This is a genomic window from Streptomyces sp. NPDC005805, assembly GCF_040630445.1.
In the GTDB taxonomy this organism is placed as follows: domain Bacteria; phylum Actinomycetota; class Actinomycetes; order Streptomycetales; family Streptomycetaceae; genus Streptomyces.
In genome coordinates, this window is sequence record NZ_JBEXXN010000019.1 from 56,702 (window position 1) to 113,504 (window position 56,803).

51 protein-coding genes (2 of these 51 cut by a window edge) are annotated in these 56,803 nt (G+C 74.4%); 29 read left to right on the plus strand and 22 right to left on the minus strand.

Going from position 1 to position 56,803, the window contains the following annotated elements; genetic code table 11:
- The 6 genes from ABZ457_RS13485 to ABZ457_RS13510 form a co-directional block, all read left to right on the plus strand.
- Positions 1–1,426, plus strand: partial view of a phosphatidylglycerol lysyltransferase domain-containing protein gene (locus ABZ457_RS13485; RefSeq protein WP_359157268.1) — the 3' portion only. Its footprint begins 593 nt before the window's first position; the window shows 1,426 of its 2,019 coding nt (coding positions 594–2,019); its start codon lies off the left edge, out of view; it ends in the stop codon at positions 1,424–1,426.
- Between the two features lie 47 nt (positions 1,427–1,473).
- Complete coding sequence (gene folP, locus ABZ457_RS13490; RefSeq protein WP_359157271.1) at positions 1,474–2,331, plus strand: dihydropteroate synthase; 858 nt, start codon at positions 1,474–1,476, stop codon at positions 2,329–2,331.
- A complete protein-coding gene (locus tag ABZ457_RS13495; protein ID WP_359157273.1) occupies positions 2,328–2,780 on the plus strand; it encodes a nuclear transport factor 2 family protein in 453 nt (150 codons plus the stop codon). The genes folP and ABZ457_RS13495 overlap by 4 nt, the downstream gene beginning before the upstream one ends.
- Positions 2,781–3,027: 247 nt before the next feature.
- On the plus strand, positions 3,028–3,387 hold the full coding sequence (gene folB, locus ABZ457_RS13500; protein ID WP_018850464.1) for a dihydroneopterin aldolase: 360 nt from the start codon (positions 3,028–3,030) through the stop codon (positions 3,385–3,387).
- Complete coding sequence (gene folK / locus ABZ457_RS13505; RefSeq protein ID WP_359157276.1) at positions 3,384–3,983, plus strand: 2-amino-4-hydroxy-6-hydroxymethyldihydropteridine diphosphokinase; 600 nt, start codon at positions 3,384–3,386, stop codon at positions 3,981–3,983. Before folB ends, folK begins: the two co-directional genes overlap by 4 nt.
- A 77-nt stretch (positions 3,984–4,060) precedes the next feature.
- Positions 4,061–4,552: a DUF3180 domain-containing protein gene (locus tag ABZ457_RS13510; RefSeq protein WP_359157279.1), complete on the plus strand. Its 492-nt coding sequence runs from the start codon at positions 4,061–4,063 to the stop codon at positions 4,550–4,552.
- A 33-nt stretch (positions 4,553–4,585) separates the two neighbouring features.
- On the opposite strand, the gene folE is transcribed toward ABZ457_RS13510, so the two are convergent.
- From folE to dacB, 6 genes are all read right to left on the minus strand, one after another.
- Positions 4,586–5,191 (minus strand): GTP cyclohydrolase I FolE, encoded by a 606-nt coding sequence (gene folE / locus ABZ457_RS13515; protein WP_359157281.1) that lies wholly within the window; start codon positions 5,189–5,191, stop codon positions 4,586–4,588.
- A gap of 120 nt (positions 5,192–5,311) precedes the next feature.
- Positions 5,312–7,336, minus strand: coding sequence for an ATP-dependent zinc metalloprotease FtsH (ftsH, locus tag ABZ457_RS13520; protein ID WP_359157284.1), 2,025 nt, complete (start codon positions 7,334–7,336; stop codon positions 5,312–5,314).
- Positions 7,337–7,534: 198 nt separating this feature from the next.
- Positions 7,535–8,074, minus strand: coding sequence for a hypoxanthine phosphoribosyltransferase (gene hpt, locus ABZ457_RS13525; protein WP_037747325.1), 540 nt, complete (start codon positions 8,072–8,074; stop codon positions 7,535–7,537).
- 40 nt (positions 8,075–8,114) lie between these two features.
- Positions 8,115–9,188 carry a tRNA lysidine(34) synthetase TilS gene (gene tilS / locus ABZ457_RS13530; RefSeq protein ID WP_359157286.1) on the minus strand — a complete coding sequence of 358 codons (1,074 nt, stop codon included), beginning with the start codon at positions 9,186–9,188 and terminating at the stop codon, positions 8,115–8,117.
- Between the two features lie 302 nt (positions 9,189–9,490).
- A complete protein-coding gene (locus tag ABZ457_RS13535) occupies positions 9,491–10,627 on the minus strand; it encodes a zinc-dependent metalloprotease (protein ID WP_359157289.1) in 1,137 nt (378 codons plus the stop codon).
- A gap of 96 nt (positions 10,628–10,723) precedes the next feature.
- Entirely contained in the window at positions 10,724–12,127 is a 1,404-nt protein-coding gene (gene dacB, locus ABZ457_RS13540) for a D-alanyl-D-alanine carboxypeptidase/D-alanyl-D-alanine-endopeptidase (protein ID WP_359157291.1), read from the minus strand.
- Positions 12,128–12,223: 96 nt separating this feature from the next.
- Here dacB and ABZ457_RS13545 point away from each other — a divergent pair, with 96 nt between their 5' ends.
- Together ABZ457_RS13545 and ABZ457_RS13550 are read left to right on the plus strand one after the other, a co-directional pair.
- On the plus strand, positions 12,224–12,718 hold the full coding sequence (locus ABZ457_RS13545; protein ID WP_005314187.1) for an inorganic diphosphatase: 495 nt from the start codon (positions 12,224–12,226) through the stop codon (positions 12,716–12,718).
- Positions 12,719–12,853: 135 nt separating this feature from the next.
- Positions 12,854–14,521 carry a threonine/serine exporter family protein gene (locus tag ABZ457_RS13550; RefSeq protein WP_359157293.1) on the plus strand — a complete coding sequence of 556 codons (1,668 nt, stop codon included), beginning with the start codon at positions 12,854–12,856 and terminating at the stop codon, positions 14,519–14,521.
- Positions 14,522–15,079: 558 nt separating this feature from the next.
- Here the strand turns inward: ABZ457_RS13550 and ABZ457_RS13555 are convergent.
- Complete coding sequence (locus ABZ457_RS13555) at positions 15,080–15,787, minus strand: DedA family protein (protein ID WP_359157295.1); 708 nt, start codon at positions 15,785–15,787, stop codon at positions 15,080–15,082.
- Positions 15,788–15,919: 132 nt separating this feature from the next.
- Here ABZ457_RS13555 and ABZ457_RS13560 point away from each other — a divergent pair, with 132 nt between their 5' ends.
- Both ABZ457_RS13560 and ABZ457_RS13565 read left to right on the plus strand, forming a co-directional pair.
- Positions 15,920–16,285 (plus strand): YbjQ family protein, encoded by a 366-nt coding sequence (locus ABZ457_RS13560; protein WP_359157298.1) that lies wholly within the window; start codon positions 15,920–15,922, stop codon positions 16,283–16,285.
- A gap of 89 nt (positions 16,286–16,374) precedes the next feature.
- On the plus strand, positions 16,375–17,796 hold the full coding sequence (locus ABZ457_RS13565; RefSeq protein WP_359157301.1) for a glutamate decarboxylase: 1,422 nt from the start codon (positions 16,375–16,377) through the stop codon (positions 17,794–17,796).
- Between the two features lie 33 nt (positions 17,797–17,829).
- Here the strand turns inward: ABZ457_RS13565 and ABZ457_RS13570 are convergent, their stop codons facing one another.
- From ABZ457_RS13570 to ABZ457_RS13585, 4 genes are all read right to left on the minus strand, one after another.
- On the minus strand, positions 17,830–18,471 hold the full coding sequence (locus ABZ457_RS13570) for a PadR family transcriptional regulator (RefSeq protein ID WP_359157303.1): 642 nt from the start codon (positions 18,469–18,471) through the stop codon (positions 17,830–17,832).
- A gap of 113 nt (positions 18,472–18,584) precedes the next feature.
- Complete coding sequence (locus ABZ457_RS13575; RefSeq protein ID WP_359157305.1) at positions 18,585–19,166, minus strand: DinB family protein; 582 nt, start codon at positions 19,164–19,166, stop codon at positions 18,585–18,587.
- 193 nt (positions 19,167–19,359) lie between these two features.
- On the minus strand, positions 19,360–20,817 hold the full coding sequence (locus tag ABZ457_RS13580; RefSeq protein WP_359157307.1) for an aldehyde dehydrogenase family protein: 1,458 nt from the start codon (positions 20,815–20,817) through the stop codon (positions 19,360–19,362).
- An 80-nt stretch (positions 20,818–20,897) separates the two neighbouring features.
- Positions 20,898–21,839, minus strand: coding sequence for a helix-turn-helix transcriptional regulator (locus ABZ457_RS13585; RefSeq protein WP_359157309.1), 942 nt, complete (start codon positions 21,837–21,839; stop codon positions 20,898–20,900).
- Between the two features lie 305 nt (positions 21,840–22,144).
- On the opposite strand from ABZ457_RS13585, the gene ABZ457_RS13590 reads away from it, so the two are divergent.
- On the plus strand, positions 22,145–22,663 hold the full coding sequence (locus tag ABZ457_RS13590; protein WP_359157311.1) for an ATP-binding protein: 519 nt from the start codon (positions 22,145–22,147) through the stop codon (positions 22,661–22,663).
- 30 nt (positions 22,664–22,693) lie between these two features.
- Here ABZ457_RS13590 and ABZ457_RS13595 read toward each other — a convergent pair whose 3' ends face one another.
- The 5 genes from ABZ457_RS13595 to rpmG all read right to left on the minus strand — a co-directional run bounded on the left by ABZ457_RS13595 (position 22,694) and on the right by rpmG (position 24,920).
- A complete protein-coding gene (locus ABZ457_RS13595; protein ID WP_018850445.1) occupies positions 22,694–22,930 on the minus strand; it encodes a DUF397 domain-containing protein in 237 nt (78 codons plus the stop codon).
- A 157-nt stretch (positions 22,931–23,087) separates the two neighbouring features.
- The gene (gene rpsR / locus ABZ457_RS13600) at positions 23,088–23,333 is read right to left on the minus strand and encodes a 30S ribosomal protein S18 (RefSeq protein WP_359157314.1); all 246 of its coding nucleotides are present in this window, start codon (positions 23,331–23,333) and stop codon (positions 23,088–23,090) included.
- A 1-nt stretch (position 23,334) separates the two neighbouring features.
- Positions 23,335–24,501, minus strand: coding sequence for a GTP-binding protein (locus ABZ457_RS13605; RefSeq protein WP_359157316.1), 1,167 nt, complete (start codon positions 24,499–24,501; stop codon positions 23,335–23,337).
- Positions 24,498–24,752 (minus strand): type B 50S ribosomal protein L31, encoded by a 255-nt coding sequence (locus ABZ457_RS13610; RefSeq protein ID WP_359157318.1) that lies wholly within the window; start codon positions 24,750–24,752, stop codon positions 24,498–24,500. Before ABZ457_RS13610 ends, ABZ457_RS13605 begins: the two co-directional genes overlap by 4 nt.
- Before the next feature lie 3 nt (positions 24,753–24,755).
- Positions 24,756–24,920 carry a 50S ribosomal protein L33 gene (gene rpmG / locus ABZ457_RS13615; RefSeq protein WP_018850441.1) on the minus strand — a complete coding sequence of 55 codons (165 nt, stop codon included), beginning with the start codon at positions 24,918–24,920 and terminating at the stop codon, positions 24,756–24,758.
- Positions 24,921–24,983: 63 nt separating this feature from the next.
- Here rpmG and rpmB point away from each other — a divergent pair, with 63 nt between their 5' ends.
- From rpmB to ABZ457_RS13640, 5 genes are all read left to right on the plus strand, one after another.
- The gene (gene rpmB / locus ABZ457_RS13620; RefSeq protein WP_359157320.1) at positions 24,984–25,220 is read left to right on the plus strand and encodes a 50S ribosomal protein L28; all 237 of its coding nucleotides are present in this window, start codon (positions 24,984–24,986) and stop codon (positions 25,218–25,220) included.
- Positions 25,220–25,525, plus strand: a complete 306-nt coding sequence (gene rpsN, locus ABZ457_RS13625) for a 30S ribosomal protein S14 (RefSeq protein WP_359157322.1) — start codon at positions 25,220–25,222, stop codon at positions 25,523–25,525. Before rpmB ends, rpsN begins: the two co-directional genes overlap by 1 nt.
- Positions 25,526–25,563: 38 nt before the next feature.
- Positions 25,564–26,052, plus strand: coding sequence for a hypothetical protein (locus ABZ457_RS13630; RefSeq protein WP_359157324.1), 489 nt, complete (start codon positions 25,564–25,566; stop codon positions 26,050–26,052).
- Between the two features lie 175 nt (positions 26,053–26,227).
- Positions 26,228–26,665 (plus strand): VOC family protein, encoded by a 438-nt coding sequence (locus ABZ457_RS13635; protein WP_359157327.1) that lies wholly within the window; start codon positions 26,228–26,230, stop codon positions 26,663–26,665.
- A gap of 109 nt (positions 26,666–26,774) precedes the next feature.
- Positions 26,775–28,241, plus strand: coding sequence for a DUF4157 domain-containing protein (locus ABZ457_RS13640; protein WP_359157329.1), 1,467 nt, complete (start codon positions 26,775–26,777; stop codon positions 28,239–28,241).
- A 29-nt stretch (positions 28,242–28,270) separates the two neighbouring features.
- On the opposite strand, the gene ABZ457_RS13645 is transcribed toward ABZ457_RS13640, so the two are convergent.
- From ABZ457_RS13645 to ABZ457_RS13655, 3 genes are all read right to left on the minus strand, one after another.
- The gene (locus tag ABZ457_RS13645) at positions 28,271–29,416 is read right to left on the minus strand and encodes a DUF2786 domain-containing protein (RefSeq protein ID WP_359157331.1); all 1,146 of its coding nucleotides are present in this window, start codon (positions 29,414–29,416) and stop codon (positions 28,271–28,273) included.
- A gap of 53 nt (positions 29,417–29,469) precedes the next feature.
- Positions 29,470–31,263 (minus strand): SpoIIE family protein phosphatase, encoded by a 1,794-nt coding sequence (locus ABZ457_RS13650; RefSeq protein ID WP_359157333.1) that lies wholly within the window; start codon positions 31,261–31,263, stop codon positions 29,470–29,472.
- Positions 31,264–31,640: 377 nt separating this feature from the next.
- Positions 31,641–32,348 carry a lipoprotein gene (locus ABZ457_RS13655; protein ID WP_359157335.1) on the minus strand — a complete coding sequence of 236 codons (708 nt, stop codon included), beginning with the start codon at positions 32,346–32,348 and terminating at the stop codon, positions 31,641–31,643.
- A gap of 170 nt (positions 32,349–32,518) precedes the next feature.
- Here ABZ457_RS13655 and ABZ457_RS13660 point away from each other — a divergent pair, with 170 nt between their 5' ends.
- Positions 32,519–34,189, plus strand: coding sequence for a bifunctional 3'-5' exonuclease/DNA polymerase (locus ABZ457_RS13660; protein ID WP_359157337.1), 1,671 nt, complete (start codon positions 32,519–32,521; stop codon positions 34,187–34,189).
- Between the two features lie 110 nt (positions 34,190–34,299).
- Here ABZ457_RS13660 and ABZ457_RS13665 read toward each other — a convergent pair whose 3' ends face one another.
- Positions 34,300–35,190: an AfsR/SARP family transcriptional regulator gene (locus tag ABZ457_RS13665; protein ID WP_359157339.1), complete on the minus strand. Its 891-nt coding sequence runs from the start codon at positions 35,188–35,190 to the stop codon at positions 34,300–34,302.
- Between the two features lie 261 nt (positions 35,191–35,451).
- The gene (locus tag ABZ457_RS13670) at positions 35,452–37,713 is read right to left on the minus strand and encodes an excinuclease ABC subunit UvrA (RefSeq protein WP_359157341.1); all 2,262 of its coding nucleotides are present in this window, start codon (positions 37,711–37,713) and stop codon (positions 35,452–35,454) included.
- Between the two features lie 229 nt (positions 37,714–37,942).
- Between ABZ457_RS13670 and ABZ457_RS13675 the strand changes: the two genes are divergently transcribed.
- Positions 37,943–40,588, plus strand: coding sequence for a polysaccharide lyase family 8 super-sandwich domain-containing protein (locus ABZ457_RS13675; RefSeq protein WP_359157343.1), 2,646 nt, complete (start codon positions 37,943–37,945; stop codon positions 40,586–40,588).
- A gap of 263 nt (positions 40,589–40,851) precedes the next feature.
- Here ABZ457_RS13675 and ABZ457_RS13680 read toward each other — a convergent pair whose 3' ends face one another.
- Positions 40,852–42,210 (minus strand): hydrolytic protein, encoded by a 1,359-nt coding sequence (locus tag ABZ457_RS13680; RefSeq protein WP_359157345.1) that lies wholly within the window; start codon positions 42,208–42,210, stop codon positions 40,852–40,854.
- A gap of 261 nt (positions 42,211–42,471) precedes the next feature.
- Between ABZ457_RS13680 and ABZ457_RS13685 the strand changes: the two genes are divergently transcribed.
- The 11 genes from ABZ457_RS13685 to ABZ457_RS13735 form a co-directional block, all read left to right on the plus strand.
- On the plus strand, positions 42,472–43,194 hold the full coding sequence (locus tag ABZ457_RS13685; RefSeq protein WP_359157348.1) for a response regulator transcription factor: 723 nt from the start codon (positions 42,472–42,474) through the stop codon (positions 43,192–43,194).
- Positions 43,195–43,426: 232 nt separating this feature from the next.
- On the plus strand, positions 43,427–46,591 hold the full coding sequence (locus ABZ457_RS13690; RefSeq protein ID WP_359157350.1) for a hypothetical protein: 3,165 nt from the start codon (positions 43,427–43,429) through the stop codon (positions 46,589–46,591).
- Positions 46,588–47,295 (plus strand): DUF4255 domain-containing protein, encoded by a 708-nt coding sequence (locus tag ABZ457_RS13695; RefSeq protein ID WP_359157352.1) that lies wholly within the window; start codon positions 46,588–46,590, stop codon positions 47,293–47,295. Before ABZ457_RS13690 ends, ABZ457_RS13695 begins: the two co-directional genes overlap by 4 nt.
- Positions 47,292–49,889, plus strand: coding sequence for an AAA family ATPase (locus tag ABZ457_RS13700; RefSeq protein ID WP_359157354.1), 2,598 nt, complete (start codon positions 47,292–47,294; stop codon positions 49,887–49,889). Before ABZ457_RS13695 ends, ABZ457_RS13700 begins: the two co-directional genes overlap by 4 nt.
- A gap of 192 nt (positions 49,890–50,081) precedes the next feature.
- On the plus strand, positions 50,082–51,659 hold the full coding sequence (locus ABZ457_RS13705) for a phage tail sheath subtilisin-like domain-containing protein (protein WP_359157356.1): 1,578 nt from the start codon (positions 50,082–50,084) through the stop codon (positions 51,657–51,659).
- A 65-nt stretch (positions 51,660–51,724) separates the two neighbouring features.
- Positions 51,725–52,165, plus strand: a complete 441-nt coding sequence (locus ABZ457_RS13710; RefSeq protein WP_359157358.1) for a phage tail protein — start codon at positions 51,725–51,727, stop codon at positions 52,163–52,165.
- Positions 52,162–52,674 (plus strand): hypothetical protein, encoded by a 513-nt coding sequence (locus tag ABZ457_RS13715; protein ID WP_359157361.1) that lies wholly within the window; start codon positions 52,162–52,164, stop codon positions 52,672–52,674. The genes ABZ457_RS13710 and ABZ457_RS13715 overlap by 4 nt, the downstream gene beginning before the upstream one ends.
- Positions 52,671–52,829, plus strand: coding sequence for a DUF6760 family protein (locus ABZ457_RS13720; protein WP_164992666.1), 159 nt, complete (start codon positions 52,671–52,673; stop codon positions 52,827–52,829). The genes ABZ457_RS13715 and ABZ457_RS13720 overlap by 4 nt, the downstream gene beginning before the upstream one ends.
- 1,729 nt (positions 52,830–54,558) lie before the next feature.
- On the plus strand, positions 54,559–55,998 hold the full coding sequence (locus tag ABZ457_RS13725) for a hypothetical protein (protein ID WP_359157364.1): 1,440 nt from the start codon (positions 54,559–54,561) through the stop codon (positions 55,996–55,998).
- Between the two features lie 61 nt (positions 55,999–56,059).
- Complete coding sequence (locus tag ABZ457_RS13730) at positions 56,060–56,485, plus strand: phage tail protein (RefSeq protein ID WP_359157367.1); 426 nt, start codon at positions 56,060–56,062, stop codon at positions 56,483–56,485.
- A gap of 83 nt (positions 56,486–56,568) precedes the next feature.
- Positions 56,569–56,803: the beginning of a LysM peptidoglycan-binding domain-containing protein gene (locus ABZ457_RS13735; protein ID WP_359157369.1), read on the plus strand. The gene runs 488 nt beyond the window's last position; 235 of the gene's 723 nt are visible here — the first part of the coding sequence; it begins with the start codon at positions 56,569–56,571; the stop codon falls past the right edge of the window.

Below are 56,803 nucleotides of genomic sequence, written 5' to 3' on the forward strand. Positions count from 1 at the left end.
CGGTCTCGGCCTGCTGCTCGTCAGCACCCACCCCGGCCGGGTCGTGGGCAACCCCGGCCTCACCGACCGCCTGGAACACGTCCTGCTGGGCCTCTTCGGCTTCGAGGGGCCGCTGCGCTGGACCGGCAACGTCTCCTGGACCGTGGCCTACTCCCTCGGCGCCCTCGGCCTGCTGACCGCCGTCACCACCATCCACCTCGCCTTCCGCCCCGAACACCCCGCCGCCCGCCTCACCGGGGACGACGAGCGCCGGCTGCGGGAACTCCTCGCCGCGCACGGCGGCCGCGACTCCCTCGGCCACTTCGCCCTCCGCCGCGACAAGGCCGTCGTCTTCTCGCCCAGCGGCAAGGCCGCCGTCTGCTACCGCGTGGTGTCCGGGGTGATGCTCGCGAGCGGCGACCCCATCGGGGACGTCGAGGCCTGGCCCGGCGCGATCGAACGCTTCATGGACGAGGCCCGCGCCCACTCCTGGACCCCCGCGGTGATGGGCTGCTCCGAGACCGGCGGCGAGGTCTGGACCCGCGAGACCGGGCTCGACGCCCTGGAACTGGGCGACGAGGCGGTGGTGGACGTCGCGGATTTCTCCCTGTCCGGGCGCGCGATGCGCAACGTGCGGCAGATGGTCGGCCGCATCGAGCGCGGCGGGTACTCCACCCGCGTCCGCCGCGCCCGGGACGTGCCCGCTGACGAACTGGAGCGCATCCGCCGCGCCGCCGCCGACTGGCGGGGCACCGACACCGAACGCGGCTTCTCGATGGCCCTCGGCCGGATCGGCGACCCGGCCGACGGGGACGCGGTCATCGCCACCGCGCACCGCTCCGACGACGACGGACCGCACGGACCGCACCGCCCGCCCGGCCCCCGCGGTCACCACGGCCCGCAGGGCTCCCACAGCCCCCACGGCGACCTGAAGGCGGTCATCCACTTCGTCCCCTGGGGCCCCGACGGGATGTCCCTGGAGCTGATGCGCCGGGACCGCTCCGCCGACCCCGGTATGAACGAACTCCTGATCACCGCCGCCCTGAAGGCCGCCCCCGCCCTCGGCGTCACCCGTGTCTCGCTGAACTTCGCCATGTTCCGCTCCGCCCTCGCCCGCGGCGAACGGCTCGGCGCCGGACCGGTGCTGCGGCTCTGGCGGGGCCTGCTGGTCTTCCTCTCCCGCTGGTTCCAGATCGAGTCGCTCTACCGCTTCAACGCCAAGTTCCGGCCCCGCTGGGAGCCCCGCTTCGTCGTCTTCCGCAGCACCCGGGACCTGCCCCGCATCGGACTGGCCGCGATGCGCGCCGAGGGCTTCGTGAACGTCTCCTTCCCGAGGCCGTTCGCCCACCGCCGCCCGCCCCGGCCCGCCCGGCCCTGCGCCCACCTCACCCGCCTGGACGGCCCGGCAGGGTCCGGCCCCGGCTCCCGGCGCACCCGCGCGGCCTGAGACACCGCGCGCCTCCCGCGCGCCCCCGCACCACCTAGGCTGGAGACATGAAGACCTTGCGCGGACGGGGCACGGCCAGCGGCCTGCCGGAGTGGGACCGCTGTGCGGTCATGGGCGTGGTCAATGTGACGCCCGACTCCTTCTCCGACGGAGGCCGCTGGTTCGACACCGGCGCGGCGGTCAAGCGCGGGCTGGACCTGGTCGCCCAGGGCGCCGACCTCGTCGACGTCGGCGGCGAGTCCACCCGGCCCGGCGCCACCCGCGTCGACGAGGCCGAGGAGCTGCGCCGGGTCGTCCCCGTCGTACGCGGCCTCGCCGCCGAGGGGGTCGTCGTCTCGGTGGACACCATGCGCGCCTCCGTCGCCGAGCAGGCCGTCGCCGCCGGGGCCGTCCTCGTCAACGACGTCAGCGGGGGCCTCGCCGACCCCCGGATGGTGCCCGCGGTCGCCGGCTGCGGAGCCCCCTTCGTCGTCATGCACTGGCGCGGCTTCAGCGCCGACATGAACAGCCGCGCCGTGTACGGGGACGTCCTCGCCGAGGTCACCGCCGAACTGCGCGACCGGATCGACGCCGTCGTGGCCGGCGGCATCGCCCCCGAACGGCTCGTCGTCGACCCCGGGCTCGGCTTCGCCAAGAGCGCCGAGCACGACCTCGCCCTCCTCGCCGGCCTGGCCGAACTGCGCGCCCTGGGCCGCCCGCTGCTCGTCGCCGCCTCCCGGAAGCGCTTCCTCGGCCATGTCCTCGCCAAGGAGGGCGCCGCGCCCCCCGCCCGGGAGCGGGACGCCGCCACCGCCGCGGTCTCCGCCATCGCCGCCCACGAGGGCGCCTGGGCCGTCCGCGTCCACGAGGTCCGGGCCACCGCGGACGCGGTCCGCGTCGCCCGCGCCGTCGAGGGCGCCCGGTGAGCCCCGGCGCGAGCGACGCCGAGGAGGTCGAGAAAGCCAACACCGCCTTCTACGAGGCGATGGAACGCGGGGACTTCGACCGGCTCTCCGAGCTGTGGCTCGACGAGGGCATCTCCTGCGTCCACCCGGGCTGGCCCGTCCTCAGCGGCCGCGGCGAGGTGCTGCGCAGCTATGCGCTGATCATGGCCAACACCGAGTACATCCAGTTCTTCCTGACCGACGTCAAGGTGTCCGTCGCCGGTGACACCGCGCTCGTCACCTGCACCGAGAACATCCTCAGCGGCGGCCCCGCCGAGGAGGCGGGCGAACTGGGGCCCCTGGTGGGCCAGCTCGTGGTGGCCACCAATGTGTTCCGGCGCACACCCGACGGCTGGCGGGTCTGGTCCCACCACGGCTCCCCCGTCCTGGCGGAGACCGACTCCGACGAGGACGAGGACACCCCCGCGTAGCCCCCGCGCACAGGGCTCCGGCCGCCTCCCTGTGTCCTCGTAAGTCCCCCCGTAAGTGGGTATGGGCCCAGCGGGAGGTTCGCCCGGCCCTCCCCCCGGGTATGCGCGGATTCCACCGCACGGAGCCCCGCCGAGCACCCCGTGCGCAGGGGCCACCGGCACCCGCGGGTAGATTCGCCTGCGGGTCCGCGCCACCCGCACGTGGCGGGCGACCCGTCCGCCAGCAGAGAAAGCAGGAGTGATTCGCGTGGATCGTGTCGCGCTGCGCGGCCTCAAGGCCCGTGGACACCATGGCGTCTTCCCCCGGGAGCGGGAGGAGGGCCAGACGTTCATCGTCGACCTGGTGCTGGGGCTGGACACCCGCCCGGCGGCGGCCGACGACGACCTGGCGAAGACCGTGCACTACGGGGTGGTGGCGGAGGAGGTCGTCGCGGTCGTCGAGGGCGAACCGGTCGACCTGATCGAGACGCTGGCCGAGCGGATCGCCCGGCAGTGCCTCAAGCACGACGGCGTCGAGGAGGTCGAGGTGGTGGTGCACAAGCCGGACGCCCCGATCACGGTGCCCTTCGACGACGTGACCATCACGATCACCCGGAGCCGAGTATGAACCAGGCAGCCAGCGACCCGACCGTGCAGCCGGTGCCCACCTCCGTCGTGGCCCAGGTGGACGCCGCCGACAGCACGCTCTCCAACCCGAAGCAGGCCGTGATCTCCCTCGGGTCGAACCTCGGCAACCGCCTGGAGACCCTCCAGGGCGCCGTCGACCTCCTGGAGGACACCCCCGGCCTGCGGGTCAAGGCCGTCTCCCCCGTCTACGAGACCCGCCCCTGGGGCGTCGACCCGGACAGCCAGCCCTCGTACTTCAACGCGGTGGTCGTGATCCGGACGACGCTGCCGCCCTCCTCCCTGCTGGAGCGGGGACAGGCCATCGAGGAGGCGTTCGAGCGCGTCCGCGAGGAGCGCTGGGGACCGCGCACCATCGACGTGGACATCGTCTCCTACGCGGACGTGGTCTCCGACGACCCGGCCCTCACCCTGCCCCACCCGCGCGCCCACGAGCGGGCCTTCGTCCTCGCCCCCTGGCACGACGTGCAGCCGGAGGCCCAGCTCCCCGGCCGCGGCCCGGTGGCCGACCTGCTGGCCGGCGTCGGCGCCGAGGGCGTCGAGGCCCGCGGCGACCTGGAACTGCGACTGCCCGAGTAGTCGTTAGTCTCGTACGGAACGATCACCGGGGCGCCGAGCCCCGGTGCCATCCGATCGACGAAGGGCGGCTCGCCGCGGTGAAGCAACTACGGCTCGGGGTCCTGGCCGGTCTGTTCGCCGCGGCGGGCGTCCTGTCCTGGGGCGGCGCCCGCCTCTGGGACTCCTTCGGGACCCTGCCGAGCGTGCCGCTGGCCGCGCCCGTCGTCCTCGGCGTGATCGCCGCCGTCCTCGCGGCCACCGCCCTCTCCCTGCGCAACCGCCTCAAGGCCCAGCGCGAACGCCGCCCGGGCGCCAAGGGCGTCGAGCCCCTGATGGCCGCCCGCGCCGTGGTCTTCGGCCAGGCCAGCGCCCTGGTCGCCGCCCTGGTCAGCGGCATGTACGGCGGCACCGGCGTCTTCCTGCTCGGCTCCCTCGACATCCCGGCCCGCCGCGACCAGGCCATCTACGCCGGCTTCGCCGTCCTCGCCGGCATCGCGGTCGTCGCCGCCGCCCTCTACCTGGAGCGCGTCCTCAAACTCCCCGACGACAGCGACGACGACACCCCGGGCCCCACGGCCCCGACCACCTGACCCCGTCCACCTGCTCCGGCGCAGGCGCGCCGGTCAGCGCGCCATGATCAGGCTCATCGCCTCGTTGCGGGTCGCCACGTCACGAAGCTGACCGCGGACCGCCGAGGTGAGGGTCTTGGCGCCGGGCTTGCGGATGCCCCGCATCGACATGCACATGTGCTCGCACTCCACGACGACGATCACCCCGCGCGGCTCCAGGATCTCCATCAGCGAGTCGGCGATCTGCGTGGTGAGCCGCTCCTGGACCTGCGGGCGGCGGGCGTAGACGTCCACCAGCCGGGCCAGCTTCGACAGCCCGGTGATCTTGCCGGTGGTGGACGGGATGTACCCGACGTGCGCCACGCCCCGGAAGGGGACCAGATGATGCTCACACGTGCTGTAGACCTCGATGTCCTTCACGAGGACCATCTCGTCGTGTCCGAGGTCGAACGTGGTGGTCAGCACGTCCTCCGGCTGCTGCCACAGGCCCGCGAAGATCTCCCGGTACGCCCGCGCCACCCGCGCCGGGGTCTCGCGCAGCCCCTCGCGGTCGGGGTCCTCGCCGATGGCCAGGAGGAGTTCGCGTACCGCGTTCTCGGCCCGCTTCTCGTCGAACTCGGCGATCGAGCGCTCGCCGTCCAGCGTCACCGGGTCGGTCATCTGTGCCTCGTTCCTCTGTGCTCCGGCCGCGATCATATGAGGTCATATGAAATGCCGCGTCCCCCAGGCTAGAACCTGGGGGACGCGGCAGTCATTCCGGGGCGGCCTCGCGACCTGGGATCACGCCTCGGGGCGCTCCTCCGCGACGGGCTCGGCCGGGGTCTTGGTGATGTCGGTCACCGAGGGGGCGGAGCCGTTCGCCGCACCGTTCGTCAGGGCGAGCTCCTTGGGGGAGAGCACCGGCGGACGGGTGGAGGGGGTGCGCCGGGAGGAACCGGTCCACGCCGGGCGGGCCGGGCGCTTCACGATCGGGGCAAAGATCTCGGCGATCTCCTCCTTGCCCAGCGTCTCCTTCTCCAGGAGCTGGAGAACGAGGTTGTCGAGGACGTCGCGGTTCTCGACGAGGATCTCCCACGCCTCGTTGTGCGCGGCCTCGATGAGCTTCTTGACCTCGTCGTCGACCAGCGCGGCGACCTCTTCCGAGTAGTCGCGCTGGTGCGCCATCTCGCGGCCGAGGAAGGGCTCGCTGTTGTCGCCGCCGAACTTGATGGCGCCGAGCCGCTCGGTCATGCCGTACTGCGTGACCATAGCTCTGGCCGTGGCCGTCGCCTTCTCGATGTCGTTCGCCGCGCCGGTGGTCGGGTCGTGGAAGACGAGTTCCTCCGCGGCCCGGCCGCCCAGCATGTAGGCGAGCTGGTCGAGCATCTCGTTGCGCGTGGTCGAGTACTTGTCCTCGTCCGGGAGCACCATCGTGTAGCCGAGGGCCCGGCCGCGGGACAGGATCGTGATCTTGTGGACCGGGTCGGAGTTCGGTGAGGCCGCCGCGACCAGGGCGTGTCCGCCCTCGTGGTACGCGGTGATCTTCTTCTCCTTGTCGGACATGATCCGGGTCCGCTTCTGCGGGCCCGCCACGACGCGGTCGATCGCCTCGTCCAGCGAGTGGTTGTCGATCAGCTTCTTGTCGGTGCGCGCCGTGAGGAGCGCGGCCTCGTTGAGCACGTTCGACAGGTCGGCACCGGTGAAGCCGGGGGTCCGGCGGGCGACGGCGCCGAGGTCGACGTCCGGGGCGACCGGCTTGCCCTTCTGGTGGACCTTGAGGATCTCCAGCCGGCCCTGCATGTCGGGACGGTCGACGGCGATCTGCCGGTCGAAACGCCCCGGGCGCAGAAGCGCGGGGTCGAGGATGTCGGGGCGGTTGGTGGCGGCGATCAGGATGACGCCGCCCTTCACGTCGAACCCGTCCATCTCGACGAGGAGCTGGTTGAGGGTCTGCTCGCGCTCGTCGTGCCCGCCGCCGAGGCCCGCGCCGCGGTGCCGGCCGACGGCGTCGATCTCGTCGACGAAGACGATCGCCGGGGCGTTCGCCTTGGCCTGCTCGAAGAGGTCCCGGACCCGGGAGGCGCCGACGCCGACGAACATCTCGACGAAGTCGGAGCCGGAGATCGAGTAGAACGGCACGCCGGCCTCGCCCGCGACGGCGCGCGCGAGGAGGGTCTTGCCGGTGCCGGGCGGGCCGTAGAGCAGCACGCCCTTGGGGATCTTGGCGCCGACGGCCTGGAACTTCGCCGGCTCCTGGAGGAACTCCTTGATCTCGTGGAGCTCCTCGACCGCCTCGTCCGACCCGGCCACGTCGGCGAAGGTCGTCTTGGGGGTGTCCTTGGTGATGAGCTTGGCCTTGGACTTCCCGAAGTTCATGACCCGGGAGCCGCCGCCCTGCATCTGGTTCATCAGGAAGAGGAACACCACGACGATGAGGACGAAGGGCAGCAGGGAGAGGAGCACCGAGAGGAACGGACTCTGCCGCTCGGGCGAGACCGTGTAGCCCTTCTCGATCTCACCGGCCTCGAACTTCTCCTGCAGCTTGTCGGCCAGATCGACGCCCTGGGTGCCGATGTAGCTGGCCTGCACCTTGGTGCCGCCGTCTACCTTCTGGCCCTCCTTGAGCTCGATCTTGATGATCTGCTCGTCGCCAGTGGTCAGCTTTGCCTGCTTGACCTGGTTCCTGTCGATCGCCTGGACGACCTCGCCGGTGTCCACCGTCTTGTAGCCGCCGGACGAGCCGACGACCTGCATCAGCACGACCACGGCGAGGACGGCCAGCACGATCCACATGACCGGCCCACGGAAGTATCGCTTCACGTCCATCCATACGGAGCGAGAACGCCCCGTCCCTCCTGCCCGTAGGTTTGCCGCTGAGTGGGACTTCTTGTGTGACTGCTTATGTGACTGCTATGAGAAAAGACAACTGTTCCTCGGACGGTACCCCAGCATTGTCACAGGCGACCGCCTTCCCTTGCACCAACGGTGGAAAGGCGGGCTGGGTTCCCCAGCGTGCCTGTGGCCTCAGCCTCCGTAGACGTGCGGCGCGAGAGTGCCGACGAACGGGAGGTTGCGGTACTTCTCGGCGTAGTCGAGGCCGTAGCCGACGACGAACTCGTTCGGGATGTCGAAGCCGACCCACTTCACGTCGATCGCGACCTTGGCCGCGTCCGGCTTGCGCAGCAGGGTGCAGACCTCCAGGGACGCGGGTTCGCGCGATCCCAGGTTGGCCAGCAGCCACGACAGCGTCAGCCCGGAGTCGATGATGTCCTCGACGATCAGGACGTGCCGGCCCTTGATGTCGGTGTCGAGGTCCTTGAGGATCCGCACGACACCCGAGGACTGCGTGCCCGCTCCGTAGGAGGAGACGGCCATCCAGTCCATCGTGACGGGGGTGGCGAGCGCACGCGCCAGGTCCGCCATCACCATCACGGCGCCCTTGAGGACTCCGACGATGAGCAGGTCCTTGCCCGCGTACTCCGCGTCGATCTTCGCGGCCAGCTCTGCCAGCTTGGCGTCGATCTCTTCCTTGGTGATGAGCACCGACTGGAGGTCGTCGCCCATGTCCTTCTCGTTCACCCGCGTCGCTTTCTGTCTCGGCGGTTCACCCTTGCCGAATGACCAGTCTGCCACCCTGCCGGTGGACCTGGACCCGGCCGGGCAGATTGATGGCCCGCTGGCCGCGCCAGCCGGTGATCAGCCGGTCGACCTCCTCGACGTGGCGGGCGAAGAGGGAACCGGCCGGTGAGCCGGCGTCGATGACGGCCCGGCGCAGCACCCGGCGGCGGACGGCGGGCGGCAGCGCGAAGAGCTTGGCGCACTCCAGGCCGCCGTTCTCGTCGCGCACGGTGGCGGCGGCCTCGGCGGCCCAGCCGTCGAGGGCGTCGGCGTCGTCGCGGGAGAGCTGGGCGGTGCGGGCGAGGGCCTCGACGACCCCCTTGCCGAGCGCCTTCTCCAGGGCGGGCAGGCCCTCGTGGCGGAGCCGGGAGCGGGTGTAGGCGGGGTCGGAGTTGTGCGGGTCGTCCCAGACGGGGAGGGACTGGACCATGCACGCCTTGCGCGCGGTCTGGCGGTCGAGCTGGAGGAAGGGGCGGCGGTAGCGGCCGGCCGCCCCCGAGACGGCGGCCATCCCGGACAGGGAGCGGATGCCGGAGCCGCGGGCGAGGCCGAGGAGGACGGTCTCGGCCTGGTCGTCGCGGGTGTGGCCGAGGAGGACGGCGGCGGCGCCGAGGCGTTCGGCGGCCTCGTCGAGCGCGGCGTACCGGGCGTCGCGGGCGGCGGCCTCGGGGCCGCCCTCGCGGCCGACGCGCACGGCGGCGGACTCGACGGGGTCGAGGCCCATGGCGGTGAGGCGGGCGACGACCTCGGCGGCGCGCAGGTCGGAACCGTGCTGGAGGCCGTGGTCGACGGTGATGCCACCGGCGCGGACGGCGAGTTTGGGGGCCTCGAAGGCGAGGGCGGAGGCGAGGGCCATGGAGTCGGCGCCGCCGGAGCAGGCGACGAGGACGAGCGGGGTGCCGCCGCCGGGGGGTGCGGTGGCGGAGGCGGCCGGGGCGGCGGGGCGGGAGGCGCCGGCCGAGGCGCCCTGCACGGCCCGCCGGGCGTGCTGGGTGAGGACTTCGTGGAGTACGCGGCGGACCGCCAGGCGTATCGCCGCGACCGCAGGATGGGGACCCATGTCCGGTGCCCTTCGTGGAGTTCGGGAGGGGGTGTCTCGGCCGAGGCGGGAGGCGGCCGGCCGAGGGGCCGGCCGCTCGCATCGGTCACTCAGAGTGCGTCGATGGTGACAGAACCGAGCCAATACCCGAGCATTGCACGCCTATCCAACGCCCACGGTCCCTCGGACGGGTGATTGGAGGGGCGCTCCTGTGCCGCTCCTGTGCCGCTCCTGTGCCATCGGCGGACCGCCGTTTCCGGCACTGCTCCACGGTGCGCCCCCCGTGCCCCGCCGTGTGCGCCGCCCGCACCCGGGACGTCCTCCTAACCCGTGCGGTGCACCCGCGCGACCCAGTCCGCCGGCGCCGCGATCTCCGCCTTGGTCGGCAGTGTGTTCGGGGACGTCCAGACCCGGTTGAAGCCGTCCATGCCCACCTCCTCCACCACGGCCCGGACGAAGCGCTCGCCGTCGCGGTACTGGCGCAGCTTGGCGTCCAGGCCGAGGAGCTTGCGCAGCGCCAGGTCCAGCCGGCTCGCGCCGCGGGCCCTGCGCTGCTGGAACTTCTCCCGGATCTCCGCCACCGAGGGGACGACGTCCGGGCCGACGCCGTCCATCACGAAGTCCGCGTGCCCCTCCAGCAGGGACATCACGGCGGTGAGCCGGCCGAGGATCTCGCGCTGGGCGGGGGTCTGGACGACCTCCACCAGGGAGCGGCCCTCCTCCTCCTCGCCCTCGGGTCGGGCCCCGGCGAGGGACTGGGCGGCCTCCCGCAGGCGTTCCAGGACGGTCATCGGGTCGACGTCGGTCTCCGCGAGGAAGGCCTGGATCTCGCTCTCCAGGTGGTCGCGCAGCCAGGGCACACCGGTGAACTGGGTGCGGTGGGTCTCCTCGTGGAGGCAGACCCAGAGCCGGAAGTCGTGCGGGTCGACCTCGAGTTCGCGTTCCACGTGCACGATGTTGGGGGCGACGAGCAGCAGCCGGCCGCCGCCCCTGCCGTCCGGGCCGGGGTCGCCGGCGGGCAGGTCGCGGGTGTCCGGGGCGAAGGTCTCGTACTGGCCGAGGACCCGGGAGGCGAGGAACGACAGCAGCATGCCGAGTTCGACGCCGGTGACCTTGCCGCCCACCGCGCCCAGCACCGCGCCGCCCGGGGTTCCCGAGCGGCGCTCCTGCATCTTGTCGAGCAGGGGGCGCAGCAGTTCGCGGAAGCCGGCGACGTTCGCCCTGACCCAGCCGGCGCGGTCGACGACGAGGACCGGGGTGTCCCGGGGCCGTACGTCGTCGGGGATCATCCGGGTGAAGGCGCGCACATGTTCCTCGGACGCCTTGGCGTGCCGGCGCAGCTCGGCGACGACGGCGCGCGCCTCGTCCCGGCTCACGTCGGGACCGGGCCGCACGAAGCGGGTCGCGGTCGCCACGGCGAGGTTCCAGTCGACCATCTCGGCACCACCGATGCTCGTCATGCGTCAACCGTACGTTCTCGACCGGCGACGCACAGCGGTGCGGGCGTACCCGGGTGCGGGCGGGGCCGGACCCGGGGCCGTTCCGGGAACGGGTGTTCAGCCGGCGAGGGCGGCGGCGAGGCGGTCGAGGGCGGGGCGGGCCTCGGCGGCCGACCCGGTGCCGTTGGCGAGGAAGGCGAAGCCGATCAGGCGGCCGTCGGGGGTGGCGACCGTGCCCGCGAGGGAGTCCACGCCGCTGAGGGTGCCGGTCTTGGCGCGGACGAGGCCGGAGCCGGGGGACGTCTCGTCGTAGCGGGTGCCGAGGGTGCCGGTGAAGCCGGCGACGGGCAGGCCGGTGAGGACCGGGCGGAGCTCGGGGCGGTCGGGGTCGGCCGCGCGGGCGAGGAGGGCGGTGAGCAGTCCGGCGGAGACGCGGTCGCGGCGGTCGAGTCCGCTGCCGTCCGCGAAGCGGGCGCCCTCCAGCGGGAGGCCGAGGCGGCGGAGCCGGTCGGTGACGGCCTTCCCGGCGCCCGCGAAGTCGGCCTCGCGTCCGGTGGCGACGGCGGTCTGGCGGGCGAGGGACTCGGCGATGTCGTTGTCGCTGCTGGTCAGCATGCGCTCGACGACGGCGGAGAGCGGGGCGGAGAGCACCTGGGCGAGGGGGACGGCGCCCTCGGGGGCGCGGCCGGGGGCGGGGGTGCCGGTGACCCGCAGACCGCGTTCGCTGAGCAGGTCGGCGAAGACCCGGGCGGTCTCGCCGGCGGGGTCCTTGGTGCGGGTGGCGTCGCCGGTGGTCCGGGGGTCGTTGCGGCCCTGGTCGACCATGAGGGCGCTGACGGGGGCGAGGTTGCCGTTGGGGCCGATGGGGTGGAGGAGGGGGCCCGCGTACAGAGAGGTGTCGTGGGTCAGGCGGACGGCCTCGGTGCCGCGCTCGCGCAGGGCGGCGGCGGTGCGGTCGGCGAGGGTGGCGAGGCGGGCCCGGTCCAGGGTGGCGTCCCCGCCGCCGACGAGGGTGACCCGGTCGCCCTCGGGGGGCGCCGCCACGGTGGTGGGGATGCGGTGGTCGGGCCCGAGGGCGGAAAGGGCGGCGACGGCCGTGGCGATCTTGATGGTGGACGCGGGCGTCATCGGGGTGGCCGGGCCCTTGGCCCAGAGGCGTTCGCCGGTGGCGAGGTCGATGACGCTGGCGGTCGGCGCGGGGCCGAGTGCGGAGTCGCCGAGGAGGGGGCCGAGGGTGGCGGCGAGGCCGGCCGGGGGCCGGGCGGGGGCGTCGGCGGTGCGGGGGCCGGTGGTGCCGAGGGCGGCCAGCACCGGGGGCGCGCTGGGGGCGGCGGGCGTGCGCTCGCGGGCGGGGGGCTCGTGATGTGCGCCACCCGTGGGGGCCTGGGCCGCCGCCCACTGGCGCTCGGCCTTACGCTGACCGGTGTCCCAGGGTCCCGCCGCGGCCACCGCCCCGGCGGAGACGACGAGGCCGAGCGCCGCGGCACCCGTCGCGAGCTGCCACGTCCTGACCTTCGGCACCCCGCACCAGCCCCTTTCGCGATCACACCTCTGCGTGAGGGACACTTAACCACCAGATTCGCGTCTTGCTATGTCTTGATCATGGAGGAGCCACCCGTGGAGTTCGACGTCACCATCGAGATCCCGAAGGGTTCGCGGAACAAGTACGAGGTGGACCACGAGACCGGTCGGATCCGCCTGGACCGTCGACTCTTCACCTCGACCAGCTACCCGGCGGACTACGGCTTCGTCGAGAACACCCTCGGCGAGGACGGCGACCCGCTGGACGCGCTGGTCATCCTCGACGAGCCGACCTTCCCGGGCTGCCTCATCAAGTGCCGTGCGATCGGCATGTTCCGGATGACCGACGAGGCCGGCGGCGACGACAAGCTGCTCTGCGTCCCCGCCTCGGACCCGCGCGTGGAGCACCTGCGCGACATCCACCACGTCTCCGAGTTCGACCGCCTGGAGATCCAGCACTTCTTCGAGGTCTACAAGGACCTGGAGCCCGGCAAGTCCGTCGAGGGCGCCGACTGGGTCGGCCGCGCCGAGGCCGAGGCCGAGATCGAGGCCAGCTTCAAGCGCCTGGAGGCGCAGGGCGGCGCGCACTGACGCCCCTGAGAAGGCCCTGACGCGGGCGGGACACCGGTGGTGTCCCGCCCGCGTCGCGTCTCCCCCCATGTCCGTGCCCATACTGGGCAGAAGCGCCGGGCAGAGGGCGGGCGCGACAGGGAGCGAGGACGGCGAGTGGTGGCGGAACCCGAGGGTCCGGAAGACCGGAAGCCTCAGTCCGACGAGGCGCACAGCGCGTTCGCCCCACCTCTGGGGATGGAGCAGCCGGAAGCCCCCGAAGAGGACCACCCGAGTTCGGAGTTCGCCGTTCCGCACGGGCTGGTGCCGGAGGCGCCGGCCGAGCCGGAGGGCTCCGCGTTCGCCCCGCCGTCCACGTACAGCGCCCGGAACTCGCCGCCCGCGTTCACCCCGGCGCACGGCATCCCGGTGGTGCGGCTGACCAAGGACGCGCCGTGGCAGGACCGGATGCGGGCGATGCTGCGGATGCCGGTGGGCGAGCGCCCGGTGCCGGAGACACCGCAGCGGCAGGACGACGCCGGGCCGGCCGTGCCGCGTGTGCTCGACCTGACACTGCGTATCGGGGAGCTGCTGCTCGCGGGCGGCGAGGGGGCCGAGGACGTCGAGGCGGCGATGTTCGCCATCTCGCGCTCGTACGGCCTGGACCGGTGTGAGCCGACGGTCACCTTCACGCTGCTGTCGATCACCTATCAGCCGTCCCTGGTGGACGACCCGGTGACGGCCAACCGCACGGTGCGGCGGCGCGGCACCGACTACAACCGGCTGGCGGCGGTCTACCGGCTGGTGCACGACATCAGCGCGGACGAGTCCGAGGTGACGCTGGAGGAGGCGTACCGGCGGCTCGCGGAGATCCGCCGGAACCGGCACCCGTACCCCGGCTGGGCGCTGACGGTGGCCGGCGGGCTGCTGGCGGGCTCGGCGTCCGTGCTGGTCGGCGGTGATGTGCTGGTGTTCATCGCGGCGGCGGTGAGCGCGATGCTCGGGGACCGGCTGGCGTGGCTGGCGGCGGGGCGCGGGCTGCCGGAGTTCTACCAGTTCGTGGCGGCGGCGATGCCCCCGGCCGCGGTCGGGGTGGCGCTGACGCTGTCGCCGCTGGAGGTCCGGGCCTCGGCGGTGATCACCGGTGGGCTGTTCGCGCTGATCCCGGGGCGGGCGCTGGTGGCGGGCGTCCAGGACGGTCTGACCGGCTTCTACATCACGGCGGCCGCGCGGCTGCTGGAGGTCGGCTATCTGGTCGTCGGCATCGTGGTGGGCGTGCTGAGCGTCCTCTATCTGGGCTTCGCCCTGGACGCGGGGCTCCAGCCGGAGACCGCCATCCACAGTGTGCAGCGGCCGGTGATCCAGACGCTGGCGGCGATGACGCTGTCGCTGTGCTTCGCGGTGATGCTCCAGCAGGAGCGGTCCACGGTGTGGCTGGTCACGCTGAACGGCGGGGTCGCGTGGGTGGTGTACGGGGCGCTGGCGGACACCGCGGGGGTGTCGCCGGTGGCGGCGACGGCGGCGGCGGCGGGGCTGGTGGGTCTGTTCGGGCAGACGCTGGCGCGGTACCGGTTCGCGTCCGCGCTGCCGTATGTCACGGCGGCGATCGGGCCGCTGCTGCCGGGCTCGGCGACGTACTTCGGGCTGCTGTCGATCGCCCGCGGCGACCTGAACCCGGGGCTGGCCTCGCTGAGCAAGGCGGCGGCGCTGGCGCTGGCGATCGCGATCGGGGTGAACCTGGGTGCGGAGATGACGCGGTTGTTCCTGCGGGTGCCGGGGGTGGCGGGGGGGCCGGGCGAGCCGCCGGGTGGCCGCCGCGCGGCGAAGCGCACGCGCGGCTTCTGACGGGCCGGCCCCTCGCCCCGGCCGCTGCTTCGGGCCTGGCCGGCCCTGGCCCGGGCCGCGTTTCGGTCCCGGCAAGCCGCCGGTGGTCGCGGCACGGCCTACGGCCGTGTCCTCAAACGCCGGACGGGCTGAAAAACCACGCACCCCCGACCACGCGAAGTTCGGGGCGGAGCCCCGACGGACCGGGCCCGGGATTCGGACCCGGCAGGCCGCCAGTGGTCACCGCACGGCCCACGGCCGTGTCCTCAAACGCCGGACGGGCTGAAAAGCCACGCGCCCCCCTCGGCCGACTCACCGGAGGGGCTGAAACGCGACCCGTCCGACCACCCAGCCCCGCCGGCGGTTGAGGCGCAGGGTTCGGGGCGGAGCCCCGATGGACCGGGCCCGGGATTCGGACCCGGCAGGCCGCCGGTGGTCGCCGCACGGCCCACGGCCGTGTCCTCAAACGCCGGACGGGCTGAAAAGCCACGCGCCCTCGGCCGGGCGCCCGGAGGGGCTGAAAGCAGCGCGCCCCCAGCCGGGCGGCCCGGGCGGGCTGAAGCGCGCGTACCCGCGCAGTCAGCGCTTCGCGTGGCGGCCGCGCGAAGAGGGCGGCGGGGTCTCGTCGCCGTCCCCGGCGACACCGCCCCCCGCCGCCGCGGACTTCTTGTTCTGGGAGCGCGCGCGCAGGACCTCGATCACGATCGGGAGGACCGAGAGCAGCACGATCAGGATCAGGATCTTCTCGATGTGCTCGTGCACGAAGTCGATCTTGCCCAGCGCCGCCCCCAGCAGCGTCACCCCCGCACCCCACAGCACACCGCCGAGGATGTTGAAGGTCACGAAGGAGCGGTAGTTCATCCGGCTGACGCCCGCGATGATCGGCGTGAACGTGCGCACGATCGGCACGAAGCGGGCCAGGACCAGGGACTTCGGGCCGTACTTCTCGAAGAAGACATGCGCCTTCTCCACGTTCTCCTGCTTGAAGAAGCGCGAGTCGGGGCGCTTGAAGAGGGCCGGCCCCACCTTGCGGCCGAAGAGGTAGCCGACCTGGTCGCCGACGACCGCCGCGATGACGATCAGCGTGCACACCAGCCACAGCGGCACGTCGATCTTGCCGGTGGTCACCAGCAGACCCGTGGTGAACAGCAGGGAGTCGCCCGGCAGGAAGAAGCCGATCAGCAGACCGGATTCCGCGAAGACGATGACCAGCACACCGATGAGCCCGAAGGTGGTGATCAGATAGTCCGGATCGAGCCAGCTCGGTCCGAGCGCAAGGGTGTTCACGGGGTCCGGACTCCTGTTGGTGTGGTCGATCGGGACGGTCGGCTGCCCAAAGCTATCAACGCACATTCCGGGGGCCCGGTTCCACCGTCCGCAGGGGATGCGTTCCGGGCGCTCCGCGAGCACGCTGTGACCATGGGTATCGAGGAGTACGGCGGCGGGCAGGGCCCGGAGACCGATGTGCTGGTCGTCACGACCAACGACATCCCGGGCCACCGCGTGGAACAGGTGATCGGCGAGGTCTTCGGCCTCACCGTGCGCTCCCGGCATCTGGGCAGCCAGATCGGCGCGGGACTGAAGTCGATGATCGGCGGCGAGCTGCGGGGGCTGACCAAGACCCTCGTCGAGACGCGGAACCAGGCCATGGAGCGCCTGGTGGAGCAGGCCCGCTCGCGCGGCGCCAACGCGGTGCTCGCCTTCCGCTTCGATGTGACGGAGGCGGCGGACGTGGGCACCGAGGTCTGCGCGTACGGGACGGCCGTGGTGGTCACCCGCGTCTGACGCCGGTCCGGTCCTCCCGTGCCCCGGGCGGGCGCGGGAGGGCCGCTTTCGCGTTGCGGCGGGTGGGGGCCGGGGCGAGCCTGAGTCCCATGGCACTTCACCAGGGCACGAACGGCGACGACGACAGCGCGGAGCGTTCCCGGCTCTCGCTCAACCCCTTCTACGGCGTCGCCGACCCGGTGGCCGGAATGGAGTCCGCGCCGCCGACCCACCGGCTTCCGGACGGCCCCACCCCGTCGATGACCGCCTACCAGCTGGTCCACGACGAGCTGATGCTCGACGGGAACTCGCGGCTCAACCTGGCGACCTTCGTCACCACCTGGATGGAACCGCAGGCGGGCGTCCTGATGGGCGAGTGCCGCGACAAGAACATGATCGACAAGGACGAGTACCCGCGCACGGCCGAGCTGGAGCGCCGGTGCGTGTCGATGCTCGCGGACCTCTGGCACGCCCCGGACCCGTCGGCGGCGGTCGGCTGCTCCACCACCGGGTCCAGTGAGGCGTGCATGCTCGCGGGCATGGCCCTCAAGCGGCGGTGGATGAAGCGCAATGCCGACCGCTATCCCGCGAGCGCCCGGCCCAATCTGGTGATGGGCGTGAACGTCCAGGTCTGCTGGGAGAAGTTCTGCAACTTCTGGGAGGTGGAGGCCCGCCTCGTGCCGATGGAGGGGAACCGCTTCCATCTGGACCCGAAGGCCGCCGTGGAGCTCTGCGACGAGAACACCATCGGCGTGGTCGGGGTGCTCGGCTCCACCTTCGACGGCTCCTACGAGCCGATCGCGGAGCTGTGCGCGGAGCTGGACGCCCTCCAGGAACGCACCGGCCTCGATGTGCCGGTGCATGTGGACGGGGCGTCCGGGGCGATGGTCGCGCCCTTCCTGGACGAGGACCTGGTCTGGGACTTCCGGCTGCCGCGGGTGTCCTCGATCAACACCTCGGGGCACAAGTACGGGCTGGTCTACCCCGGCGTCGGCTGGGCGCTGTGGCGCTCCCCCGAGTGCCTGCCGGAGGAGCTGGTCTTCCGGGTGAACTACCTGGGCGGCGACATGCCGACCTTCGCGCTGAACTTCTCCCGCCCGGGCGCGCAGGTGGTCGCGCAGTACTACACCTTCCTGCGGCTGGGCCGGGACGGCTACCGCGCGGTGCAGCAGACGGCCCGGGACGTGGCGACCGCGCTGGCCCGGCGGATCGGGGCGATGGACGAGTTCCGGCTGCTCACGCACGGCGACCAGCTGCCGGTGTTCGCGTTCACCACCGCCGACCACATCACCGCCTTCGACGTGTTCGACGTCTCGCGGCGGCTGCGGGAGCGGGGCTGGCTGGTGCCCGCGTACAGCTTCCCGGCGAACCGGCAGGACCTGTCGGTGCTGCGGGTGGTCTGCCGCAACGGCTTCTCCGCGGACCTTGCGGACCTGCTGCTGCGGGATCTGGAGCAGTTGCTGCCCGAGCTGCGGGAGCAGCCGGGCCCGCTGGGCAAGGACGAGGCCGCGGCGACGGCGTTCCACCACTGAGCCACCACCGGGCCCCCGCGGCCGGGGGACGCCTCAGCGGGTGTCGCCCTCGTGGGGGATGCCGGTGGCGTACGGGTTCTCCTCCCCCTCGGCGAGGACGCCGGTGAACGGCTCCCCCTCGCCCGCGAAGGTGTACGCGCCGGCCTCGATGCGGGCGATCAGACCGAGGGTCCACTCCGCGCCGAAGTCCGCGGAGGCGACCCAGAAGTTCATGATCTCGCCGATGTGGCCGATGGACTCGGGGCCCTCCTCGGGCGTGTAGTACTCGGTGACGGAGCGGCGCCACTCGCGTATGCCGCGCACCCGCTCCCGCAGCAGCTCCACGGCCTCGGCGCGCGGCAGGTCCACGATGAAGCCGATCGCGGCGGAGAGGACGTCGGTGCCCTCGTCGTAGGCGGTGAGGGCCTTGCGGAGCAGGGCGAGGTACTCCTCGGTGCCCTCGGGGGTCACCTCGTACTCGGTGCGCGGGGGGCCGCCGGCCGTGGAGGGGGCCGTCTCGTGGGCGCGCAGGAGTCCCTGCTTCGCCATCTGCTTGAGGGCGTGGTAGATCGAGCCGGGCTTGGCGTTCGACCACTCGTGCGCGCCCCAGTACTCCAGGTCGTTGCGGACCTGGTAGCCGTGGGCGCGGCCGTGCCGGCGGACGGCGCCGAGCACCAGCAGGCGGATCGCTGACATCGACCGGGGCTCCTTCCTATTCAAGTTTGACTAGGGTAGCGGGTGTGACCGCCGGCCGGCCGGCTGCCGTCCCGGGCCCGGATCGAGGCGCCGGGGCCCGGGACGGCCGGGCCTCACCAGCCGCCGCCCTCGCCGCTCTCCAGGGCGATCAGGTCGAAGGCGCCCTTGCCGTCGAGGGATTCGCGGATGATGTCCGCGTGGCCCGCGTGCCGGGCGATCTCCTCGATCAGGTGCAGCACCAGCCAGCGCACGGACACCCGCTCGCCGTCCGGGTACCAGGGGGCGTCGGGCAGCGGGAAGGTGTCGTCCAGGCTGGGCGTGGAGCGGACGAACTCCTCGGTCTCCTTGGCCACTTCGTCCCAGCGGGCCAGCATCCCGGCCGCGGTCTCCCCCGCGACCAGGCGGAAGTCGTCCTCCCCGTACTCCTCCTCCTGCCCGCCGGACTCCTCGGCGGAGCCCTGGCCGTAGGAGGCGCCCACCCCGCGCCTCGCCAGCACGAGCCAGCCGTGCTCGGTCTCGGTGACGTGCTTGAGCAGCCCGGAGAGGGAGAGTTCGCTGGCGCTGGGGCGGCTCGCCGCCTGCTCCTCGGTCAGGCCGAGGAGGGAGCGCCGGATTCCGCCGCGCTGGGCCTCCACGAAGGCCAGCAGCGCGCCGCGCTCGTCGCCGCGGGACTCGGGGGAAACGTGGGTGGGCATGGTGTCCGCCTTCCGTCCTGGAAGGGGTCGTTCTCCCTTCCGGCGCTGCTCACGCTACGACCCCTCGTGGACGGCTTCTGTCCGCGAGGGGTCGCGCGTAAGGGTGGCGAAAGCGCCGTTTCCCGGGGGGGAGATCGGGCCGACCACCGGGGAGGGCCGGTTCCCCGTGGGGCCGGGCCGGTTCCCGGTGGGGTCAGAACGGGAAGCGGGAGCGGCCGTGCTGGACCGAGATCCACTTCTGGGTGGTGAAGGCGTCGAGCATGGCGTCGCCGTTGAGCCGGCCGACACCGGAGTGCTTCTCGCCGCCGAAGGGGACGATCGGCTCGTCGTGCACGGTGCCGTCGTTGATGTGGATCATGCCCGTGTGCACCCGCCTGGCGAGCCGCACCCCGCGCTCCACGTCCGCCGTGTGCACCGCGCCGCTGAGGCCGTACGGGGTGTCGTTGGCGATCCGGACCGCCTCGTCCTCGCCGTCGAAGGGGATGATCAGGGCGACCGGGCCGAAGATCTCCTGGGTGAGGACGGGCGAGCCCTCGGGGAGGTCGGTGAGGACCGAGGGGGACACCAGGTTGCCGTCGGCCGCGCCCCGGATCAGGGCGGTGGCGCCGGCCTCCACCGTCCGCTCGACGACCGAGGTGACCGCCTCGGCCTGGGAGGAGTTGATCAGGGGGCCGATGTGGGTGGCCGGGTCGGCCGGGTCGCCCACCTTCAGGGTGGCGACCTTGGCGGTGAACTTCTCGGTGAACTCGGCGAGCAGGGAGCGGTCGACCAGGATGCGGTTGGCGGCCATGCAGACCTGGCCCTGGTGCACGAAGCGGCTGAAGACCGCCGCGTCGACCGCGTAGTCCACGTCCGCGTCGTCGAGGACGATCAGGGCGCTGTTGCCGCCGAGTTCGAGGATCGCGTGCTTGAAGTGCGCGGCGCAGACGGTGGCGACATGGCGGCCCACCGTGTCGGAGCCGGTGAAGGAGATCGCCTTGGGGACGGGGTGCTCCAAGAGGGCGTCACCGATCTCGGCGATGTCGGTGATCACGACGTTGAGCAGGCCGGCCGGCAGGCCCGCGTCCTCGAAGATCTTCGCGACCAGGGAACCGCCGCAGATCGGCGTGTTCTGGTGCGGCTTGAGGACGACGGCGTTGCCCAGGGCGAGGGCCGGGGCGACGGACTTCAGCGAGAGCAGGAAGGGGAAGTTGAACGGGCTGATCACCCCGACCACGCCGACCGGGACGCGGTAGACCCGGTTCTCCTTGCCGTCCACCGGGGAGGGGATGATCCGGCCCTCGGGGCGAAGCGCCAGGTGGACCGCCTCCCGGAGGAACTCCTTGGCGAGGTGCAGCTCGAACGCGGCCTTCAGCCGGGTACCGCCCAGTTCGGCGACGATCGCCTCGGCGATCTCCTCCTCGCGGTCCTCGACGATCCGCAGGGCCTTCTCGAACACGCCCCGGCGGGCATAGGGGTTGGTCTCCGCCCACGCCTGCTGCGCGCGCTCCGCCGCCCGGTACGCCTGGTCCACCTCGTCGGCGGTGGCCACGGCGATGGAGGCCAGCTTCTCTCCGTCGTACGGGTTGAAGTCGATGATGTCCCAGGAGCCGCTGCCGGGCTTCCACTCGCCGTCTATGTACTGAAGTGCCAGTTCGGTGAAGAAGGACATGTGATCACTGCTCCAGGGGCGGATGCGGCGGTGGCCGGCGCGAGCACAGACATCTGATGTTCCGTCATCGTACTGGTGTGTCAGATGAGTTGGAGGAGCCCTCGGAGCAGGTCGCGGGTGCTCGCCGGGTCCGGGCTGTCCTCGCTCAGGCGGGTCATCACCCGGTCGTACTGGGCGACCTCCTCGCGCTTGTCCAGGTAGAGCGCGCTGGTCAGCTGCTCCAGGTAGACCACGTCGGAGAGGTCGGACTCGGGGAAGCTCAGCATGGTGAACGCGCCGCTCTCCCCCGCGTGGCCGCCGAAGGAGAACGGCATGACCTGGAGGGTGATGTTCGGGTGCTCGGAGACCTCGATCAGATGGCTCAACTGGGCCCGCATCACGGCCCGGTCGCCGTACGGGCGGCGCAGTGCCGCCTCGTCGAGGATCACATGCAGCGAGGGCGCGTTCTCCGAGACCAGGGCCTTCTGGCGTTCCAGGCGCAGGGCGACCCGCTTGTCGATCTCGGCCGCCGGGGCGTCGGGCATACCGCGGGCGACCACGGCGTGCGCGTACGACTCGGTCTGGAGCAGCCCGTGCACGAACTGCACCTCGTAGATGCGGATGACGGAGGCGGCGCCCTCCAGACCGATGTACGTCTGGAACCAGCCGGGGAGCACATCGCCGAAGCTGTGCCACCAGCCGGCCACGTTCGCCTGCTTGACGAGGCCGAGGAGGGCGGACCGCTCGGTGTCGTCGGTGACCCCGTAGAGGGTGAGCAGGTCCTCCACGTCACGCGCTTTGAAGCTGACCCGGCCCAGTTCCATGCGGCTGATCTTCGACTCCGAGGCGCGGATCGAGTACCCGGCGGCCTCGCGGGTGATGCCGCGGGACTCCCGCAGCCGCCGCAGCTGCGAACCGAGCAGGATGCGCCGGACGACCGACCCTCCGCCCGGACCGTCGGAACGGGGGTATCCCCACGAGGACGCGGACGCCCCTGCCGATGCCGCCGACTCTCCTGCCGTCACGACCCGAACCCTCCCCATCGCCGCACCACTTGCCGGACTCCGATCCTCGCCGAGGGTCCCCCCGAACCCCAAGAGCCGGATTCTGCCACCAAAACACTTCAGGCCGTACTCATTCGATTACGGAAACGAGAAGACGGCGGGCGGGGGCCGCGACGGATCGGGGGAAGATATGAGCAAGAACCGTCACGGGGGCGGACAGGTCCGGCGCGTGCACGTGCATCTGCCCTTGCATCTGCGTGGCGCTTTGGGAACGATGGGCCCCGCGCACCTGCGTGCTCGTTCGTGTTGTAGCGTCACAGCCGCGATTCCCGGGAGTGCCTCGCATGGGGACCAATGGATCGACCATGCTCGCGCCGTTAAGGCAGGGCCTTCCGCCGATCGACCCCTCGGCCGTCTCCGGATCCGTCTCCTGCGCACTGCCCGCCCGCCATGAAGCGGTGCGCGGCGCGCGGCAGTTCACCCGGACCACGCTCGGCCAGTGGGACCTCGGTCACCGCTTCGACGATGTCGCCCTGGTCGTCTGCGAACTCGTGACGAACGCCCTGCGGCACGCCCTGGCGCCCGAGTCCCCGTCCCAGGCCGAGACCGCGGCCGACCCGTACGCGGGGGCTCCGGAGTGTCCGGTGCGACTGCATCTGATGCACTGGACGGGCCGGCTGGTCTGCGCGGTGCGCGATCCGAGCCGTGACGGCCCCACGGCACGGGAGTCCGAGGAGGACTACTCGGCCGAGTCCGGCCGGGGGCTGCTGCTCGTGGACTCCTTCAGCGACGGCTGGGGCTGGCATCCGCTGGCCGGGTCGCTGCGGGGGAAGGTCGTCTGGGCCCTCTTCCGGCTCGGCTGAGCCGGAAGCCCGGCCCCGGAAGGGCTCTGTTCAGGCCACCAGGTGGTCGAATTCGCCGTCCTTGACGCCGAGAAGCAACGCTTCTATCTCCGCCGGCGTATACACGAGTGCGGGCCCCTCGGGGTGCCGCGAATTGCGCATGGCCACATCGCCGCCGGGCAGTTTGGCGAATTCGACACAGGAACCCTGGGAGTTGCTGTGTCTGCTCTTCTGCCAGACGACCCCCTGAAGCTCCGTGGCCGTCATGCCGTTGTACACGTGGTGCACAGGTCGCTCCCGGGGTACAAGTTGCAGGTGTCAACCATCCCGGATCATAGCTGTGTTCATGTGCCGACGCATGAGCACATGCACCGGCGGATGCACGTGCACGCGCGGTGTTCTCCCGGTTACAGGACGGCTTGCGGGACGGCCCGGAGCCTCCCGTTCAGCGCCCCGGCGGGCCGTACGGCAACAGGGCCGTCTCGCGCGCGTTCTTGATCGCGCGGGCGAGCAGCCGCTGCTGCCGCGCGGTCACCCGGGTCACCCGGCGGCTGCGGATCTTGCCCCGGTCGGAGATGAACTTCCGCAGCAGATCGGTGTCCTTGTAGTCGATGTAGGTGATGCCGGCGCGGTCCAGGGGGTTGGGCTTGGGCGCGGCGGGCTTGCGGGCGGCGGTGCGTCGGGGGGACAACTCAGACCTCCAGAAGGGAGTCGAAGGCGGGCGGGAGCCGCTTCCAGCTTTCGCGGCCGGCGGCGTACTCGGCATCGGTCAGCAGGCAGGACGAGAGCAGGTGGGCCAGTCCGTCCCGGTCGAGGCCGGGTGAGGTGAAGACGAGGTGCTGGCAGCGGTCGCCGTGCTCCGGGTGCCAGTCCAGCGCGGCCGCGGCCCGGCGCACGGGCGGCACCAGCTCCCAGGCGGCGTCGGGGAGGGAGGCGAGCCAGGGGCCGGCGCTCTCCACGCACAGGGCTCCCCCGGCGGCGTCCCAGGCGAGCAGGGTGTCGGGGTGGTCGGCCAGCCAGAACCGGCCGCGGCTGCGAGCGGCGGCGCAGGTCAGGTCCTCCAAGGCCGCGTAGAGGCGGCCGGGGTGGAAGGGCCGGACGCTGTGCCAGACGAGGGTCGACACCCCGCAGGCGTCGGCCTCCTGCGGCAGCAGCGCACAGGCCGGGTGCTGGGCCGCGGCGGCGGCCTCCACGTCGAAGCCGGCCAGGGCGGCGGCGACCAGCTCGGCCGAGCCGACGGGGATCTGCCGGGCGGTCGGGTGCAGTTGGGCCAGCAGCGCCCGGTCGGTCTCGTCCGCCTCCTCGCTGTCCACGACGGCGAGGACGGGCGCGTACTCCAGCTGGCGCGCCCAGGTGTCGGCGACGGTGCGCTGGTCGGTCGCGGCGGCCGCGAGCCCGGCCTCGGCGAGGTCGTCGCCGTTGCCGAGGTACGGCAGCAGGAGGGCGGGGTCGACCGCGCACATCACCGAGGTGATCGCCAGGCGGCCGCCGCCGTGCGCGGCGACGACCTCCGCCATGGCCTTGGGCTCGACGGAGTCCCACAGCTCGACGACCGCGAGGCGGGTGGCGCCCTCCTCGGCGAGCCGCAGGAGTTCGGGCACCAGGTCCTCGCGCAGGGCGCAGCAGGCGCAGTCGTTGACGAGCGGGGTCTCCCCGGTGCCGCGCACCCCGCGGGCGTCGCGGACCGTGCGCAGGACGGTGCCACGCTCGGCGGCGGTGGACAGGTCGTGGTGGAGGGCGAGGCAGCCGGGCACCGCGGAGAGCAGGGCGTCGACGGCCGCGCGCCGGGCGTCGCTGTGCAGCCCGGCGACGATCACCACGGGGAGGGCGGGGCCGGCGGGGGGCGTGGCGGGCGTCATGTCCGGCCTCCCCGGCCGCCGTAGCGGCGCTCGAAGCGCTCGACCCGGCCGGCGGTGTCCAGGACACGCGTCTGGCCCGTGTAGAAGGGGTGGCTCGCCGAGGAGATCTCGACGTCGATCACCGGGTAGGTGTTGCCGTCCTCCCATTCGACGGTCCGGTCGCCGGTCGCCGTGGAGCGGGTGAGGAAGGCGAAGCCGCCGGCCTTGTCCCGGAAGACGACGGGCTCGTAGGGCGGGTGGATGGGCCGCATGGCTCAGCGCTCCTCTCGGAAGTCGACATGGCGCCCGACGACGGGGTCGTACTTGCGCAGGGTGAGGCGGTCGGGGTCGTTCCGCCGGTTCTTGCGGGTGACGTAGGTGTAGCCGGTGCCCGCCGTGGAGCGGAGTTTCACCACCGGGCGGAGTTCGTTGCGAGGCATGAGGGTAGAGTAGATGGAAATGATTTCCATTACCAAGCTAGCTCCACGAGAGGTGCATCACCCGTGTCCGCCCACTGCATGCTGACCGGCACGAAGCCCGGCTTCGGCAACCGGATCTCCCACTCCCACCGGCGCACCCCCCGCCGCTTCGACCCCAACATCCAGCGCAAGCGGTACTGGCTGCCCAGCGAGGGACGCCATGTCCGCCTCACCCTCAGCGCCCGCGCGGTGAAGACCGTCGACACCATCGGCATCGAGGCCGCCGTCCTCCGCATCCGCGCCCGGGGGGTGAAGGTCTGATGGCGAAGCGGAGCAAGATCGCGCGCAATGAGCACCGCAAGGCCGTGGTCGAGCGCTACGCGGAGCGCCGGGCGGAGTTGAAGGAGACCGTCCGCCGCCCGTCGAGCACGGACGCCGAACGGGCCGCCGCCCAGGCGGAACTGCGACGTCAGCCGCGGGACGCCAGCGCCACCCGGGTGCGCAACCGGGACGGTGTGGACGGCCGGCCCCGGGGCCATCTGCGGAAGTTCGGGCTGTCCCGGGTCCGGGTGCGCGAGCAGGCGCACGCCGGATTCCTGCCCGGGGTGCGCAAGTCCTCCTGGTAGCTTGGCGCGGTCGTGACACCGATCAGGGGGACAGCTCCATGCGCAAGCTCGTACGCACCTCGGCCGCGGCGGTGGGCATCGCCGCCGTACTCGCGCTGACCGGCTGCGGAAGCGGCGACGACAAGGGCGGCGACGCCACGCCCACCGCCTCGCCCACCGCCGGCGGCGGGGAGTCGGGCGCGGGCGGCGACGAGGCCGCGAAGCCGGCCGACGTCGAGGGCACCTGGGCCGGTATGACCGACGCCAAGCCGGTCGTGCTCTCGGTCACCCAGGGCAAGGCCGCCCTGCTCGCCGACGGACACGCCTGCACGGGCGAGGTCAAGGAGATGGGCGGCGAGCCGATGCTCGCGCTCACCTGCGCGGACGGGAACACCGACCGCACGATGGGCTCCTTCGCGTCCGGCGACGGCGGAAGCCTGGTCGTCTCCTGGGAGAGCGGCAAGAAGGACACCCTGAAGAAGAGCGAGGGCGGCAAGCTCCCGGAGGGCCTGCCGACCGGTCTGCCCACGGAGGTGCCGGCGCCCTGACGGCGCACGGTCTCCGCACCGCCGGGCCGCGTTCCCCTCGGGGGGTCGCGGCCCGGTGGCGTTCACGGGGCGGGTGCGCGGCCGGGGGCGCTGACGGTGGGCGCGCGCTGCCGGGGCCGTGTCGGTGGGCGCGGCCCGGCGGGCGTTGTCGGTGGGCGGCGGTAGCGTCCGGGGGATGAGCGTCCGATTCGATCTCACCCTGGACTGCGCCGACGCCCCGCGCCTGGCCGCCTTCTGGAAGACCGCGCTGGGTTATGTGGACGAGCCCCCGCCCCCGCCGTACGCCACCCGCGAGGAGTGGCTCGCCCAGTTCGACCTGTCCGAGGACGACGGCGGCGGGGAGTGGCTCTGCGACCCGGCCGGCGTCGGGCCCCGGCTGTCGATCCTGGAGGTGCCGGAGCCGAAGACGGCGAAGAACCGGCTGCACATCGACGTCCGGGTGCCCGGGCACGGCACCCCCGGGGAACGCTGGGCCCGGATCACGGCCGAGGCGGACCGGCTCGTGGGCGCGGGCGGGCGGGTGCTGGAGACCTTCGACGGCCACCATGTGGTGATGGCCGACCCGGAGGGCAACGAGTTCTGTGTGGCGGCCGGTCCGGCGGACCGGGCCTGAGCCGGGGGCAACGCGGAGGGACCCCGAACTGCCCCCGCGTACATGGCCGGAGGCCGGGCCGCCCGGTTACACCGGGAAGGCACGCACACCGGCGCCGGGAGGAACCGCCTTGTACGACCACGCCAACAGCCGGGCCGCGAAGGGGCGTCAGACCGCGGCGGCCCCGACGGCGGCCCGCGCGTCCGGGTCACGGGCGGGGGCGGCGCCGGCCGAGGCGCTGCTCGCACTCCAGCGCTCCGCCGGGAACGCGGCCGTGGCGCAGATGGTGCGCCGGGCCGGGGCGACGGCGGAGCGGGACGCGCACCGGCACGGCCCCGGCTGCGGCCATGCCGAGGACCAGCAGCCCGTGCAGCGCTCCACCGTGCACGCCGTCCTGCGCGGCGGCGGCCGGCCGCTGGACGAGCGCAGCCGCACCGACATGGAGGCGCGCTTCGGCGCCGACTTCTCCGACGTCCGGGTGCACACCGACGCCGCCGCGCGGGCCTCGGCGGCCCAGCTCGGTGCCGCGGCCTACACCTCCGGCAGCCATATCGTCGCCGGCCCCGCCGGTATCGACCGGCACACCCTCGCCCATGAGCTGACCCATGTCCTCCAGCAGCGCTCGGGTCCGGTGGCCGGCACCGACCGGGGCGACGGGCTGCGTGTCAGCGACCCCTCGGACCGCTTCGAGCGGGAGGCGGAGGCCACCGCCCGGCGGGTGCTGAGCGGGCCCGCGAAGGCCACTGCCCCGGAAGGGTCCGCCCCGGGCGGCGGAGGCCCCTCGGCGGGCACCGGGGAGGTGCAGCGGATGCACCACCCGGGCAAGATCAACGACGAGGTGGCGCGGCTGGTCGCCCAGGCGGAGCCCAGCATCGACACCTACATCGCCGACTACGCCCAGTGGCAGACGAACCGGAACGACTACATGTGGGTGATGAAGAACGCCGAACGCAACGACGCCTACGAGGTGATCGAGGGGCAGGTCGGCGACCCCGGGAACCGCGACAGGACGGCACTGCTGGCGGCGCTGGAGAGCACCATCCGCGCCGACCTGACCACCACCGCCTCGCAGACGGTGGCGAGCACCGAGACGGCGGCCGCCATCGCCAAGTACAAGCTGATCCTCGGCCGCACCACCGACACCGGCCTGTGGGCCGAGCACCAGAAGAACAAGGCGCAGGTGCCCGGTGAACTCTCCCTGGACGCCCGGATGGGCCGCCGGCTGAACACCACCAAGTGGTCCGTCCCCGTCAACTACGCCTTCATGGACGGCGGTATCGCGCAGCGCGCGGTCTTCAAGGTCGTCACCGCTCTGGGGCCGCAGATCGAGGGCATGCTCACCGGCGGGCAGCTCACCGCCGCCAACTTCTGGCCGCAGATCCAGCAGTTGGGGGACAGCGCCCTCTGGGACTCCACCAAGACGCCGGAGGACGGCGGGCCGCAGGCGATGCTGGGGCACGAGATCCTCCAGCTCATCGAGTCCGGCTACCACTTCTACGGCCGGGACAGCGCCTTCGCCCAGGGCAGCCGGCTGGTCGCCGTGCACCCGGACCGGCAGTCCGCCGACCCGAGCGACAAGCAGATCCCGCTCACCTGACCGCCCGGTGCCGCGGTCCGGGCCCGGTGTCAGCGGTCCCGGCCCTCCCCCGGGAGGGGCCGGCGGGGCGGGCGCGGGTGGGCCCGGTCCGCCGCCGAGGTGCCGTCCCGCCAGCCGGCCTCGTCCGTGGCCCCGCGCACCCGGGTGGTGGTCGTCTCGGGGAACATCCGCTCCGCCCGGTCGGCGACCGCGAGGTCCCGGCCGGCCAGCACGGGCAGCAGGTCCCGGGTGACCAACTCCTCGGCCACCGCGCTCAGATGCTCACCGAGGCGGGCCGCGTACGCCGTCCAGAAGGACTGCCGGAAGGTCTTGGTCCGCTTGCGTCCGCCGGCCCGCTGGGCGGACTCCGCGGCCGTCATCGCCGTGGTGCCCTGCACCAGCAGGGAGGTGTACAGCAGCTCGACCGCGTCGAGGTCGCTCTCGTACCCGACCACCGTGGAGAAGCCGAACGCGCCGTTCCACACCGCCCGGCAGCGGTTCGCCGAGGCGACGGCGTCCAGGAGGACCGCCTTCGCGGTCTCGTAGGGCGCGTCCACGCCGATACGGCAGGCGGACGGGGCGTCGGCGGCCGGGGCGCCGTGCGCGAGGACCGCCTCGTCGATGCGGTGGCGGGCCATCAGCTCCTGCGCCTTGGCCGTCAGCGCCTCCGCCTCCTCCGGAAAGCCCGTCGCCTCCGCCTTGGCGAGCAGGGCGCGGACCCGGCCCAGCGTCCGGGGCTCGTGCGGGGACGGGACGGCGGCGGCCAGGGGCGCGCCCGGCGGCGGGGCGACCGGTTCGATCCGCGGCAGCCGCACCAGCAGCCGGTACAGCTCCAGCACGGTGGTCGCGTGCGTGAACCGGTCCGCGCGCACCGGCTCGGCGCCTTCCAGGGCGGCGAGCTGCGCCCGCCAGCGCGGCGCGAGCCGGGCCCCGTAGTGCGCGGACTCCCCGGTGACCAGCGAGGCGAACAGCCGCTCGTGCGGTTCGGCCAGCTCGCGGCGGACCAGGCGGTGGACGTCGGCCGGCTGCCAGCCGCGCTCCCAGGCCCGGCGCAGCAGTTCCTCGCCCCGGCGGCGCAGTTCGGCGTCGGCGGCCCGGTCCGCGGCCAGCAGGGAGGCGGCCGTGTCGAGGGAGTCGTCGCCCTGTGCGTACAGCGCGGCCGCCAGTGCCGTCTCGACCGTGTTCCGGGTGCTCACACCCGCGATGGTGTCACGCGGCGGCGCGCCGTGTTCGGCAGGTGACCGGGCGGTCAGGGGGCGATGTTCTGCTCCGCCCACACCACCTTGCCGGTGACCGTGCGGCACGATCCCCAGCGCCGGCAGAGCATGTTGATCAGTTGGAGACCTCGGCCGCCCTCGTCGCTGACGTCCGCGTGCTGGATCTGCGGCAGGTCGGGTCCGGTGTCGGAGACCTCGATGGTGAGGCGTTCGCCGCGCAGCATGCGCAGCTCGCCCGGCCCGTTGCCGTAGCGCTGCGCGTTGCCGACCAGTTCGCTGACCACGAGTTCGCTGACGTCCACCAGGTCCGCGAGGCCCCACTCCGCGAGCTGCCCGCTGACCAGTCTGCGGGCGGCGGAGGCCACGTTGCCCTCCCGGGGGAGGCGCCACACCCGCAGGTCGTCCGCAGCCTCGGCGGTGCGCTCGGCGACGAGGAGGACGACCTCGTCGATCCGGGCCGCGTTCGGCGCCTCGGCCAGCAGACCGGCCGCGGCCTGCGCTCCCGGGCCGGCCGCCAGCGCCTTGGTCCGCAGCCGCGCCAGCTGCACATCGACGTCGTCGGTGCGGTTCTTCACCAGTCCGTCCGTGAAGAGGACCAGCCGGCTGCCCTCCGCCACGGACACCCGCAGCGGGTCGTACGGGATGACGCCCGCGCCCAGCGGCGCCCCCGTGGGCACGTCCAGGTACTCGGCGCCGCCGAGCCCGTCGAGCAGGAGGGGCGGCAGATGCCCGGCGCTGGCGAAGGTGACGCTCCCGTCGGCCGGGTCGTGGACCGCGCAGAGACAGGTGGCGACCTGCTCGTCCTCCAGGTCGCGGGTGGCGAGGTCGAGCCGGGCGAGGACGCGTTCGGGGGCCGTGTCCAGGGTCATCAGGGTGCGGCCCACCGCGCGCAGCCGCCCCATGGTGACGGCCGCCGGGAGCCCGTGGCCCATCACGTCGCCGACCATCAGCGCGGTCCGCCCGCCGGGCAGGGCCATCACGTCGTACCAGTCGCCGCCGACGCCCCGGGCCGCGGTGGCCGGCGCGTACTCGGTGTGCAGGGTCAGCCCCGGGGTGAGGGGGGTGACGCGGGGCAGCAGGCTGCGCTGGAGGGAGACCACGTGCTCGCGCTCGCGCCCGTACAGCCGCGCGTTGTCCATGAACACGGCGGCCCGGGAGGCGAGCTGCTCGGCGAGGGCGAGGTCGGTGGTGGAGAAGGGGCGGCTGCCGCCGGCCCGGACGAAGTCGGCGGTGCCGAGGAGCACCCCGCGGGCGATCAGCGGCACCGCGAGGTAGCTGTGCACCCCGGTGCGGCGCATCTTCTCGGCGGCGCTGGCGGTGGGGGCGACGCGCAGGAAGTCCTCCTCGCCCATGCGGCCGACCAGGACCGGCTTGCCCTGCCGCAGGCAGTAGCGGTGCAGCAGGGTCTCGTGGGAGCGCTCGGAGCGGAGGACGGTCACGCCGACCGGTGTCGGTTCCAGGGAGGCCAGCTCGTCGATGGCGCAGACCGCCATGGCCCGGCTCGCGGGGATGCCGTCCCCCGTCCAGCGGGCTCCCTCCTCGCCGCGCAGGACGCCCTCCAGGACGTCGACGGCCGCCGCGTCCGCGAACCGGGGGACGGTGAACTCGGCGAGTTCCTGGGCGGTCCGCTCCAGGTCGAGGGTGGTGCCGATGCGGGTGCTCGCGGAGTTCAGCCAGGCGAGCCGGGAGCGGGTGGTGGACTGGTCGGAGGGGAGCCGGCCCCGGCCGCGCCGGTAGCGCAGACCTCGGGCGCCGGGGGACTGTGCCGCCGCGCCGCCCGCCGACAGCCGACTCGTCAGGCGTCGTCTGCGACTGCCCCCGTTCACCGTACGGCCTCCCAGTCACCGCTCGCGCGTGCCTCGGTCCCCAAGTCTGCCCCCGCGGTGGCGGGCACGCCCGCCGGACGGTGTGTCCGCACCGGTCGGGACCGTCTGGATCAGAGCGTACGGCGCGGGGGCGCCGTGCGGCAGGCGTCTGCGCCGAGCAACCGCGATCACCTCCCGGCACGGGGGCGCCGGGAGGGCGCCGGGGCCGGGTCCGGCGCGACGGCAGGGCCCGTCGGGGCGGGAGGTGGCGCTGCGACGGGAGGTGTCGGTGCGTCAGCCGGTGCGGGGCCCGGTGCCCGGCCCGGCGCATCGCCTGGTACTCGGCCCGGCGGGTCGCCCGGTACTCGGCCGGCGGGTCGCCCGGCGGGTCGCGGGGCTCAGCCCGTGCGCAGGGTCTGCCGGGCCAACTCGTAGGCGGGGAGCATCGCTTCGTGCTCCTCGTCGTCCATGCCGCCGAGGTCGACGACCGCGACACCGCTCGGCACCGGCACGGCGAAGGCGCGCTGCTTCTTGGACTCCTCCAGCAGCTCGCTGTAGCCGGTGTACGCCACCTCGACCCCGGTGAGCGAGCCGGTCCTGAACGTGGACCACTTCTCGTCCTCGATCCCCTCACCGCCCGACTCCAGGAACGCCCTCAGCACGGCGCGGGGCTCCTCGCCGGCCTTGCCGCTCGCCCACACCCGCAGGAACCCGACATGACCCGCGGGCTTGGCGTCGATCTCGCAGAGGAGGGTGACCGGACCGCGCTGGTAGAGCTCGGCGAAGTCGCCGTTCGGATCGGACTCGGCCGTGTAGAGGGGCTTGGGCTGCCAGCCCTCGGCGGCGTCGAAGGTGACGGGCATCGGGCAGGCGGAGCCCTTGGGGCCGACGGGGTCGCCCTTCGCCGCGAGGGGCCGGCCGCCGGCCTCGGCGTCCTGGTTGTCCTTGCCGTTGTCCTTGCCTTCTTCGGTACCGGCGGCCTGCTCGGGGGCGGTCCCGGTCGGCTTGGCCGGTGAGGCGTCCGGGTTCGTGGCGCAGCCGCCCAGCGCCCCCAGCACCAGCACCGCCGCCACCGCTCGCGCACGCGCGCGCGTTCCTGCTCTCATCGAAGGATCCCCACCCTGTGCGAAACCGGTCGTGCCCCGCACGACCGCGTGGAAGGACCGATCCTACGGACGGCCGTGACGAGCGCGGACGCGGGTGGAAGGGGCTCGCGCCGGGCGCCGCTCCAGTGGTGTCCGAGGCCGTTGTCCGACCCCGGTGACAGACTCGGACCGTGGGTGAACGCTGGGCTCTGAGCGCGGCCGACGGGGACGGGGCGCGGCTCGTTCCCCTCGGTCCCGACCAGCTGCCCGCCGGGCCGGTGCGCACCGAGCCGGACCTCGTCGCGGCCGTGCGCTCCCGCCCCGAGGTGGACCGCTGGGTGTGGCGCTCGACCGCCGAGGTCTACCCCCGGCTGCTCGCCGCCGGGGTCCGCGTCGAGCGCTGCTACGACATCGAGGACGCCGAACTGCTCCTCCTCGGCCACGAGGGGCGGCTCGGCGAGCCCCGGTCGGCCGCCGCCGCGCACGCCCGGCTGCGGAACGCGCCGGTGCCGCCCGACCCGCCGGCCCGCGCCGCCGTCCCCGGGGCGCAGTCCTCCCTCTTCGAGCCCCAGCGGGCGGACGTCCCCCTGGAAGCGCTGCTGGAGGTCTACGCCGAGCAGCAGCGCCGGCACGGGGCGACGGCCCACCCCGGGCGGATGCGCCTGCTCACAGCGGCCGAGTCGGCGGGGACGCTGGTCGCCGCCGAGATGAACCGCTCCGGGATGCCCTGGCGGGCGGATGTGCACCGGGCCGTCCTGCACGAACTCCTCGGCGAGCGGTACGCGGGCGGGGGCGAGCCGCGCCGCCTCGCGGAGCTGGCCGAGCAGGTGTCGCGGGCGTTCGGCCACCGGGTCCGGCCCGATCTCCCGGCGGACGTGGTCCGGGCGTTCACCCGCGCCGGGATCTCGGTGCGCTCCACCCGCCGCTGGGAGCTGGAGGGCATCGACCACCCGGCGGTGGAGCCGCTGATCGCCTACAAGAAGCTGTACCGGATCTGGACGGCGCACGGCTGGGGCTGGCTCCAGGACTGGGTGCGCGACGGACGCTTCCGGCCGGAGTACGTCCCGGGCGGCACGGTCTCCGGCCGCTGGACGACGAACGGCGGCGGCGCGCTCCAGATCCCCAAGGTGATCCGGCGGGCGGTGGTCGCGGACGAGGGCTGGCGGCTGGTGGTCGCCGACGCGGACCAGATGGAGCCCCGGGTGCTGGCCGCGATCTCCCGCGACCCGGGCCTGATGGAGGTCGCCGGCCACGAGGGCGACCTCTACACGGCCCTCTCCGACCGGGCGTTCTCCGGCGACCGGGAGCACGCCAAGATCGCCCTGCTGGGCGCGGTCTACGGGCAGACCTCGGGCGACGGGCTGAAGAACCTGGCCGCGCTGCGCCGCCGTTTCCCGCTCGCCGTCGCGTATGTGGACGAGGCGGCGAAGGCGGGCGAGGAGGGGCGGCTGGTGCGCACCTGGCTCGGGCGGACCAGCCCGCGCGCGCCGGGCGCGGAGGAGTCCGGGGAGGCGGGCATCCCCCAGGACCTGGTGGACGACACCGGACCGGGCCGCTCCGGGGGCGCGGACGCGCGTGCCTGGGGGCGCTTCACCCGGAACTTCGTGGTGCAGGGCAGTGCGGCGGACTGGGCGCTGCTGATGCTGGCGGCCCTGCGGCGGGCGACCGCCTCGATGCGCGCCGAGCTGGTGTTCTTCCAGCACGACGAGGTGGTGGTGCACTGCCCGGCCGAGGAGGCGGAGGCGGTCGCGCACGCGATCCGGGAGGCGGGGGCGCTCGCGGGCCGCCTCACCTTCGGGGAGACCCCGGTCCGCTTTCCGTTCACCATCGCGGTGGTGGAGTGCTACGGGGACGCGAAGTAGGCGCGCGGGCGCGCCGGTTGCCGGGCGGGTCCGGAGCCGGGGTGCGGCGGGCCGGGGGACGCGGGGCGCGCCGGTTGCCGGGCGGGGGCGGCGGGCCGGTCCCGGCGGGGTCAGGCGCCGTCGGCGAAGCGGTGGTCGTCGGCGAAGCGGTGGTCGTCCGGCAGGGCGTACGCGTCGGCCTGCGGGGCACCGGCGTCCGAGGCGCGCAGGATCTCGTCGTGGACGCGGCGGACGGCCGGGCCCGGGTCGGCGCCGAGGTCGTCCGCGAGGGTGCGGCACAGGGAGCGGTAGGCGTCCAGGGCCTCCGCGTGGCGGCCCGCGCGGTGCAGGGCCAGCATCAGCTGCCGGTGGAACGCCTCATGGAGCGGGAACTCGGCCGCGAGCGCGACCAGTTCGGGCGCGCAGGCGTCGTGCGCGCCGAGTTCCAGGGCCGCGTCGTAGCGCCGTTCCAGCAGTTCGAGCCGGGCCTCGTGGAGCCGGCGGACCAGGGCGGGCGGGGACTCGTCCGGCCCGAAGACGCCGTCCAGGGGGCTGCCGCGCCAGAGCGCGAGGGCGTCCTCGGCGGCCCGGGCGACGGCGGCCCAGTCGCCACGAGCGCCGAAGTCGCCGCGTCCGGTGCCGCCGGCGTCCGGTCGGTCCGGCCCGGTGCCGCCGGCCGCCCGCGCGTGGGCGGCCCGGACAGCCGCGACGCGGTCCTGGAAGACGTCGGTGTCCAGCTCGCCGGGCTCCACCCGGAGCAGATAGCCGGGGGCCACCGCCCGCAGCCGCCCCTCCTCGGCGATCAGCCGCCGCAGCCGGGTCACATGGTTGTGCAGCGAGGCGTGGGCGGAGGCGGGCGGGTCGTCGCCCCAGAGCGCGGCCTTCAGCTCGTGGACGGGCACGACCCGGTTGGGGCGCAGCAGCAGGGTGACCAGCAGGAGGCGGAGCTTGGCGCTGCCGAGGTGGTGCGGCTGCCCGGCGGCGTCGCGGACGGTGGGTACACCGAGCAGGCCGAAGCGCATCCCGGTCCCCCTCTCCGTCGTCCCGCGTCCTCCTCCGCGTGAGCCCGCTCGCCCGCGTGAGCGTTGGCCACATGTTAGCGATCCGTTGGCGGGGGCTGTTTGGATGACGGGACGGATCCGGCGCGCTGGTGCTCGGCGTGGAACAGCCACACTCGGGGGAGTGTCGCCGCCGCGACCGGCTCCGTGCACGGAAGTGCCCCGGTCACCATGGGTGCCGGGGCCTTCGTGCGTCGCAGACGCGGGCGGTGTGCCCGGGCGCGGTCAGCCGCCGACGTACTCCCGCAGATGCCGGGCGGTGAGGGTGTCGCCGTGGGCGATCAGGTCGGCCGGGGTGCCCTCGAAGACGATCCGGCCGCCGTCGTGGCCGGCCCCGGGGCCGAGGTCGATCAGCCAGTCCGCGTGGGCCATCACCGCCTGGTGGTGCTCGATGACCACGACCGTGTTCCCCGCCTCGACCAGCCGGTCGAGCAGGCCGAGGAGCTGGTCCACGTCGGCCAGGTGCAGCCCGGTGGTGGGCTCGTCCAGGACGTAGGTCGCGGCCTTCTCCGCCATGTGGATCGCCAGCTTGATCCGCTGCCGCTCGCCGCCGGAGAGGGTGTTCAGCGGCTGGCCGAGCCGCAGATACCCCAGGCCCACGTCGTTCAGGCGGCCCAGGATCGTGCGGGCCTGGCCCGTGGTGAAGAACTCGTGCGCCTCGGCCACCGACATACCGAGGACCTCGCTGATGTTCCGGCCGCGCAGGGTGTAGGTGAGGACCTCGGGGGTGAAGCGGCGGCCCTCGCACTCCTCGCACACGGAGGAGACCCCGGCCATCATCCCGAGGTCCGTCCAGACCAGGCCCAGGCCGTTGCACTTGGGGCAGGCGCCCTCGGAGTTGGCGCTGAAGAGCGCCGGCTTTACCCCGTTCTCCTTGGCGAACGCCTTGCGGATCGGGTCGAGCAGACCGGTGTAGGTCGCGGGGTTGGAGCGCCGGGAGCCCCGGATCGGGGACTGGTCGGCGACCACCACGCCCTCCCGGCCGGGCAGGCTGCCGTGGATCAGGGAGCTCTTCCCGGAACCGGCGACCCCGGTGACCACGGTGAGCACGCCGAGCGGGATGTCCACGCTCACGTCCCGGAGGTTGTGCAACCCGGCGCCCTCGATGGCGATACGGCCGCGCGGGGTGCGGACTTCGTCCCGGACCTTCGCGCGGTGCCCGAGGTGGCGGCCGGTGAGGGTGTCCGAGTCCCGCAGCGCGGCCACATCGCCGCTGAAGCAGATCCGGCCGCCGCCGGTGCCCGCGCCGGGGCCGAGGTCCACCACATGGTCGGCGATCGCGATGACCTCGGGCTTGTGCTCGACCACGAGCACGGTGTTGCCCTTGTCGCGCAGCCGCAGCAGCAGGTCGTTCATCCGCCGGATGTCGTGCGGGTGCAGGCCGACCGTGGGCTCGTCGAAGACATAGGTCACGTCGGTGAGGCTGGAGCCGAGGTGCCGGACCATCTTCACGCGCTGGGCCTCACCGCCGGAGAGGGTGCCCGCGGAGCGGTCCAGGGAGAGGTAGCCGAGCCCGATCTCCACGAGGGAGTCCAGCACTCCGCGCAGATTGGCCAGCAGCGGGGCGACGCCCGGGTCCTCGACCCGGCGCACGAACTCGGCCAGGTCGCTGATCTGCATGGCGGAGCAGTCGGCGATGTTCACGCCCTCGATCCGGGAGGAGAGGGCGGCGGCGTTCAGACGGGTGCCCCCGCAGTCGGGGCAGTCGCGGAAGACCACGGCCCGGTCGACGAAGGCCCGGATGTGGGACTGCATCGCCTCCCGGTCCTTGTTGAGCATGGTCCGCTGGACCTTCACGTACAGGCCCTCGTAGGTGAGGTTGTTGCTGCCGACCTTCACCTTGACCGACGGCTTGTGCAGGAAGTCCGCCCACTCCTGCTCGGTGAAGTCGCGCAGCTTCTTGTCCGGGTCGAAGAAGCCCGAGGCGGCCATGATCTGCCAGAAGTAGCTGTCCACACCGAAGTTGGGGGCGGTGATCGCGCCCTCGTTGAAGGACTTGTCCCGGTCGACCAGCTGGTCGAGGTCGAACTCGGAGACCTGGCCCGCCCCTTCGCAGCGCGGGCACATGCCCTCGGGCAGGTTGAAGCTGAACGCCGCCGAGGTGCCGATGTGCGGGGTGCCGAGCCGGGAGAAGACGATCCGCAGCATGGTGTACGCGTCGGTCGCGGTGCCCACGGTGGAACGGGAGTTGGCGCCCATCCGCTCCTGGTCCACCACGATCGCGGCGCTGAGGTTGTGCAGCGCGTCCACGTCCGGGCGGCCGACGCTGGGCATGAAGCCCTGCACGAAGGCGCTGTAGGTCTCGTTGATCAGCCGCTGGGACTCGGCGGCGATCGTGCCGAACACCAGCGAGGACTTGCCGGAACCGGAGACACCGGTGAACACGGTGAGCCGGCGCTTGGGTATGTCGATCGAGACGTCCGCCAGGTTGTTCTCGCGGGCGCCGCGGACCTGGATGACGTGGTGGCTGTCGGCAGGGGTGGTCATGGGCCGACGGTAACGGACCCCCGGGGGCGCGAGGGGGCCTTCGGGGGCCGCCCCGAGCGGGCCTCCACCACAGCTCCACCGGGGCTCCGGACCGCGTCGGGCGACGGCTCCACCAGGGCGCCCGGCGGGGGTGGTTGACACCCTCCGGGCTCGTTGCTTCGCTGGCGGCACCAAGCGGTCACAAGCGCTTTCCCCCGGTTCAGACCCGACCCGACCCCTGGAGTGTCCGGTGAACCTCTCGCGCCGCGCAGTGCTGTACGGACTGGGTGCCGCCGTCCCCGCCGCGGCGCTGCCCGCCGGTCCGGCCCGGGCCGGGGGTATCCCGCACCCGGCCGAAGACGTCGCGCACCGGACCGGGGACGTCCCGCACCGGACCGTGGGCACGGACGCCGGGCCCGCCGACCGGGCCGCGCTGATCGCCAACGCCCTCGCCCTCTTCGCGGGCACCCCCGCGTCCAACGCCCGCCCGGAGACCGCCGCCCGGCTCGCCGCCGTCGAGGCCACCGCCCGCGCCCGGCTGGCCGCGCTGGACGGCGCCGGGCCGGGCGAGTTGTTCCGGGGCCTGCCGCTGGGGACCTCCGACACCAACCTCTCGCGCTCCTTCCAGTACCTGTACGAGATCGCCCTCGCCACCCGCACCCCGGGCCCTGCCCCCTCGGAGCTGCGCGGCTCCCGGCCCGTGCAGCGGCGGGTGGCGGACGGCCTCGCCCGGCTCCACGAGACCTGGTACGGCGACCAGTCGGCGGGCTACTACGGCAACTGGTTCACCTGGGAGATCGGCATCTCCTCCCACCTCAGCCGGACCCTGGTCCTGCTCCGCGAGGAACTCGCCGCCGACCGGCCCGGTCTCGCCGCCGCCTGCCTCGCCTCGATGGACGCGTATCTGCGCAACGGCAGGGACGGCGACGTCGACCTCGACTCCCGGTTCCACACCGGCGCCAACCTCGCCGACATCACCGCCAACCGGATCCTCCAGGGCGCGGCGGCCGATGACCACGCGCGGATCGCCAAGGCGGTCGCGGACCAGCTGACGGTGTACGCGACGATCGACCCGTACGCGCTGCGGCACGGGGTGACCGACGGCTTCTACGCGGACGGCTCCTTCGTGCAGCACGCCTCCGTCGCGTACACCGGCTCGTACGGGAAGAACCTGCTGACGCGCGCGGTGCAGGCGCTGCGGGTCCTCGACGGCACCGTGTACTCCCCCGGCCCGGACCCGGCGCGGTCGGTGCTGCGGTGGGTGCGGGAGGGCTTCGCGCCGGTGGTCTTCGAGGGCTGGATGCTGGAGACCGTGAAGGGGCGGGGGGTGTCCCGCACCACGAGCGGGTACGCCGACACGGCCGCCGTGGTGGAGGCAGTGACCGACCTCTCCGCCCTGGTGGCGCCCGAGGACGCGGCGGCCCTGACCGGCTGGGTCAAGCACGTCCGCGCCACCACGCACACGCCCCCGGACCCGGCCGCGTTCGTCTCCCCGGTGAGCATCGCACGGTACGCGGACCTGCTGGCCTCCCCCGTGCCCGCCGCGGACCTCCTCCCGGCCGCCCACCACGCCGCGTTCAACGCGATGGAGCGCACCGTCCACCGGCGGCCGGGCTGGGCCTTCGCGCTGGCCCGCAGCTCGGAGCGGATCAGCAAGTACGAGTACATGAACGGCGAGAACCTGATGCCCTGGTTCCAGGGCGACGGGGCGCACCAGCTGTATCTCGCGGGGCAGGACCAGTCGGCGGCCTTCGGCGCCGGCCACTGCGCCGTCGTGGAGCCGCACCGCCTGGCGGGCACGACCGCCCCGGCCGAGGTCCGCCGCACGGTCCCGGAGCTGTACGGCGGGCTCTGGTACGAGAACCCGGCGGCGGGCTTCACCGCCTCGTCCGAGGCGCAGAACGCGTACGTCTACTTCCCGCGCGGCACCACCGCGCACTCCGGTGGCGCCCGGCTCGGCGCGTACGGCGCGGCGGCCCTGGTGCTCAGCGACGACGCGGCCCGGGCGGCCGCCGACGCCGGGAAGCTGCCGGACGACTTCACCACCCACCGGGCCGCCCGGGGCACCACGTCGTGGTTCCTGCTCGACGAGGAGGTCGTGGTCCTCGCGGCGGGCGTCGGGGACCCGGCGGGCCGGGCGGTCACCACCACGCTGGACACCCGGGTCTCGGACCCGGCGGCGGAGGTGGCGGTCAGCGGCGGGCTGCGGGACGGGGGCCCCTGGCACTTCGGCGGCCCGCGTGGGGGCGGGGCACCCGCCTGGGTGCTCTGGTCGGATGTCACGGCGGGGGCGGCGGTCGGCTACGTCCTGCTGTCCGGGCCGCCGCCGGCGGTCTCGCTGGAGACGGTCACCCGTTCCCTGCGCCGGGTCCGGCTGTCCAACCCGGACACCCCCGTCACCCGGCGGGTGTTCACCCTCTCCCTCGACCGGCCGCCGGGCGCCCCGCCGCTGTCGACCGCGTACGCCCTGGTCCCGGGCGCCACACCCCGCCGGCTGCGCGCCTACGCCGAGGGACCGCTACGGGTCCTGGCCAACTCCACACGGACGCAGGCCCTCTGGCACGACCGGCTCGCCCTGCTGGGGGTCAACACCTTCACGGCGGGTCCGCACCGGGTCCGCGCCCCTGGCACGGCCGGGCCCGGTCTCACGGTCGACGGCCCGGCCTCGGTCCTGGTGCGGCGCACCCCGGACGGACGGCTCTCGCTCGCCGTCGCGGACCCGACGACCAAGCGCCGCACGGTCCGTCTGGTGCTGCACGGCCGGCCCCTGCGCGCGGTCTCGTCCGACGCGGGCCTGACCGTCCGCCGTATCCCGGGCGGCACCCTGGTCGAGGCGAGGACCCACCGCGTCTACGGCCGCAGCCTGACGGTGGTCCTGCGCCCGGACCGCTTCTGACGGGACGGGTCACTGCCGGACCGTTCCGTGCGCGAAGTGGTCCGACCCGTATACGACATCGACCACTTACCAGCCAAAGTTGTCACACGGGTAACTACCGCCCCACCCGTCCGAAGCCCTTGCCCTGGACGATGACACGAGAACAGAAGGCGCACCGCGCCACATTCCGCACCCCTCGGCGAGGGGTGCTTTCCGGCCGGAACAGAAGGCTGCCCTACCGGGCATGACCGCAGGTCACGGACGATGGAGGGGACGGCTGGGGGTCACCGGGCGCGGCTGAGCACACCGCTCACGTTGAGGACCTGGTGGCAGCCCCGCGCGCGTTGGCCGGTCGCAGGCGTGCCCGGCTTCGCACAGGTCACCTCGGCGGTCACGGTCTCGTTCTCGGCGATCCTGATGGGGGTCACCCAGTGATAGTCCTGGTTGCGGAAGGTCTCCAGCGCGATGGTGGTGATCTTCCGTTCGCCGAAGCTGATGGTGAGCACCCCCTCGTCGCCCTGGAAGTTGGCGAGGACGATGTCCGTGACACCGAAGACCATGCCCTCGGGGACCGTGTAGGTCCCGGACTTGGTCTCCCCGGCCGCGCTCTCGACGTCGATGGTCGCCGAGCTCTGCCCGCCGCCGGCGGCATCGCCCGGTCCGGTACCGGGACCCTGCCCCGGACCCGAACCCTCCCCCGTGCCGCCGCCCGGCTGCTGCCCGGACTCACCGCCGGTGCCCGGGCCCCCGGTCCCGCCGCCGTCGCCCGTACCGGGCGCCTCCGCCTCGCCGCCGGGCGTGGGCCTCGGCTGGACGACCTCCTGGGCCGCGTCCTTGGCGGTGCTGCGCACCGCCGGGCGCACCAGCATGAACCAGGCGAGCAGCAGCGCGAGCAGGGCCGCGAGCACGGCGAGCAGCCACTTGGGGAAGACCGGGATCTGGACGAACTCCGCGTCCAGCGGCGTCCGGACCTCGGTCCGCTCCGCCCGCTTCGGGTCCGCCTCCTCGCCGCCCTCGGCGGCGTCGGCGGCCTCCACCGTGAACGGGAAGACCACCGGGTCCCCGAACCACACCGGCTTCCCGGTGCGGACCCGCAGCCCGGCCTCGACCGACTCGCCGGGCGCCAGCTCCGACTCCTCCGGGGTGAACGCGAAGCCCAGCTCCTCGCCCGGCTGACCGGGGACGAGGCGCAGCCTGACGGGCGCGTTCCCCTCGTTGCGCAGGGCCACCCGGTAGCGGGCGCGCAGCCAGCCGCGCCGGCGGCGCGGCTCCAGCGCGGTCCGAAGCTCCCGGAACTCCTCGATGTGCACGGTCGTTTCGGGCACCCGCACGGCGTCGGGGTGCTCGGCCGGCAGCACCCGCACGGCGAGCGGCACCGCACCGGCCCTCACCTGCGGCGAACGCGGCGGGGCCAGGGTGACGGTCACCGTCTCGGAGGTGCCGGGGTAGAGGGAGACCCGCGCCGGCTCCACCGTGGCCCAGGCCGCGCAGTCGCCGACGACCTCCAGGGTGTACGCCTCGACGATGTCCCCGTCGTTGCGGACGGTGAGGCTGGTCGTGGCGGTACCGCCGGGCGCCACCGTCACCTCGGGGAGGTCGGGACTGGTCGCACCGGGGCCGGAGGAGGCTGCTGGAGACGTCACGCCGTCACGCTATGAGCGCCCCGCCGCGACGGGGAGGGTCGGGAGGGCAACGCCCGGGCAGCGGCCGTGCCCAGCGGGGACCGCCAACCCGCCCCGCCAGGAACGCTGTTGCCTTTGTCTCGCCCTCCCGGACCAACCGTACGGCCCCGCCCGCGTCTCTGTACCCGGGGCCGCGCACCGCCCCCGGGCACGGACCGGCCCACCCGGCCGTCCTGCCGCCACCCCCCACGCGACCGCACCACGGAACAGGTAGCCACGACCATGACCTACACCCAAGAGAGCAGCCCGGCTCCCGCCGCCGCGCCCCGGGTGCCCGCGCAGCACCCCGCCAGACCCTGGGCGGGCCGGAGCGACCGCCCCACGCGCGTCACCGTGGCCGTCTACGCCCCCGACCCGATCCTGCACGTCGGTGTCGTCCAGCAACTGCGCCACCGCCCCGAGGTCGACCTCCTCGCCGAGGCGGACGCGGACCGGGCGCAGGTCTCCCTCGTGGTGGTGGACGCGGTGGACGACGAGACGGAGGCCCTGCTCTACCGGCTGCGCCACAACTCCACCACCCGCACCGGCCTGGTGGTCGGCACCTTCGAGTCCGGGGACGCCCTCCAGCGGGCCATCGAGTGCGGGGTGGCCGCGGTGCTGCGCCGCTCCGAGGCGGACCAGGACCAGCTGCTGCACCTGGTCCTGGCGACCGCGAACGGCGAGGGCGTCCTCCCCGGCGACCTGCTCGCCAAGCTGCTCTCGCACGTCGGCAGCCTCCAGCGCTCCGCCCTCGACCCGCGCTCGCTCTCCCTGTCCACGCTGACCACACGGGAGGCGGACATGCTGCGGCTGGTCTCGGAGGGCCTGGACACGGCGGAGATCGCCCGCCGGACCGCGTACTCGGAACGGACCGTCAAGAACGTGCTGCACGAGGTCATCACCCGGCTGCAACTGCGCAACCGGGCGCACGCGGTGGCGTACGCGCTGCGCAACGGGCTGATCTGACAGACCTGTTGGGCGCGGTGCCGGGGCCGCGCCCGGCCCGCCCGTCCCCGGGCACTGCCCGAACGGCCACCGGCCGCTTCCCCCGGCACCGGCTCCGCCGCCCTGCCGGACCGGGAGCGCCGGGGAGCAGGGTGGCGGGGGCACATCCAGATGCTGCACCAGACTGTGAGGTGGACCGTTGATGGGCACCGGTGGCTCCGGCGGGCGGCAGCGCCGCCCGGGGAGACTCGGCATGTCGCTCCTGCTGCTGATCCCGCTGCTCGGGGTCACGGCGGCCGCCGGCCCGGACGAGGCCCGGCCGCGCGCCGAGGCCGCGGCCGACGCCGCCGACGCCCCGGGCACCCGGATCGCCTTCGCGGGCACCCGGCACCGCAGCCTCGGCCGGGTCGCCACCGACACCTCCAGCACCCCGCTGTTCGGCGCGGGCCCGGCGCACGCCGACGTCCACCCGTCCGCCCTCGGGGACCTGCTGGTCTTCGCGAGCCGGCGCGACGAGCCGGCCCCGCAGGTCTATCTGCGCTCCGCCGACGGCTCGGTGCTGCGCCTGACCAGCGGCCGGGACGCGGCCCACCCCCGGCTGACCCCGGACCGGCGGGCGGTCGTCTTCGACTCGGCCGAGCCCCGGCCGGGCGGCGGCACCCAGCGCGACCTGTGGCTGGTGCGCACCGACGGCACCGGACTGACCCGGCTGACCGACACCCCGGCGAACGAGGAGCACCCGACCCTCTCCCCGGACGGCCGGCGGATCGCCTTCTCCGGCGACGGCGACCCGGCCGCCGGATACCAGCTCTACGTCCGCGATCTGACGGGTGGTCCGGTCACCCGGCTCACCGACCCGAGCAACGGCCCGGCCACCGAGCCCGCCTGGAACCCGGTCGACGACGCCGAGAACCGGGAGTGGATCGCCTACACCGCCACCGGCGCGGACGGAGTGCGCCGGCTGCGGGTCACCAACGGCAGCTCCGACGAGCCGCTGCTCGCCGGGGCGCAGGCCAACTGGACCACCCACAAGGCGTCCTGGCTGCCGGACGGCGACCGGGTGCTGTTCCTCAGCCCGGACGTCACCTGCGACTGCGAGGGCGACTGGGACCATGTCTTCAAGGTCGCGGCGCACTCGGAGGCGACGCCCGAGGTGATCCTCAGCGAGGACCGGGAGGTCGGCTCCCCGACCTGGCTCGGCCCGCTCGACGGCGGCGGCGTCGTGGTCGACCGCACCAGCGCCGACGGCCCGCACACGGTCACCCTCCAGGACGTCCGCGCCGACGGGGCCGACCCGCGCGACCTGGGCCTGACGATCCTGAAGGAGGACCCGGCCGCCGACACCAACACGGACCCCGCGCAGGACCCGCTGTTCCGGCCCGCCGCCGGCTCCGACCCGTGGACCGAGCGGCAGACCTACACCCCGGACGGCCGCCGGATCGTGGTCACCCGCTTCGAGGGCACCACCGAGGACCGCGTCCAGCGCATCTGGATCGCGGACGCCGACGGCGCGAACGCGGCCCCGCTGCCGCTCGCCGGGCGCGGCCCCCGCGACTGGGACACCGACCCGACCTTCTCCCCCGACGGCACCCGGATCGCCTTCACCCGGACCTCCCCCGGCGGCACCGGCGACGCGGCCGGCCCCGGCCGCATCCTGATCGCCGACGCCGCCACCGGCGCGATCCGCGGTGAGATCACCCCGCCGCCGGGCCAGGGACAGGGCGGCGACGCCCAGCCCACCTGGTCCTCCGACGGCACCCTGCTGGCCTTCACCCGCAACCACGTCATCGGCGGGAACGGCGGCAACAAGCACATCTGGACCGTCCCCGTGGACGAGCTGGACCGGCAGCGCGACCTCAGCGCCACCCTCTGCCCCGGCGCCTGCGAGGTCATCGACGACAGCCCGGCCTTCTCCCCGGACGGCACCCGGATCGCCTTCAACCGCAAGAGCGGCGGCGGCCGGATCGACGAGCGCACCGGCATCCTGATCGCCGCCGCCACCGGCGACGACTGCCGGGTGCTGCTGCCCGACGCGGCCCGCGACCTGCCGGGCGCCTGCCGCCGGGAGCTGCCGGACACCACGGTCACCGGCCCGTTCCAGCCCCGGGACGCCGCCTGGACCGCCGACGGGCAGTCCCTGGTGCTCAGCTCCCGCGCCGCCCAGCCCGTCAACAGCCCCGAGAAACTGCACCTGGTGGACGTGGCGAGCGGCGCCCGCACCCCGCTGACCGCCGCCCTGCCCGGGCGTCAGAAGGAACCCGCCGTCCAGCAGTCCGTGGACCTCACCGTCACCGCGCCGGACACCGGCCCGGAGACCGTCGTCGGCCGCACCGGACGGGTCCGGGTGGACGTCCACAACCGCGGCCCCGCCGCCTCCCCCGGCACCCGGCTGACCGTCGCGCCGCCGCCCGGCGCCCGCGTCACCGGCATCACCCGGCCCGGCGGCAGCTGCGAGGCCGAGACCCTGACCTGCGACCTCGGCGTGGTGCCGCCCGGCGCCACGGTGCCCGTGACCGTCACCCTCACCGGGGTGACGCCCGGCGACCACCCGGTCGACTGGTCGGTCACCGGCAGCGTCCTGGACCCCCGGCCGGGCGACAACACCGACCGGACCACGATCCCGGTGCGCGAGGCCCCCGTCCCGCCGGAGCCCTCGCCGGACCCGCCCACCGACCCGCCCACGACCCCGCCGGCCCCGCCGGTCGATCCGCCGACCGTCCCGCCCACCACGCCACCGGCGCCCCCGGCCCCGCCGGAGCCGCCCGCCCCGGTGGCCGGTCCCGGGGTCACCGTGACCGCCGCGCCCGAGCCCGGGTACGTCGGCGGCCGGGTCGTGGTCACCTACACCGTCCGCAACGGCCGAAACGCGCTCGCCACCGGGCTGCGGCTGCGCATCGGCCTGCCCGCCGGCGTCCCCCACAACGGGCCGCCGCCCGGCTGCGACCGCGCCTTCCTCTGCGCGCTGCCGGACCTGGCGCCGGGCGGACGCGCCGTCGTCCAGGTCGTCCTCAGCCCGGACCGGGCCCTGACCTCCCGGGTCACCGGTGAACTCACCACCACCGGGACGGACGCCGACCGGAGCGACAACCGGGCCCAGCGGCGGCTGCGCGTCCTCCAGCCGCGGATCGTCGCGGTGCCCCCGATCGGCAAGCCGGGCTTCGTGACCTCCGTGCGCGGCAAGGACTTCCCGCCGGGTGTGCCGGTGCGGTTCCGCTGGAAGCCGGGCATCACCGCCGCCGCGGCCCCGACCGTCCCCGGCCCGGACGGCACCTTCATCGGCCAGCTGCTGATCCTGCCCAAGGACCAGACCGGGCCCCGGACCATCACCGCGCGCGGTCCCGGGTTCTCCCCCGTCGAGACCGACTTCCTGGTGGTCAGCGGCACGATCCAGCCGCCCGACGAGGTGGTCCGCCGGTGATCCACGAGGTCGACGAGGCGCTGCGCGGGCTGATCGGCGAAGCGGGTCTGGAGGCGTCCGGCGTCGAGGTGGTCTTCGACGCGCCCACCCGCGACTGGGCCGCCCGGCGCAGCGCCCCCACGGTGTGCGTCTTCCTGTACGACATCCGCGAGGACTCCACCCGGCGGGCCAGCGGCGCCGGGGAGGTGTACGACGCGGACGGGCACCTGGTGGCGCGGCGCGGCCCGGCCCGGTGGTTCGAGCTGACCTACCTGGTCACGGCCTGGGCGAGCCGCCCGCAGGACGAGCACCGGCTGCTCTCCCAGGTGCTGGGCACCCTGATCGCCGTGGACGCGCTGCCCGGCCGGCTGCTCACCGGCACCCTCGCCGAACTCGGCCTGACCGTGGGCCTGGACGCGGGCGGCACGGGTCTGGACGCGCCCGCCGCCTCCGACGTCTGGTCGGCGCTCGGCGGAGAGCTCAAGCCCTCCCTCGGGGTCCGGGTCCGGGCCCCGCTGGCGGGCATCACCGCCGCCGTCGCCCCGCCGGTCACCGACGGGCTGGTGGTGCGGTCCGCCGCCGCCCCGACCCGGCCGGAGGAGGCACCCGGGGGGCGCCGGCTGCGGTACGCGGCCGTGGCGGACCCGGGCCCGGAGGGCTTCTCCGGCGAACGCGAGCGACGGGCGGCGCCGGCGCGCCGCCGGCGGGGGGAGCGGCAGCCGTGACGCACACCGTGGAGACGGCGGAGGCGGCGGAGGCGGCGCGGCCCGCCGCCGGGGCCGCGGCGGCGGGCCGGGCCGCGCCCGCCGACAACGCGGACCGGGCGGGCCGCGCCCACGGCTCGGGTTCCCCCGACCGGGCCGGGGCGGGCGAGCCTGCGGCGACCGCCGAGCGGACCGGGCCGGGTGAGCCTGCCGACCGGACCGCAGCAGACGGCAGCGACGACCCCCACCCCGCCGAGCGGATGGTGCCGGGCGAGCCTGCGGCGACCGCCGAGCGGACCGGGCCGGGAGTGGCGGCGGGGTCGGCCGCCGACCAGGCCACGGCGGGTCACGCCGACAACTCCGGCCCGACCGGGCCGGGCGGCCGCGCCGCGGCGGGCGGCACCGACCGGACCGGGGCCCCGGAGCCGGGCGGCGGCCGGGCCGCAGCGGAGTGCGCCCACAGCACCGGCCCCGCCGGGCCCGGAGAGACGGCGGAGCCGTCCGCCGGGCCCGGAGAGGCGGTGGCGGACGGGGGTGCCGGACGCCCCGGCTCCGCCAGGGACTTGTGGCGGCGGCTGCTGCTCGTCGAGGAGCGGGTGCGTGCCGCCGTCGAGGCGCGGCGGGCCGGGGACCCCGACCCGGAGGACCCCTACCGGGGCCAGTACCTCACCCCCGAGGCCGTCGCCCGGATCCTGGACGAGCCGGGTGGGCTCGGCCTGCCCGGGGGCCCGTCTCCGGCCCCGCCGCCCGGTTCGGTCCTCGGCGGACTGGCCACCGGGTTCGGGCTCTCCGCGCTCGACCTCGATCTGCTGCTGGTCGCGCTCGCGCCGGACCTGGACCCGCGCTTCGAGCGGCTCTACGGCTACCTCAACGACGACCTGACCCGCCGCCGTCCCACGGTCGGGCTCGCCCTGGAACTGTGCGGGCTCGCCGGGGCGTCGGCCGCGCGGTTCCGGCTGGCCCCCGACGCGCCCCTGGTCGCCGGGGGTCTGCTGGAGGTCACCGAGCCCGAACGGCCCCCGCTCTCCCGGGTCCTGGCCGTCCCCGACCGTGTCACCGCGCACCTCCTCGGCCACCACGCGCCGGACCCGCTGCTCGCCCGGGTGCTGGCCGAGGCGTACGAGGACCCGGCCGCCGACCCGGCCGCGCTGGACCTCGCCGCCGCGGCGGCCGGGACCGGTACCGGTCATGTGCATCTGCGTTCCCGGGGCGGCGACGCGGCGGGCCTCGCCGTGGGCGCGCTGCGCGCCCGGGGTCTGCGTCCCCTCGTCCTGGACGCCCTCGCGCTCGCCCGGCACACCGCCGAACTGCCGTGCCTCGCACGGATGGTGGCCCGCGAGGCCCGTCTCACCGGCGCCGGGGTGGTCCTCGGACCGCTGGAGGCCCTGCCCGAGAAGCCGTCCGAACGGGACCAGGCGCTGCGCACCCTGTGCGCGGCCCTGCGCGGCGTCCCCCTCCTCACCCACGGCACGCACGGCTGGGAGCCCGCCTGGGCCGCCGACACCCCCGCGACCCTGACCGTGGCCGCGCCCACCCCCGCGCAGCAGGCCACCCGCTGGCGCCACGCCCTGGCCCGCGCGGCCGGGCAGACCGGCACCGACGCCGGCCCCGGCACCGCCCCGGACACCGACGCCCTGGTCCATGCCGTCGCCGCCCACCGCCTGGACTCCGCGCAGTTGCGCCGGGCCGCCGGTGCCGCCGTGCGCGGCGCGGCCCTGGACGGCCGCCCGGTCGGCCCGGACGACCTGCGGGCCGCCGTCCGCGCCCAGAACGGCGCCGGGCTCGCCCGCCTCGCCCGCCGCGTGGAGCCCACCGTCGGCTGGGACGACCTGGTCCTGCCGCCGCCCACCCGCCGCCGCCTGCGCGAACTCGCCCTGCGTGCCCGGCACCGCGAACAGGTCCTCGGCCAGTGGGGCATGCGGCCCGGCGGCGGGCGCGGACGCGGGGTCATCGCCCTGTTCGCGGGCGCCTCGGGCACCGGGAAGACCATGTCCGCCGAGGTGGTCGCCGCCGACCTGGGCATGGACCTGTACGTGGTGGACCTGTCCACCGTCGTCGACAAGTACATCGGCGAGACCGAGAAGAACCTGGAGCGGATCTTCACCGAGGCCTCGGCGGTCAACGCGGTCCTCCTCTTCGACGAGGCCGACGCGATCTTCGGCAAGCGCTCGGAGGTGAAGGACGCCCACGACCGGCACGCCAACATCGAGTCCGCGTACCTGCTCCAGCGGATGGAGTCCTTCGACGGCATCGCCGTCCTGACCACCAATCTGCGGGCCAACCTGGACGAGGCGTTCACCCGCCGCCTGGACGTGGTCGCGGACTTCCCCGTGCCCGACGCCGAGCAGCGCCTCGCCCTGTGGGAGCGCTGTCTCGGCGACCGGCTGCCCCGGGACGCCGACCTGGACCTCGGCTTCTGCGCGGACCGCTTCGAACTCGTGGGCGGCTCGATCCGCGCGTGCGCGGTCACCGCCGCCTATCTGGCCGCCGAGTCCGGCACCCCGCTGACCATGCGCCGGCTGGTCACGGCGGTCGCCCAGGAGTACCGCAAACTCGGCCGCCTGGTCCTGGAGTCGGAGTTCCGCCCGTATCTGGCGGACGTCGCCGAGACCTGACGCACCCGTCGCACCGGCCCCGACGGCCGGGCGCCCTGCCCCGGGCGGCCCGGCGAGGGCGTCCGGACGGGCAGCCCGCCTGCCCCCCGGCGGGACCGTCGGCCCCTGCCGCCCGCGACCGGCCCCGGACAGCCTGGAACCGGACCTGGTGCAGCGTGGAGCACGGTGCACGGAGAACGCGAAGGAGCGAGCATGCCGACGTACCTCACCCCGGGCGTCTACGTGGAGGAGGTGCAGTCCGGTGCCCGTCCCATCGAAGGGGTCGGCACCGCCGTCGCCGCGTTCGTCGGATTCGCCGAGAGCGGGCCGTTCCACACGCCGACGCTGGTCACCAACTGGGACCAGTACACCCAGCAGTTCGGCGGCTTCACCGAGGGCGCCTATCTGCCCCACGCCGTCTACGGCTACTTCTCCAACGGCGGCGGCGCCGCGTACGTCGTCCGCATCGGCGGCTCGGACCGGGACACCTCGGCCCCCGCCGGCGCCGCGCCCGCCACTCGGCAGGACCGGGCGGCGGAGCCGGTGGAGCTGGGCGGCTTCCTGGTGTCCGCGCTGCCGGGCGTGACCGGGGTCTCCGTGGAGGTCACCGACGCGGGCGGCGAGAACCCGCCCGAGGACCGCTTCAAGGTGCTGGTCCGCCGGGGCGACCAGGTCGCCGAGACCTACGAGGCGTCCACCCGCAAGAACGTGAAGGGCTACCTGGTCACCCAGGCCCGCTCCTCCAAGCTGATCGCGGTCGCCGAGAAGACGGACCGGCCCGAGAAGGCCGACGCCGGCCACACCCGCCCCGCGAACGGTGCCGTGTCCCTGCCCGACGCCCCCGCCTCCCCGGCGCGCGGCGGCTCGGCCGACGTGGCCCGGCTCGACCCGGCCGAGTACGTGGGCGACGCGGGGGCCCGGACCGGGTTCGCCGGCCTGGAGACCATCGACGAGATCACCATGGTCGCCGTGCCGGACCTGATGAGCGCCTACCAGCGCGGCGACATCGACGCCGAGGGCGTGCGCACGGTGCAGCTCGCGGTCATCTCGCACTGCGAGCAGATGGGCGACCGGGTCGCCGTCCTGGACACCCCGCCCGGTCTCAACGCCCAGCAGGTGCGCACCTGGCGCAACGACGAGGCGGGCTACGACTCCCGCTACGCGACCCTCTACTACCCGTGGATCCGGGTCTTCGACCCGGCGGCCGGCCGGAACTCCACCGTCCCGCCGAGCGGTCACATCGCCGGTCTGTGGGCGCGCAGCGACGCCGAGCGGGGTGTGCACAAGGCCCCCGCCAACGAGGTGATCCGCGGCGCGGTCGACCTGGAGCTGCGGCTCAGCAAGGGCGAGCAGGACCTGCTGAACCCGATCGGGGTCAACTGCGTCCGGGCCTTCCCCGGCCGGGGCATCCGCGTCTGGGGCGCCCGCACCCTCTCCTCCGACCCGGCCTGGCGCTACCTGAACGTGCGCCGGCTCTTCAACTACCTGGAGGAGTCCATCCTCCTGGGCACCCAGTGGGTGGTCTTCGAGCCGAACGACGACCGGCTCTGGTCGAGCATCCGGCGCAACGTCACCGCCTTCCTCACCGAGGAGTGGCGCCGGGGCGCGCTGTTCGGCCGCACGGCGGCGGAGGCGTTCTACGTCAAGTGCGACCGGGACAACAACCCGCAGGAGTCGATCGACCAGGGCCGCGTGGTCTGCGAGATCGGCGTCTCCCCCGTCAAGCCGGCCGAGTTCGTGGTGTTCCGGCTGGCCCAGTTCTCCGACAGCACCAGCCTCGTCGACGAGTGACCGCCGCCCGGCCGAACGACGGCACGGGAGAACCGGCAACCCACCAGGAAAGGTGACAGGAAGTCATGGCAGAGGGCGATGCTCTTTCCACTCATATCTTCGGCGTGCAGCTCGGCGGTTACCTGGTCGAATCGATCCAGGAGATCAGCGGGCTGACCGTCGAGGAGGAGGTCGTCGAGGTCCGTCAGGTCAGCGCCGACGGCAAGCAGATCATCCGCAAGCAGCCGGGCGCCCGGCAGGCCGGCGAGATCACGATCACCCGGGGACTCGACCAGAGCAGCGAGTTCACCACGTGGATCAAGGAGACGCTGAACAACGGCGCGGTCGACACCGCGCGGCAGAACCTCACCATCGAGATCAAGGACTCCACCGGTGAGACCGTCCGCCGCATCCAGCTGATGCAGGGCTGGGCCTCCAAGTGGGAGGGCCCGTCGCTCAAGGCGGGCGAGTCCTCGGCGGCGACGGAGACGGTGACGATCGTGTTCGAGGAGATCGTCGTCGAATGAGGCGCCGTACGGTCAAGGCCGGCAGCCTGGAGGAGATCCTCCAGGCGACGGCGCCCGCCGCGGGCGGGGAGCCGGCCGCGGCCCCCGCTCCCGCCGCCGCGCCCGCCCCGGCGGGCCGGCCCGCCGCCCAGGACCACGGTCTGCGCACGGAGTTCGAGTTCGAGCTGCCGCGCGGCTATGTGGACGAGGCGGGCACGGTGCACCGGCACGGCGCGATGCGGCTGGCCACGGCACGGGACGAGCTGCGGCCCCAGATCGACCTGCGGGTCAAGGAGAACCCCGCGTATCTGAGCGTGGTGCTGCTCAGCCAGGTGATCACCCGGATCGGGACGGTCACCGATGTGCACGCGGGGATCGTGGAGCGGATGTACGCGACCGACGTCGCCTTCCTCCAGGACTTCTACCGGCGCGTCAACAGCGAGGGCCACACCCGCGCGGCTGTGACGTGCCCCCACTGCGAGGGCGGTTTCGAGGTCGACCTCTCGGGTGGGCGCCTGGGGGAATCGTGACGTACGCCCTCCCCCGGCTGCGGGAGGAGATCGCGTACATCGCCTACCACTTCCACTGGCAGCGCGAGGAGATCCTCGATCTGACCCACGGCGAACGGCAGCAGTGGGTGGCGGAGATCGCACGTATCAACACGCGGGTGAACGAAGGGGGGTGAGGGCATGGGCTGGCGGGACAGACTGCGCGGGCGGACGGGTTCGCCGTCGGCGCCTTCGCCTTCGGCGTCCTCCGGGACCGTGGGTGCCGCTGACGCGGGGTCCGTTGGCGCGGGGTCCGGCGACCCGGTGGCTCCGGCGACCGGTCCGGCCGTGCCCGGGGGCTGGGACGGCGGCTGGCGCCGTACCGGCGCACCCCAACTCACCGTGTCGCGCGCGCCGATGGGCGTCAGCGACGGCCTGACCTTCCGCGCGGGCCTGGCGGCCTGGCGCGACCCCTCCCTCGGAGCGGGCGCCGGGCTCGGCCACGCCGTGCTGTCCGACGCGCCGACCGGGCTGGTGCACGGCGTCGCCCACACCCCGACCGCCGCCCGGCCGACCATGAGCGGTGGCGGACCCCTGCTGCTCCGGGCGCTGCGTCCGGAGGGCGACGCGGATGTGGACGCGGACGCGGGGGCGGCGACGGGCCCGAAGCGGCCCCTCGCGCGTTCCCGTCCGCAGGCACGGTCCGGGGGCGGCGGGCGGACGGGGAACGCGCCCGGGGTGGCGTCCCCCACGTCGTCCGGCGCGACGGCGCGGAGGGCGTCCCACAAGCCGGCGTCCGGGGACGAGTCCGGGTCCGAGTCCGGGTCCGGGTCCGGGTCCGGGTCCGGGTCCGGGTCCGGGTCCGGGAAGGCGAGTGGGACGGAGTCCCGGAAGGCACCCCGAAAGGCACCCCGGAAGGAGTCGCGGGCCGCGTCCCGCGAGGAGTCACGGAAGGGGTCCGGCAGGTCGGCGGGGGAGTCCGGCGGGTCGGCCGGGCGGGAGTCCCGGAAGGCGCGGCGGGCGTCCCGCCGGGCGGCGCGGCAGGAGGCGCGGGGCACCGCGACCGGCGCGGGGCAACGCGCCGCGTCGGCACCGGCGGAGCCCAGCGGTCCGGCACCGGTGCAGCGCGCCGTCCCGGCCCCGGGGGTACCGGCCACGACGCCGGTCACGCCGGCGGTTCCGGGCCAGGGACCGGGCGCGTCGGTCGCGATGCCGACCGCAGCCGGGCGTCCGGCCCGGGCCCAGGGGCCGGGACCGGTGGTGGGGCGTGCGGCACCCGGCGGCCCGACGCCCGCGCCCTCTTCGGCATCCAACTCGCCTACACAGCAATCCCCTTCGTCATCGTCGGCGTCACACTCGCCGACGCCACCCGCCGATCGTCGCGGTGGCTCCCCCGGCACCGGACCGGGTCCCGTGGTGGCCCGCGCTCTCGCCGCCCCGGCCGGCCCGGCGGCAGGCCGTGCCGCGGACGCCGTCCGCCCCGGCCCGTCCTCCCCGTCCCGCGAGGAGCCCCCGACCCGTGGCCTCACCGCCGCGACGGGCTCCCCCGCCGTCCTCGGGACGACCGGCTCGCCCGGGCCCGTGGGCGCGGGCGCGGCGGTGGTCCCGTCCGACACCGGCCGGGCCCGCCCCTCGCACCCGGAGATCCCGTTGGTGCGCCGCGTCGCCGTGGTCCCGGACACGCTCGCCGCCCGCACGACGGCACCGAACCCGACGAACCCCAGCCGCCCGCAAGGCGGTTCCGCTTCGCCCTCCCGGCCCTCCGTGCAGCGCGCCGCCTCCGGCTCCCCTTCCCCTTCCCCTTCCCCTTCCCCTTCCCCTTCCGGCTCCGGCTCCGGCTCCGGCTCCGGCTCCGCGTCTACGAGCGGTACCCGGCCGGCCGTTCAGGCCGCCGACGCTCCCCGGGCGGCCGTACGGCCCCGGCCCGTGGGGCCCGCGCTGACCGTCGCCCGGGTTCCGGCGCGCGCGGCCCGCCGTGTCCACGCCGTACACCCGCCGGCTCCCGCCCCCGTCGCCCCGAAGGCGACCCGGGCCCCGGCCGCGTCCCGGCCCGCCGACACCCCGGCCCCGGTCCAGCGCACGGCCGCCGCCCCGACCCTCGGCGCGCCCCTCGCCGAACTCCCGCCGACTGCTGTCCCGTTGAGTACGCAGCCCAGCCCGGCCGTACCCCCGGCCCAGGCACCGGCCGCCCCCGGTCTGCCCGTCGTCCAGCAGCCGACCGAGCCCGCTCCTGCCAGCGCGCCCGCACCCGCACCCGTCCAGCGGGCCACGCCCGACCGGCCCCGCAAGGACCGGGCCGGGGAACGCGTACGCGGCGGGCTGGGCGCGCCCCTGGCCGCGCTGCCGCCGAGCGCCACCCTGCCCGCGTCGCCCGGTGCGCGGACCCCGGGGCCGCCGCCCGCACCGCTCGTCCAGCGGCGCACCCCGCCGCAGGAGCCGCGCCCCGCGCCCACCACCGACGCCCCGCGCCCCGGGACCGCGACCACCCCGACCACTCCGACCGCCCCGAAGCGTCCCGCGCGCACCACCACCGGCCCGGTCCCCCTCGTCGTCGCCCGGTCCGTGACCACCCCGGGCGGGGCCAACGCCTCCACCACCAAGCCGACTTCATCCCCACCCACCACCCCACCCCGCACCACCCGCCTGCTGTCCGCCCGCCCGCTGACGCTCAGCACCCCGGCCGCCGCCACCGGCCCCGCGTCCGCGAACGCGGCGGGCCCTGGTGCCACGCGCCCCCGCCCGGCGGGTCCGCCCGTGGTCCCGGTCCGCTGGCCCGGCGACCCGGCGGCGCCGCAGCAGCGGGCAGCCGCCCCCGACCGCCCCGGACCCGTCACCCGGACCCCGGCGGCGGCCGCACCCGCGTCCCGGCCGGTCCAGCGCGCGGCGACCGCACCGGCCCCCGTCGTCCGCCCGGCGCACCCGAACCCCGGGTACGCCTCCCCGGTCGGCGCGGCCCGGCCGGCGGGCGGGCTGCCGGTCTCCTCCCCGCAGGCCCCGCCGCTCGTCGAGCGCTTCCCCGCGCCGCCGTCGGCGCACCCGGTCCCGGCCCCGGTCCCCGTCGTCCAGCCCCGCGCCACCCCGGCCACCCCGGCCACGCCGACGCCCGCCCCCGCCGAAGTCCCGGTCCAGCGCCGGCCGAACGCCAAGGGCGCCACCGCCCCCGCCGGAGGCACCACCCCGCACAAGGGCCCGACGCCCAAGGGCGCGAAGCGCACCGACACCACCACCCCCGGCCCCGCCGCGACGACCGAAGCCGAGCTGGAGGACCTCGCGCGCCGCCTCCTCGACCCGGTCGCCCGGCTGCTGCGCACCGAGCTGCGGCGCGGCCGGGACCGCACGGGCCGCCCCTACGACGGCCGCCGCTGAGCCCGCGCCCTCGGACGCACCCCACGGACCCACGAACCACCGACAGACGGATGACGAAGCCATGACCGACAGCATCTTCGCGACGAGCGTGTACTTCCGGCTCGCGATCGGCGGCAATGACCTGGGCGCCTTCCACACCTGCTCGGGCATGGGTGCCGAGGTCGAGATGGAGAGCTACGCCGAGGGCGGCAACAACGGCTTCACCTGGCAGCTCCCGGGCCGCGTGACCTGGTCCAACATCACCCTCACCCGGCCGGTGACCGCCGACACCGCGAAGATCGGCCGCTGGCTCGACGAGACCCTGCGGCGGGTCGAGCCCAAGGACGGCGAGATCGTGGCGCTGAAGCCGGACCTGACCCGGATCATCAGCTGGCAGGTCTTCGGCATCGTCCCCGTCCGCTGGCAGGGGCCGTCCTTCGACCCCGCCACCTCCCAGGCGGCCGTGGAGACCCTGGAGATCGCCCACGAGGGCCTCCGCCCGAGCTGACGCCCCGCCACTCCCCCGTAACCCGAACCCCGTCACCCCTCAGCCGAACCCCGCACCCACCCGCTCCGGAAGGAGGCCCCGGTATGTCCCCCGCACTGCGCGCCACCCGGGCCAGGGCACAGCTCACCCTCAAGGAGCCGCCCGCCTCCGTGGGCGCCCGGCCCGGCGGGACCGTCGCCCGGCTCCAGCTCCAGTTCAACCCGTCCACGCTGGAGCTGCGCAAGTCCACCGAGTGGCGGCGCTCCCCGTCCCGGATGGCCGGGCAGTCCGCGTTGCCCGAGTTCGTCGGCAGCGGACCGCGCACCCTCAGCATGGACG

What these genes read in the sequence shown, in the direction of transcription:
- folP (WP_359157271.1), top strand. Translation starts at nt 1,474, where the DNA reads ATGAAGACCTTGCGCGGACGGGGCACGGCCAGCGGCCTGCCGGAGTGG.
- folK (WP_359157276.1), top strand. Translation starts at nt 3,384, where the DNA reads ATGAACCAGGCAGCCAGCGACCCGACCGTGCAGCCGGTGCCCACCTCC.
- folE (WP_359157281.1), bottom strand. Translation starts at nt 5,191, where the DNA reads ATGACCGACCCGGTGACGCTGGACGGCGAGCGCTCGATCGCCGAGTTC.
- ftsH (WP_359157284.1), bottom strand. Translation starts at nt 7,336, where the DNA reads ATGGACGTGAAGCGATACTTCCGTGGGCCGGTCATGTGGATCGTGCTG.
- hpt (WP_037747325.1), bottom strand. Translation starts at nt 8,074, where the DNA reads ATGGGCGACGACCTCCAGTCGGTGCTCATCACCAAGGAAGAGATCGAC.
- tilS (WP_359157286.1), bottom strand. Translation starts at nt 9,188, where the DNA reads ATGGGTCCCCATCCTGCGGTCGCGGCGATACGCCTGGCGGTCCGCCGC.
- ABZ457_RS13535 (WP_359157289.1), bottom strand. Translation starts at nt 10,627, where the DNA reads ATGACGAGCATCGGTGGTGCCGAGATGGTCGACTGGAACCTCGCCGTG.
- ABZ457_RS13560 (WP_359157298.1), top strand. Translation starts at nt 15,920, where the DNA reads ATGGGTATCGAGGAGTACGGCGGCGGGCAGGGCCCGGAGACCGATGTG.
- ABZ457_RS13565 (WP_359157301.1), top strand. Translation starts at nt 16,375, where the DNA reads ATGGCACTTCACCAGGGCACGAACGGCGACGACGACAGCGCGGAGCGT.
- ABZ457_RS13570 (WP_359157303.1), bottom strand. Translation starts at nt 18,471, where the DNA reads ATGTCAGCGATCCGCCTGCTGGTGCTCGGCGCCGTCCGCCGGCACGGC.
- ABZ457_RS13575 (WP_359157305.1), bottom strand. Translation starts at nt 19,166, where the DNA reads ATGCCCACCCACGTTTCCCCCGAGTCCCGCGGCGACGAGCGCGGCGCG.
- ABZ457_RS13580 (WP_359157307.1), bottom strand. Translation starts at nt 20,817, where the DNA reads ATGTCCTTCTTCACCGAACTGGCACTTCAGTACATAGACGGCGAGTGG.
- ABZ457_RS13585 (WP_359157309.1), bottom strand. Translation starts at nt 21,839, where the DNA reads ATGGGGAGGGTTCGGGTCGTGACGGCAGGAGAGTCGGCGGCATCGGCA.
- ABZ457_RS13590 (WP_359157311.1), top strand. Translation starts at nt 22,145, where the DNA reads ATGGGGACCAATGGATCGACCATGCTCGCGCCGTTAAGGCAGGGCCTT.
- ABZ457_RS13605 (WP_359157316.1), bottom strand. Translation starts at nt 24,501, where the DNA reads ATGACGCCCGCCACGCCCCCCGCCGGCCCCGCCCTCCCCGTGGTGATC.
- ABZ457_RS13610 (WP_359157318.1), bottom strand. Translation starts at nt 24,752, where the DNA reads ATGCGGCCCATCCACCCGCCCTACGAGCCCGTCGTCTTCCGGGACAAG.
- rpmG (WP_018850441.1), bottom strand. Translation starts at nt 24,920, where the DNA reads ATGCCTCGCAACGAACTCCGCCCGGTGGTGAAACTCCGCTCCACGGCG.
- rpsN (WP_359157322.1), top strand. Translation starts at nt 25,220, where the DNA reads ATGGCGAAGCGGAGCAAGATCGCGCGCAATGAGCACCGCAAGGCCGTG.
- ABZ457_RS13630 (WP_359157324.1), top strand. Translation starts at nt 25,564, where the DNA reads ATGCGCAAGCTCGTACGCACCTCGGCCGCGGCGGTGGGCATCGCCGCC.
- ABZ457_RS13635 (WP_359157327.1), top strand. Translation starts at nt 26,228, where the DNA reads ATGAGCGTCCGATTCGATCTCACCCTGGACTGCGCCGACGCCCCGCGC.
- ABZ457_RS13655 (WP_359157335.1), bottom strand. Translation starts at nt 32,348, where the DNA reads ATGAGAGCAGGAACGCGCGCGCGTGCGCGAGCGGTGGCGGCGGTGCTG.
- ABZ457_RS13665 (WP_359157339.1), bottom strand. Translation starts at nt 35,190, where the DNA reads ATGCGCTTCGGCCTGCTCGGTGTACCCACCGTCCGCGACGCCGCCGGG.
- ABZ457_RS13670 (WP_359157341.1), bottom strand. Translation starts at nt 37,713, where the DNA reads ATGACCACCCCTGCCGACAGCCACCACGTCATCCAGGTCCGCGGCGCC.
- ABZ457_RS13685 (WP_359157348.1), top strand. Translation starts at nt 42,472, where the DNA reads ATGACCTACACCCAAGAGAGCAGCCCGGCTCCCGCCGCCGCGCCCCGG.
- ABZ457_RS13690 (WP_359157350.1), top strand. Translation starts at nt 43,427, where the DNA reads ATGTCGCTCCTGCTGCTGATCCCGCTGCTCGGGGTCACGGCGGCCGCC.
- ABZ457_RS13705 (WP_359157356.1), top strand. Translation starts at nt 50,082, where the DNA reads ATGCCGACGTACCTCACCCCGGGCGTCTACGTGGAGGAGGTGCAGTCC.
- ABZ457_RS13710 (WP_359157358.1), top strand. Translation starts at nt 51,725, where the DNA reads ATGGCAGAGGGCGATGCTCTTTCCACTCATATCTTCGGCGTGCAGCTC.
- ABZ457_RS13715 (WP_359157361.1), top strand. Translation starts at nt 52,162, where the DNA reads ATGAGGCGCCGTACGGTCAAGGCCGGCAGCCTGGAGGAGATCCTCCAG.
- ABZ457_RS13730 (WP_359157367.1), top strand. Translation starts at nt 56,060, where the DNA reads ATGACCGACAGCATCTTCGCGACGAGCGTGTACTTCCGGCTCGCGATC.